The following is a 57,671-nucleotide window of genomic DNA, read 5'->3' as shown; positions in this document are numbered from 1 at the left end:
CGTGCTCGACGTCACCGTCGTGAACATCGCGCTCCCCTCCGCCCAGGCCGACCTCGGGTTCTCCGACGGAGACCGGCAGTGGGTCCTCACGTCGTACTCGCTCGCCTTCGCGAGCCTGCTGCTCCTCGGCGGTCGGCTCTCCGACCTCGTCGGCCGCAAGCGCACCTTCGTCATCGGCCTCGTCGGCTTCGCCGCCGCCTCGGCCCTCGGCGGTGCCGCGCCGTCGTTCGCGCTCCTGGTCGCCGCCCGCGCGCTCCAGGGCGCGTTCGGCGCGCTCCTCGCCCCCACCGCGCTCGCGGTGCTCACGACCACGTTCACGGCGCCACGCGACCGGGCGCGCGCGTTCGGCGCCTTCGGCGCGATCGCGAGCGCGGGCGGCGCCGTCGGCCTGCTCCTCGGCGGCGCCCTGACGCAGGCGTTCGACTGGCGCTGGAACCTCTACATCAACGTCGTCATCGCGGGGATCGCGCTGCTCGGCGCGATCCCGTTCGTCCCGCGCCTGGAGCGCACCGGGCCGCGGCCGCGCCTCGACGTGCCCGGCACGCTGTTCGCCTCCGTGGCGCTCCTCGCCCTCGTGTACGGCTTCGCGTCCGCCGAGGGCGACGGCTGGGGCGCGCCCGTGACGTGGGGGTCGCTCGCGGCCTTCGTCGTGCTCCTCGTCGCCTTCGTCGCACGGCAGCGGCGCACCGCCCATCCCCTGCTGCCGCTCTCGACGGTGCTCGACCGCACCCGGGGCGCCGCGTACCTGTCGGTGCTCGTGGCGGGCGCGGGGATGTTCGGGCTGTTCCTGTTCCTGACCTACTACCTGCAGCTCACGCTCGGGTTCACGCCGCTGGGGACCGGCCTGGCGTTCCTGCCGCTGACGGCGATGCTCGTGCTGGCCGCCCAGCTCGGGACGAACGTGTTCCTCCCCCGGTTCGGCCCCAAGGTGCTGGTGCCGATCGGCATGACGGTGGGGGCCGCGGGAGCGGTCTCGCTGGCGTTCCTCGACGCGTCGAGCACCTACCTCGACATCCTGCCGGGCATGCTCGCGATCGGCCTCGCGATGGGCACGATCATGCCGGCGTCGATGCAGACGGCGACGCTCGGGGTGGACCGCGAGTTCGCGGGCGTGGCGTCGGCGATGGTGAACACGAGCCAGCAGGTCGGCGGGTCGGTCGGGACGGCCCTGCTCAACACGATCGCCGCGACCGCGGCGGCCGACTACCTGGCGGGCCACGGGCCGGTCACCGCGGACGTGAGCACGCAGGCCGCGGTCACGAGCTACGCCACCGCGTACTGGTGGGCGGCCGGGCTCTACCTCGCGGGCGCCGTGCTCTCGGCGCTGCTCTTCCGGCGGCGGGGCTCGCTCGCCGTCCCGCCCGGCACGGCCACCCCGCCCGCGGCAGGCTCGCCGGCCGAGCGCGCCCCGGAGCCGATGGGTGTCGGGTGAGCCCGGAGCGGGGCGACGGCCGACCGGCGGCGCCCCGCTCCCGTCGGGAGACCCGCCGCTCTCAGCGGTAGTTGACGAACTGCAGGGCGAAGTCCAGGTCCGCGCCCTTCAGCAGGGCCTGGACCTCCTGGAGCTGGTCGCGGGACTTGCTGGTCACGCGCACCTCGTCGCCCGTGATCTGGGTCTTGACACCCTTCGGACCCTCGTCCCGGATGATCTTGGTGACCTTCTTGGCGGACTCGCCCGCAAGGCCCTCCTTGAGGGTCGCCACGAGGCGGTACTCCTTGCCGGACGCCTTCGGCTCGCGGTCACCGAGCTCGAGGGCCTTGAGCGAGATGCCGCGCTTGACCAGCTTGGTCTCGAAGACGTCGAGCGCCGCGAGCACGCGCTCCGACGCGTTGGCGACGATCACGATGCTCTCGCCGCTCCAGGCGATCGACGCGCCGACGTTCTTGAAGTCGTACCGCTGCGAGATCTCCTTCGCGGCCTGGTTCAGCGCGTTGTCGACCTCCTGGCGGTCGACCTTGCTGACGATGTCGAACGACGAGTCGGCCATGTGTGGTGCTCCTTCTGCGTGACACCCGGACGCCCCTGCACGTCCGGTCGGGACCTGCTCACCGTATCCGTCCCCACGGGCCGCGACGAACGCGCCGCGGGTGACGTCTCGCACCCCGCGCGGGGGCGGGAGGCCAGGTCAGAGCATGCCCGGCGGCGTGCCCCACGGCGGCGCGTCCGGGCCCGTCGGGCCGCCGAGGCCGTACGGGCCCGAGGGGCCGCCCGCCATCGTCTCGAGGCGCCGGATGCGGTCGGGCATCGGGGGGTGCGTCGCGAACAGGCGGGCGATGCCGGCGCCGCGGAACGGGTTCGCGATCATGAGGTGGGAGACGTTCGTGAGGTCGCGGTCCTGCGGCAGCGGGGCGCGCTGGGTGCCCTGCTCGAGCTTGCGCAGCGCCGACGCCAGCGCCAGCGGGTCCCCGGTCAGGCGCGCGCCGTCCTCGTCGGCGTCGTACTCGCGGGTGCGCGAGATGGCCATCTGGATGAGCATCGCGGCCACGGGCGCGAGGAACGCCATCGCCAGCGCGGCCAGCGGGTTGCCGCCCTCCCGGCGGTCGCCGCCGCCGAAGAACAGGAGGAACTGCGCGAGGGCCGTGATGACACCGGCCAGCGCCGAGGCGACCGACGACGTGAGGATGTCGCGGTTGTAGACGTGCATGAGCTCGTGGCCGAGCACGCCGCGCAGCTCGCGCTCGTCGAGGAGCTGCAGGATGCCCTCCGTGCAGCAGACGGCGGCGTTCTGCGGGTTGCGGCCCGTGGCGAAGGCGTTGGGCGCCTTCGTCGGGGAGATGTAGAGGCGGGGCATCGGCTGGCGGGCCTGCGTCGACAGCTCCCGCACGATCCGGTGCATCTCCGGGGCCTGGAGCTCGGTGACCGGGTAGGCGTGCATCGCCCGGATCGCCAGCTTGTCGGAGTTCCAGTAGCCGTAGGCGGTGGTCACCAGGCCGATGAGCACAAAGAGCCACAGCATCCCGGAGCTTCGGCCGAAGAGCGCCCAGAGCCCGAGGATCACGGCCCACATCCCGCCGAACAGCGCGGCGGTCTTGAGCCCGTTGTAGTGCTTGCGCATCGCACTCCTTTCCATCCCCAGAACGCGCGGTCCGGCCGGTCGGTTCCCGCGGCGGGGACAGACCGTGGCACGACGATGCCCGGAGGACCACGTCCCCCGGGCACCGCTCGTGCCGGGCGCCGCCCGCGGCGGCGGCCCGTGCGTCAGCGACCGCGGCTGATCGTCACCATCTCGTCGCGGGGCACGACCTTCACGCGCTCACGGCCCTGGGCCTCGCCCAGCGCGCGCTCGTGCGCGTCGAGCAGCTCCCAGCCGGACCACTCGATGTAGTCCACGCCCTTGCCGGCGAGGAACTCGGTGATCGCGCCGGGGTCGCCCTGCGGCGCGACGCGGCCCGCGGTGAGGTCGCCCGGCGCCTCGCCGTCCGCGACGCCGGTGACGTCCTCGACGAGGTGGCGCACCGTCTCGGACGCGTCGGACTTGGTGTGGCCGATGAGGCCCACCGGACCGCGCTTGATCCAGCCGGTCGCGTACACCCCGGGCACCTGGTTGCCGTCGATGTCGACGACGCGGCCCTCGCGGTTGGTGATGACGCCCTTGACGTCGTCGTACGGGATCTCCGGCAGCGCGGAACCGAAGTAGCCGACGGCGCGGTAGACCGCCTGGACCGGCCAGTCGTGGAACTCGCCCGTGCCCTTGACGGTGCCGTCGCCCTGCAGCGCGGTGCGCTCGGTGCGGAACCCGACCACCTTGCCGTCCTCGCCGAGCACCTCGGCAGGGGCGTGCAGGAAGTGCAGGTGCAGCCGGCGCGACGCCGTGTTCTGCGCCGGGTCCTTGAGCGTCCAGTCGACCAGCGTCTTGACGACCTGCTTGGTCTGGTTGGACGAGTTGATCGCGGCCTCGGAGCCCTCGTCGAACTCGAAGTCCTCGGGGTACACGACGATGTCGACGTCGGGCACGTGGCCGAGCTCGCGCAGCTCGAGCGGCGAGAACTTGACCTGGGCCGGGCCGCGACGCGCGAAGACGTGCACGTCCGTGACCGGGGAGGCCTTGAGGATCTCGTGCACGTTGGCCGGGATCTCCGTCGGCAGCAGGTCGTCCGCGTGCTTGGCCAGGATGCGGGCGACGTCGAGCGCCACGTTGCCCGCGCCGATCACGGCCACCTCCTTGGCGTTCAGCGGCCACGTGCGCGGCACGTCGGGGTGACCGTCGTACCAGGACACGAAGTCCGCGGCGCCGTAGGAGCCGTCGAGGTCGATGCCGGGGATGTCGAGGTCGGCGTCCTTGATCGAGCCGGTGGAGAAGATGACGGCGTCGTAGAACTGCCGCAGGTCCTCGAGCTTCACGTCCACGCCGTAGTCCACGTTGGCGAGCAGGCGGATGTCTCCACGGCTCAGCACCTTGTGGAGCGCGACGATGATCTGCTTGATGCGCGGGTGGTCCGGGGCCACGCCGTACCGCACCAGGCCGAACGGCGCCGGGAGGCGCTCGAAGAGGTCGATGCTGACGTCGAGGTCGGTCTTGGACAGGATGTCGCTCGCGTAGATGCCGGCGGGGCCGGCGCCGACGACGGCGACGCGCAAGGGTCGGGTGGTGCTCACGAAGGGGCGCCTTCCGGTCGAGGAGTCAGGAGGAAGCGAAGGCCGCCCATGATTCTACCGACCGGGTTAGGTGCACCTCACGGGCTCTCGCGGGGTGGACGTGCGGGGGTTGTGAACAACCACCGTCAGCGGGCGTTCCGCTGCCTCCGGTCGCGCTGCCTCCTGAGCGCCCGGAGCCGCCTCGCCCGCTCCTTCGGGGACATCGCGCCGACGCTCCGCTCGTGCTCGGGCACCTCCGGCTCCGCCTGTGCCCGGAACGCGCGACGTCCGAGCACGAGCGAGACGCCGAGGAGGGCCGCCGTGAGGACCGCGGCGACCACGTGGACGGTGTCGGGCACGCCGCGGACGAGTGCGGCGATCGCGGTGACCCACGCGAGGCCGGCAGGGAGCATCGCGAGCACCATGCGGCCGCTGAACGTCCACCCGGTCCGGTAGAAGCGCATCACGGTGTCCGTGAACGACGTCGGCCGCACGGGCTGGAGCGAGAGCGCGACGCCGCCCACCGTCGGGGGGCCGAAGGTGCTGCCCGGCAGGGCGTACGACGTGAAGGAGAGCTTCTCGTGGGCGTACGACGGCCGCAGCGAACGCACCACGTACACGAACGAGAGCACCGCGAGCGGCCAGGACGCCGTCAGCACGTACCAGGCGCCGGGACCGATCGCGACCGCGGCGACCGGGAGGACGATCACGACGAACGCGACGGCCTCGACCGGGTGGGACAGGCGCTCGCCCACCCCCTCGACCAGCGGCTCGGGGTCGGCGAACGCGAGCCAGGCCACGGAGCCGAGCAGGAGGAGCAGCCCGGTCAGCCAGATCGCCGTCCACACCAGACCGATCAGCAGGTAGCCGACCGGGCGCAGGAGACGGCTCGCCCGGTGCACCGTCGCCGCGTCGTCCGCCGCGTCCTCTGCTCGCTCCATCGTGCCCCCTGACCGCTCGTCGGGCCCTGACTCGAGACGACGGCGGGGCGGTCCGGACCGTCATGGTCCGGACCGCCCCGCACGCGCCGTACGGCGCAGGTCTCAGATACCCGAGGCCAGCTGCTGGTCCGTGTCCTGCAGCGTCTGCGCGGCCTGCTCCAGGAACGAGGCCATACCCTCGATACCCTCGATGGCCTGCTTGGCACCCGTGGTGAACTCCTCGTACGACTGCTGGAACTTGCCCGAGGCCTGGTCCGTGACGAAGCCCGACGCCACCAGGTTGTTCACCTGGGTCGACAGGTTCGTCAGCTGGTCCATGATCGCGGTCTGCCCGTTACGCAGCTGACCCGCGGTGCCCCGAAGCTCCTCGTAGGTCACGTTCATGTTCGCCATGAGATACCCCTCTCGTTCCGGCCGGCCCCCACGGCCGATCCGACTAACCCCGACACTAACGGGACCCCGCCGGACCGTCGATGGGTATTAGTCCCCATCGGCCCACGAGCGGACGAGCCCCGCGCGGAAGCGGTCCCGGAACCTGGACCGGACCCGCAGCGTCGACCAGATCGCGAGCGCGACGGTCGACACGCCGCACCCTACCCGGACACCGACCGGCATGTCGGTCGCCAGCGCGGGGAAAGCGAGGACGAACGCGAGCCCGGCGGGGAGCATCGCGAGGAACGCACGCCCGTCGATGTCCCACCCGGACAGGTAGAACTTCATGAGGAGGTCGGTCAGCCGGGTGGGCCGAACGGGCTGGAGCGACAGCGTGACGCCACCGACGGTGGGCGGCCCCAGGCTGGTTCCTCGCGGCGCTCGCTCGCTGTGCGAGAGCCGCTCGGCCGCGTACCTCGGCAGCAGCGAGCGGATGACGTACAGGAACGAGAGGGCCGCAGGCGGCCAGGTCGCACACGGCAGATACCAGAAGACGCCCGGTCCCCAGACCGCCACGACGATCGGAACGACGAGCAGGCCCGCGACGACCCACGACTCGGCCGGCTGGTTCCCGGCGACCTCGCCGAACGTCATCGTCCCGTCGACGGCGATCCAGACCAGGATCCCCGGTCCGAGCGCCACCACGACCAGCCAGATCGCGAGCCACACGAGGCCTACCAGCAGATAGCCGAGGGGCCGGAGCGCGAGGCTCACCGTGCCCGGCCGACCGCCGCGCGCACGGCCTGTGTCCGTCGCAGCCGTCCCGTGCGTCATCGTGCCGTCCCTTCGTCGTCCTGTCGCCGTGAGCAGGCGCCCCGGCGCAGCTCCCGTCGTTGTACCAGCTCGACCACCCTGCGTGCGTCCCGGAGACGACGGCGGGGCGGTCCGGACCGTCATGGTCCGGACCGCCCCGCACGCGCCGTACGGCGCAGGTCTCAGATACCCGAGGCCAGCTGCTGGTCCGTGTCCTGCAGCGTCTGCGCGGCCTGCTCCAGGAACGAGGCCATACCCTCGATACCCTCGATGGCCTGCTTGGCACCCGTGGTGAACTCCTCGTACGACTGCTGGAACTTGCCCGAGGCCTGGTCCGTGACGAAGCCCGACGCCACCAGGTTGTTCACCTGGGTCGACAGGTTCGTCAGCTGGTCCATGATCGCGGTCTGCCCGTTACGCAGCTGACCCGCGGTGCCCCGAAGCTCCTCGTAGGTCACGTTCATGTTCGCCATGAGATACCCCTCTCGTTCCGGCCGGCCCCCACGGCCGATCCGACTGACCCCGACACTAACGGGACCCCGCCGGACCGTCGATGGGGATCAGTCCCCATGCGCGGGGGCCGGTTCAGGCCTCGTCCCACTGCGCGAACAGGCCACGTACCGCCCGCGCGACGAGCACCACGGAGACGAGCACGAGCGCGCAGCCCGCGACGAGCAGTCCCTGACGCACCGGCGTCGAGATGTCCTGGGAGGCCCAGGCGCAGAGAGCCACCCAGCCGACACCGGCCGGGAGCGCCGCGAAGAAGATCTCCATGTGCAGGTCCCAGCCGGCCATGTACCACTTCATCAACGTGTCCGTGTATCGCGTGCGCCGCACCGGCTTCAGCGACAGGGCCACGGTGCCGATGGTCGGCGGACCGGGCGTCCCCCCGCGAGGGGCCTGCGTCGTGCAGGAAAGGGGCTCACGCGCGTACGACGGGCGCAGCCCACGGAACGCGTAGGCGAAGGACAGCAGCGCCAGCGGCCACGCCATCGTCGGCACCCAGAACATGGCGCCGGGGCCCATGATCGCCGCGAGCAGCGGGACGAACAGGACCACCAGAAGCACCAGGCCGATGAACGGCGTCTCACGGAGCACGGTGCCGAGCTGCACCTCGTCGTCGGCGTAGACGTAGGCGACGGACCCGGGAGCGAGCAGGATGCCGACGAACCAGATCGTGAGCCAGACCCACGCGAGCGACCAGTACCCGATCGGGCGCAGGATCAGGCGTACGAGACCGAGCCTCCCGCCCGGAGGCGCTGCCGCCGAACCGTCCACGTCCCTGTTTGCCATTCCGCTCCCCCTGTCGCCTCTCCGTGACCCTAGCCGCCGGGCGGTCGCGCCTCGAACGGTGAGCGTCGCACCCGGCGTCCCGGCCGGACGTCGGGACGGGCACGACGGCAGAAGCCGGCCGGCCGGCGACGGGCAGGCGCTCGTCGACGAGGTCGCACCGGACGTCGCCGCAGCACGCGGGGCGGAGACGAACGCGGTCCTGGCCCGGCTGAACGAGCTCAGGACGAGCTCAGGACGAGGTGGAACTCCTGACGGGGACACCCGAACCCGATATCGTCGGGTGAAATTCGTCCGTTTCCGGGGGCGCAGGCGCCTACGGTTCTCGTGACGACCACAGCACAGGAGGGACGACATGACGAGCGACGTGAGCTGGCTGGTGACCGCGCCCCGGTCCGGGAAGGTGATCGTCATCGCGCCGGGGCAGCCCGCGGGTGCTGACGACGCGGTGGCGCGGATCGACGCCGAGCTGGGTGGAGCGACGGGCGCGGAGCCGTCCTGGTTCACCGCTCTCCAGAAGCTCGGCTACTGGTGGTACGCCATCTGCATCGCCGTCGGGATCCTGGTCCTGCTGCTCGTGAGCGACGCGTCGGTCGCGCTCCGGGTCGGGAGCGGCATCGGCGTCGGCATCGTGCTCGCCGTCGTGAGCAGTCTCGTGCTCGGCACGATCGCACGAGCCCAGGCCCGATCAGGGACGAGCGCGGACACGACTCCGAGCGCCCTGGAGGCCGGTGGGGTCGCGCGCCTCGCGTGGGGGACGATCCCCGAGCAGGTCACGGCGATCCTGACGAAGGACCCGGCTCTGGACGAGCGGGTACACGTGCTCGCGTGGCGAGCCGCCCGCGCGACCACGCCGGACGGGCAGGATGCGCTCGAGGAGCTGACCGCTCTCTGGACCGAGGCAGACCCGCACGCCGCCTCGGCGCAGGACGCCGAGGTCGAACGGATGAAGCAGGCCATCCGGGAGGCGAACCGACGCGAAGGCTGAGTCGCGCCGCCCGAACAGGACCAGAGGCCGTGGCGACGTGACGACGTCGCCACGGCCTCGGCGCGGATCGCCGTCAGCCGCCCGCTGTCGCGACCGGCTCGGACACGGGCTCCGCCGCTCCGTCGGCCTCGGGGAGCTCCTCGGGAAACGAGATCGAGTCCACGATCTCGTTGAAGAGCACGGCGAACGGCTCCGCGCTCGGCACCTCCGGCACATTGACACGGACCATCAGCAGCTTGTCCGAACCCTCGTACGGATACGGCACGAAGTACTCGAGGCGGAGCGTCTGGATCACCGACCCGTCCTCACCGAGCTGCTGGTTCGCCAGCTCCCACCGGCGGGCGACGGGACCGTAGCGCAGCTCGGCGATCTCTGCACCGGGGAACGCGGCCGTCAGCGCCTCCTCGGTGTCGCCGCCTTCCCGCGCCGGGCCCGCGGTGTCCGGCCAGTCGATGTCGAGGAGCATCATCACGGCGGCGAACGGGACGTTCGGCAGGATCTCCAGCGCGGTGAGGTACGTGTGCACGCCGGCACGCACGGCCTCACGCGCCGTCCCGACGATCTCCTCCACCGCGCTCCTGCGCATCCTCGCCAGCCGGTCCGCCGTCCCCACCTGTCGCTTGACCAACCGCTTGACGTACGCGGTGGTGCTCTCCTCGTCGGAGAGCGGGATGCTCGCCCAGGTTCCCGGGAGGATGATGCGCAGCCCGCCGTCCGCGAGCCGGATCTGCTTGGTCATGCCGCCCCCTCGGTACGGACGGTCAGGTTCTGCAGCATGCCGACCGCTGTCGCCGGAAGGTCGGTGAACAGGCCTGCGTTGGCCGCGATGATCGTCACGTCGACCATGTCGGAGGTGTCCTCGGGAAAGACGCCGAGATGCACACGCTCCTCGAGGTGGGCGCCGGCCGTGAACTCGTCGGCAGGCAGGTGCCCGATGAGGAACTGGGCGCCCCGCACCTTTCCTCCCGGAACCTCGCCCTCGATCGTCTGACGGCCCATCACCTGGGCCGTGTCCACCTCGTCGACGACGCGTTCGAGCTGGGCGTCGTACTTCTCGGGCGAGGTGCCCCGCCCGAGAACGATCGTGAACATGGCGTCCAGGAACGGCGTCGTGGGATCGGTCACGAGCACGGCCGTTCGTGTGCCCGTCACCTGCGTGGCGTCGACAGCCGCCTTGACCTCCAGGAGCTGTCGCGCGAGCAGCTCCGGCGCTTCCTCGATCGTCTCGGCACCGCCGATGATCTGCTGTGCGAGCACGGACGCCCACTGCTGGTCCGCAGGTGTCACCGGCAGGGGGTGCCACCCCTCCGGCATGGCCAGGTCGTACTCCGTGATCACTCGCATCGCAGCCCCCCGAAGGCCCGGTCAGTTCACCAGGCCGATGTTCTTCAGATCACCCATGATCGTATTCGGCGCACCGGCCGCGCTGCCCCACGACCCTCCGGTGTGCGACCCGACGAAGCCCGTGACACCCGAGACCCCGGCGAGACCGCCCTGCTCGAAGCCCGACGACATTCCGTAGAAGCCCTTCAGCACATCGCCCATCGTCGTTGCCGCGCTCAGCGCGTACGCCGACTTCACCGGGCCCTCGACGCTCATCCCGAGCCGCGAGAGGTTGGCCAGGTCGTTGGCGTCGCGGAACAGCACACCACCCATACCGTTCTTGAACGGGATCGGGAAGTTCGCCTTGGTGCCGGCGGCGAGCGCCCCCAGGAACGTCTTGTCGCCCGCCTTGAACGCCTCGAACACGGCCCTCTGGGAGTCGCTCCGCACGAACGGGGACTTCAGCGCCGCCTTCAGACCGAGAGCACCCTCGTCGGAGGCGCGGACGGCGCTGCGGATCGCGGCGAACCCGTCGTCGCCGCGGGCGGAGAGGCGGGCGGCGGTACTGAGGAAGTTGTCGCCGTTCTGTCCCACCGCCGTCATGATGGTGCGGGTCTTCGCCACCTTCGCGAGGTGGGCCGCGGCCTTGCCACCGACCAGGGACAGCACACCGATCCCGACGCCGACGAGCAGCCCGGTCAGGCCGATGTCGCCCCTGATGTACTTCACGGCCGAGTCGATGATCGCGAGGATCGCGCCGACCGCCGCGAGCGCCACGAGGATCTGACCGAGCACGGGCACCCAGGAGAGGAAGATGGCAAGGATCCCTGCCACGTCGCAGATGATCTTCGCGAACTTGTAGAAGGAGTCCCAGGCGGCACCGACGTGGTCCCAGAAGCCGTCCTTGAGGCCGTTGACCTTGTCGCCGCTCACGACCTCCTCGATCTTCGAGATGGCGCTGCGGGCCGCGGTGTTCTTGTCGTTGTGCCCGTTGTTCCAGTCGCTCTCGGCGGCGGTGATCTGGCGCTGGAGCTCGGCGACGGTGTTGTTCGCCTGGGTCTGCGCCCGGTGCGCACCCGACTTGTCGGCGTCGCTCGCGTCGTCCGGGAGATCGTCCACGTTGCTCTCAGCGGTGCGTGCAGCCGCCTGGGCGGTCTCGAGCTCGTTGCGCAGCGTCCGCAGACGCTGCGCGGCCGGGTCCGCCTCCGCCTTCGCGGTGCGCAGCGCGGCACCGTAGGTGCTCAGAGCCTCACCGGTGTAGGCGTAGCGCTCCTTGGCCTTCTCGATGTCCTCGCGCACCTCGCCGGCGAGCTTGCGCGTCTTGTCCATCGCCTTGGCCGTCGTGTTGGTGTCGTCCACGATCTGCTGCAGGGTCGACACGGACCGGGTGATCGCCTCGGCGAGCTCGGTGTACTTCTTCCCCTTGTTCGCGACCGTGTTCGGTTCGCCGTCGAGCTCTTCCCACTGCTTGTCGCTCATCGCTCGTCTCCTACTTCGCTGCCGCGTCTTCGAGGGCCTTGGCGAGTCCCGTGTCGACCTCGCTGAAGGCCTCGGAGATCGACGTGATGATCCCCGAGAGCTTCTTGACGTTCTCGAGCATCTCGCCGCGCTTGATCTCCCACTTGTCGGCGAAGTCGTTCACGCGGTCACGCAGCTCGTCGTGGCCGGTCGCCTCAGCAGCGTCCTTGGCGTTCCCGTCGGCGTGCTCCAGCTCGTTGGAGATGGCCTTCAGGTCATCGCTCAGCTTCCTCAGCTGCTCCATGTCGATCGACAGGTCGTAGCCGGCCATCGTTTACCCCCTGCTGTCCAGTCAGGTCTCTCGTCCGCCAGAACCGTACCGGTGGCACGCGCGGGGCGACCATGGGGAGGCCTCCCCATGGTCGCCCCTCGGACGGTCAGCCCCCGGCGCCCAGCACCAGAGGCAGCTGCACCCGCACGCTCTTGCCGCGGGCGATCCAGGCGCCGCGGCCGACGGGGAACTCGCCCTTGGCGGCCCGCGGGAGCGACGTCTTGAGGATCGTGTCGCCGTCCAGGTTCTCCGGCTGGAGCAGCAGACCACGGCGGCCGTTCTTGACCTCCGACAGCAGCGGCCAGGTCGCGCCCCACGAGCTCGTCTCGTTCTCCGCGACGAGCAGGTGGTCCGACTTCTTGATCGCCTTGGTGAGGTCCTGGATCGCCTTGTCGGCCGGCGTCTGGAGGTACTCGCTGAGCGCCTCGATGACGACGACGATGCCCGGCTCCGTGTCCTCGTCCTGGACGGCGGCGAGCAGCTCCTTGGCCATCTCGGCGACCTTGTCGACGCCCATCGCGACGTCGGTCCATGCGACCTCGCCCGCGATCGGCGAGCGCGACTGCGCGAACAGGTACAGGCGCGCCTCCGGGTTGGCCCGCTGGACCGAGCGCGCGATGTGCACGAGGGCGTTGGACCGGCCGGACGCCGGCGGGCCCGCCACGACGAGCGTGCCCGTCGGGTCGAAGCCCAGCGGCTCGAGCGCGATGTTGTCGAGGCCGAGCACCGGCTGCCCGTCGATCCGGGGCGGCAGCACCTCGGCGCCGTACTCCGTCGGCAGCACCTTGACGGCGGGCGCGGGGCGCACGCCGGCACGGCGCATCGACTCGGCCAGCCGGTCGGTCGCGACCGCCTGCTCCTGCACCGACTTCGTGCCGCCCACGACGGCGACCTGCACCTCGAGCGAGTCCACGATGGCGCGGCCCGCGGGCGACGTCGGCGTGATGATGTCGCGCGGCGCGTTGAAGGCGAGGTAGCCGTCGTCGGTCATGCGCAGCAGGATGTTGCGCTGCACCAGCGACCGGACGTAGGTCGGCACGGCGCCGGAGCGGTCGGCCGTGAACACGACGTGGATGCCGAGGCCGCGACCGTCGTTGAGGATGTCGCGGAACGCCTCGAACCACTCCGCACGGCCCGCGCCGACCTCGTACTCGTCGCGGAAATTCGCGAAGCCGTCGACGAGCAGCAGGATGCGCGGCACGTCCAGGCGCCCGGTGACCTGCCGGTACTCCGTGACGCTCGCCGCGTTCACCGCGGCGAAGGCCTCGCCGCGGCGCTGCAGCTCGTCGCGCAGCATCCGCATGAGGCCGACGACGCGCTCGGTGTCGTCGCCCTTGGCGATGGTGCCGACGTGCGGGAGCGACTCGAGCATGCGCAGCGCGCCGGCCGCGAAGTCGAGGCCGTACACGTGCACGGGGCCGCCGCGCGGCGTGATGCCGGCGACCGCGGCGAGGGTGCGCAGCGCGGTCGACTTGCCGGAACCACCCGTGCCGTAGACGCCGAGGTGGCCGTCCTTGTCCGGGTTGAAGTAGACCGGCGCCTGGGCCTGCTGCTCCGGCATGTCCGCGACGCCGATGAGCAGCTCGGTGTCGGTGCGCTGGTACAGGCGCGTGAGGTCGTAGACGTCGGCCAGCGAGTCGAGCCACGGGCGGCGCGGGACCGGCAGGCGGCCGCGCTCGAAGGCCTCCTGGATCCGGGCGACCAGACGCTGCTGGTCGTTCGGGCCGAGGTCCTTCTCCTCCGGGCTGCCGTCGTCGACGACCGGCTCCTCCCACTTCTCCTCGCGGCCGAAGTGCAGGCGGGCGACCTCCACCTTGGCGCGCTCGGGCGCTCGCGTGCTCCAGGCGCCCGCGTAGGCGGACTGGAACGCCTGCACACGGCCAGGGCCGGTCTTGACGAGGCCGCGCCCCGGGATCGCCGGGTCGATGAACGCGGCGTCCTTGACGTCGACGACGTCCGAGGAGTCCGACTCGTCGGCCATGCGGAGCGCCACGCGCATGTTGGTGTTGGCGCGCAGGTTGTCCTTGATGACACCGGCGGGCCGCTGGGTCGCCATGATGAGGTGGATGCCGAGCGAGCGGCCACGCTGGGCGACGTCGACGACGCCGTCCACGAACTCGGGCACGTCGCCCACCAGGGCCGCGAACTCGTCGATCACGATGACGAGGGCGGGCGGCGTCTCCGGGTCGCCGCGCTTCTCCAGCTCGAGCAGGTCCTTGGCCTTCTTGCGGTTGAACAGGTGCTCGCGCCAGTGCAGCTCGGCCCGGAGGCTGGTGATCGCGCGCAGCACCAGGTGCGGCGACAGGTCGGTCACGAGGCCCACGCAGTGCGGCAGGTTGACGCAGTCGGCGAAGGCGGAGCCGCCCTTGTAGTCGACGAAGAGGAACGTCACGCGGTCGGGGCTGTACTCGGCGGCCATGCCGAGCACCCACGCCTGCAGGAACTCGGACTTGCCGGCGCCGGTCGTACCACCGACGAGGGCGTGCGGGCCCTGGGTGCGCAGGTCGAGGTGCTGGGCGTCGACACCGGCCGAGCCGACGATCGCGCGCAGCGAGCCGGGGCGCTTGCGCTTCGCGCCGTTGCCCGTGCGGTCGTACACCGACAGGTTCTGCCGCCAGCGCTCCATCACGGCGTCCGGGCTCTCGAAGAGGTCGTGGCCCAGCAGCGCGGGCATCGTGATCGAGCGCGGCAGGTCGGACGCGTCCTCGACGATCGCACCGGCGTCGAACACCGGGGCCAGGCGGCGGCCGTACTCGAGCGCCGTCTTGCCGTCGACCTCCTCGAGCACGATGTCGTCGACCCAACGGCCGAGGCGCACCATGCCGACGCGCGGGCCCTCCTGGGTCACCTCGACGAACGTGCGGCACGCCGCGGGCAGCGCGGCCGCCTCGGCGGAGATCCACAGCGGGTAGACGCCGGCGTCGGCGCCCATCTCCGCGAGCTGGATGAGCCGCGCCCGGTCCACGTCGATGTCGTCGGAGATGACGACGACCACCGCGGGGACCGGCGACTTGGTGCCCGTGTCGGCCGTGCTCTTGCCGCCGACGTCGCCGCCGCGCTCGAGCGCCGCGTTGTCCTCCGCGATCGCACCTCGGCGGGTGCCGCCGCGGGCCGCCTTGAGACGGGTCGAGATGAGCTCCTCGAGCTGCGCCAGCAGACGCTGCGCACCGGACGCCGAGTCCGCGAGGTGGTGGCCCTCGATCGGGCTGTGGGCCGACGAGGTGTGCGGGATCCAGGTGAGCCAGCTCAGGTGCTGGGTCCACACCGGGCTCACGATGCTGGTCACGACCAGCTCCGACGGCGAGTGCAGGCCGGTGAGCTGCAGCAGCACGGCGTTCAGCGAGCCGATCACGCGCGGCGGCGGCCCGGCGAACCCGAGCGCGCCCGCGTCGTACAGGTTCTCGACGACGGGGACGCCGTCCACGTCCTTGTACTGCTCGACCAGCTCGTCCAGGATCTCCTGGTACTCCTTGATGAGCTGGCCCTTGCCGCCCGTCTTGACCGAGTTGCGGGACGGCATGGTCCCGAGCCCGAACCGGACGTTGAGGAAGCTCCAGTGCTCGGGGCGGCGCGTCCACAGCAGCGGGCCGTGCCGCATCGCCTCGACGTAGACGTGCTGGGTCGCGGGGGCCTCGCGCAGGCGGACCGAGCGCTCGACCTCCTTCTCCTCCTTGAGCACCTCGCGCAGCGAGGTCAGGCGCTCCTCGAACCGCTCGACGTCGCGCTCGAGCCGCTTGCGCTTCTGCCGCTTCTGGGTCACGAAGTTGCCGACCATCATGAGCGGCGCCATGGCGACGAACAGCAGCGAGAAGACGCGGCCCGTCAGGACGAACATGCTGCCGCCCATGAGCACGGGGGCGAGCAGCGCGAGGAACGGGAACTCCGACGGCTCGGTCTCCTTCGGCGCCTCCGGAGACTCGAACTCCTCGCCGTGGTAACGCGCCTCGACGCGCGGGGAGCGGGTGAACGAGACCGGGCCGGCCTTCGGGGTCACGCCGGTGATCGTGGCGGGCCTGCGGCTCTCGATGGTGACGGTGGTGTCACCGAGCACGACCTTCTGCGAGCCCTCGATGCGCAGACGCTGCACGTGCACGCCGTCGACCAGGATGCCGTTGGCCGAGCCGAGGTCGACCACCTCGATGCCCTCGGACACGTCCAGGCGCAGGTGCTGCTTGGACACCATGGGGTCGTCGACGACGACGTCGCACTCCTGCGAGCGCCCCAGCACCCACGAGCCCTCGGTGAGCTCGACGGTCCCGCCGCCCTCGATCCGGACGGCCGCGCGGACGGCGTCCGACCCCGGGTAGTCGAAGCCGGGCATCGCCTGCTCGACCGACGCGACGAACGCGCCCGAGCCGATCCAGGCCTCACCGAGAGCGGCGTCCGCCGGGAGCCGGACCGGCCGGTCCTGCCCCGGCAGCTGCGCCTCGAGCGTGCGCGGCCGGCCCGGGGCGCCGGGCGCCGACGGGTCCACCCGGGCGATCGTGTCGGCGATCTCGCCGATCCGAGCGCCGGCGTCGGCGGTCATCACGACGTCGTCGTGGCTACCGTCCGACCGTACGAGCGTCACCTTGACGCGCATGAATCCTCCCCGTCACTTCCTCTTGTCCTGGAGGCCGTCCACGATGGCGGCCACCACCCCGCCGACCACGGCACCGCCGGCCGCTGCGGCCCACGTCGACCCCTGGACCAGCACCCGCCCGAGGGCGCGCCAGGGGTCGAAGAAGTTTCCCGTACCGGTTCCCGTGACCAGCACGGTGCCGAACACCACGAGCACCCAGACGATCGCGAAGCCGCCGATGGCCCACGCCACCACGACCTGGGCCCTGGTTCTCCTCGGCCCGCTCATCCGGTGGCCCCCTTCTCGTCGTCCGGCTCGTCGAGCAGCGGCAGGTCCGCCGCCGTGACGAGACGTGAGGCCACGGCGTACTCGACGAGGCGCGCCCTGCGGTTGGTCGCGAGCGCGCCGGGCCCGCCGCGCAGGCCCTTGACCCCGATCCGGTCGAGCTTCTCGCACACGTTGTCGAGCTTGCGGTTGAACCGCGTGCTCGCCCAGCCGAGCCGGCGGGCCGCCGCTGCCGACGACGGGATCTCGCTCAGCCCCGTGCCCTCGCGGCGCAGCATCGGCTCGGCCAGCGAGACGATGAGCTGCTTCTGGCTCTTGGTGAAGCTGATCGCGCCGATTGTCGTGGCGCCGGAGCCCTCGTCGTCCTCCGAGCGGATCTCGTGGTACGGCGCGTTGTCGAGCTGCGCGGTGATCTCGTACGTCGTCGGGCCGGCGGTGAACACGATCGACGTCGTGGGGAACACCAGCGGCAGGCGGTTGCCGGGCGGGAGCCAGGACTGCACGCCTCCCCCGGCGTCGCACACGGTCGCCGCGATGAGGGAGCCGACGTTGGACAGCCACCAGATGCCGTCCTCGAGCGTGATGCGCAGGAAGCGGCGGTGCAGGTAGGGGTTGTCGTCGATCGCGAGGTCACCCTCGCGCCCGATGTCGAAGGGCACGCCCTCCTCGGACGGCCGAAACCACTCGCCGGCGAACTCGATCGCTAGGCCGTTCATCCACTCACCTCCCTGTGTCCTCGCCCCGGGCGCGGCCGCCCGGAGCCTCGCTCCACACTCGTCCTACGGGGTCACGCACGCGGTCTCGCCGCGCGACGCCTTGCTCGACCGGACCACGAGCACCTCGACGCACAGCTCCTGCTCACCGTCGAGCGGTACCGTGACCGTCGTCGCGTTGCCCGGCACGGGCTCGGGCACGGGGTCGCCCGTCAGCTCCAGCACGCGGTACGCGTACGTGTCACCCTCTTCCATCGAGGTCGGGGCGGTCCAGGAAAACACCGCGTCCCCACCCTTGACCTCCGCCGTGAGCTTCGCGACGGGCGGCACGTACCCGCCCGCCGGGGGCGGCGGCACGAACGTCGACGTCGCCGCCGTCTCCTCGCCCGTCGGCTCGTCGGTGCCACGGGTCAGCGCCCAGGCCGACACGGCGACGACGGCGACGACGACGACGCCCGCCACGACGCCCCACAGCCCGCCACGGCTCGGTTGCTCCGAGGGCTCCTCGGCGGGCGCCTGCACGGGTGCCTGCTGCGCGCCCACGCCTGCCGAGGCCTGCGTGCCCTGCGTGGCCGGGTCCGCCGTGCCGCGGTAGACGGTGTCCTCCGCGTCCGAGGCGGGCGCCGTCGCCTGCGTCGGACGGGCCGGGGCGTACGTCCCGCCCGCCGCGGCGCTCAGCGCCCCGGCGGCTCCACCGGGGCCGAACCCGCCGTTCGGCGCGAACCCGCCCGCCGGGCCGAAAGCGCTCTGCGCGGGCTGCGGGCCCGCCGGGTCGATCGTGACGACCTGGCGCAGCCGGGTGCCGTCGGCCTCCGCGTCGTCCTCCTGCATCGCGCCGGACTCGTCCAGCAGGTCGATGGGAGTGACGTCGCGCGACAGCTCGACCTGGACCTTCTGCAGCTCGCGCGCGAAGGCCAGCACGGTCGGGTACCGCGAGGTGACCTGCTTCGACATCGCGATCCGCAGCACGCGCTCCAGCGACGGCGGGACGTCGCTGCGGCTGACCGGCGGCAGCTCGTCCTGCTCGATGCGGCGCACGAGGTCCGCCGACGTGTTGGAGCCGCCGGGCACCTCGAACGGCGTGCGCCCGGCCAGCAGCGTGTAGCAGGTGGCGGCGAGCGCCCAGACGTCGGTCGCGATGCCGGACATCGGCGGGTCGCCGAACGACTCGGGCGGCGACCACGGGATCGACATGCCCTCCGCGGCCGACGCCTCGTCCACCGTCGACGAGATGCCGAAGTCGGTGAGCGCCGGGTGGCCGAACTGCGTCACCAGGATGTTCGACGGCTTGAGGTCACGGTGCAGGATGCCGAGCCGGTGCGCCGTCTCCACGGCGCCCGCGATCTGGATCGTGATGCGCAGCGCCTCCGCCACGGAGAACCGCTCGGAGCGGTAGCGCGCGCCCAGGTTCGGGCGCGAGCAGTACTCCATCGCCAGGAAGGGGCGGCCGTCGTTGGCCACGCCCGCCTCGTACATCGTGACGATCGACGGGTGGTTGCCGAGGGTTGCCATGAGGTCGGCCTCGGCGTCGAACGCCGCCCGCTGGGTCTCGCTCGACCACTCCTTGAGCAGCACCTTGACCGCGACCTGGCGCCGCGGACGCTGCTGCTCGTACAGGAACACGTCCGAGAAACCACCCGAGCCGATGAGCTTGCGGTACTCGAAGCCCTCGATCTCGGGTGGCGGGGACGGCTTCCTCTTGGTGCTCACGCTTCTCCTTCGTCCGTCGTCGTGCGGGTGGCGGCCCTCACCAGATGCCCTCGAACGTGAGGGTCACGCCGTCGCCCAGGTCCACGACGTCGCCGTCGGACACGAGCTCCTTCTCGTTGGGGTGCAGGCGCCGCGGGGGCTGGCCCGGCCGCAGCAGGGTGGTGCCGTTCGTCGTGGCCAGGTCCGTCACCAGCACGTGCCAGTCCTCGAGCGAGATCTCGGTGTGCGAGCGCGAGATGTCCTGCTGCGGGCTCGAGACCGTCACGAGGCGCGGCATCTGGTCGGCCGACGTGTTGTTGGTGCGCGGCCGGCGGCCCACGATCACGGGGCGGTCCAGCTCGATCACCTGGCCGCCGCGCACCCCGGGGGCACCGCCCGTCGCGGCGCCCGAGGTCACGACCATGCGGCCCAGCGACGGGCGGGGCGCCAGGGCCGCCTCGGCCGACAGCGCGCTGCCGCACTCGCGGCAGGTCTCGCGGGACGTCGGGTTGGCGTGCCCGTTCTCGCACGTCACCGCGAGGATCTGTGGCGCGTTCGGGTTGGCGGGCGTCGAGAACCGCGGCGCGGAGGGCGACGCGGCCGCCTTCTTCAGGTCCGCGATCGCCGACGACATCACCGTGTGGCCGTCGTGGTCGTCGTCCTCCTCCGCCACCGACGCCGCACGGTGCGCGGCGGCCGGGGTCGCGCCCGACCAGCCCGGCACCCCGGCGATCGGCACGCCCGAGATCAGGCCCGCGTCCTGGCCCGCGTCCTGGCCCGGCGTCGCGAGGGCCGGTGCGGGTGGCTCCGGCGGGGGCGGCGGCGCGGCCGGCGGTGTGGCGGCGGGAGCAGGGGCGTGCTCCTCCTCGCCCTCCTCGGGGCTCTCGGGGCGGACCGCCGCCGCCTCGACGCCGTGCGCGACCGTGGCGCCCCACAGGTGGAGGTAGTCGTCCTCGTCGGCGCTGTCCTCGCCGCCCGAGGACGCCTCGGGCTCCGCCGGGGCGGGCTCGGCGCCCTCGTCCTCCGGGGCGATCGTCTCCTCCGGGGCAGGCATCATCGTCACGGTGCCGAGCGGCGCGGCGGTCTCCGGCGAGGCGTCCGCGGAGGGCTCGGCGACGGCCTCGCTCGCGGGCTCCGACAACGGCTCCGAGGGCTCCGACGCGGCCTCGGGGACCGGGGTGGGCTCCGGAGCGGGCACCGGGGTGGGCATCGGCGGGACGGGTTCGCTCGCCGCGGGCGCGGCCGCCACGGACGGGCCCGCCGCCGACAGGCCGCCGGCGTCACCCGCCGGCTCGACCACCTGGTGGCGCACGACCCCGGCCAGCACGACGCCGGACTCGACCGGGAGGCCGTCCGCGAAGCTGCCGAAGCCGGAGACGCCCGTCGCGATCTCGACCGCCGTGACCCCCTCGACCACGCGCTCGGTCCACGAGATGACACCGGCGCCGGAGACGGTCTGGGTGCCCGACGCCGTCTCGATCGTCACGGTCAGTCCGTCACCGCGGGCCACGACGTGCGCTGTCGCAGGCCCGCCCGACGCCGTGCGCGTCAGCACCACCACGGCGAACGGCGGCACGCCCGCGAGGCCACCCACGGCGGACGACGTCAGCGTGCCCAGCACCTCGGCGACACCCGAGCCCGGCTCCGCGAGGGCGGACCAGAGGCCGTGCGCCCGGCCGAGCCCGTCGGCGCCCCCCTCGTCACCGGGCAGCACCACCACGGCGTCCCCGCGCACGACGACGCGCGCCTTCCCCGTCGTGTACCGGATTCCCGTGCGCTGTCCAGCGTCCGAGGTGCTCATGGTCGCCTCCCTGTTGCTTCCTTGCTCGTGTCCCGCCCCTGCCACACCCCCGTGCCAGGCTTCCGGGTCAGACCGTACCGACCCTCACCGACATCAGTCCCGGGGGATCGTGTCCTCGTCCGCGAACCCGCCGCGCGGCAGGGTCCGCGACCCCGCCGTCTCGTGCGCCACCCCGGTCGCGTCGACCACGATCACCGTGATGTTGTCCCTGCCGCCCGCCGCGATCGCGGCCTCGACCAGGCGCCCTGCCGCCATCTGCGGGTCGGGCAGGTCGAGCAGGATCTGGGTGATCTCCTCGTCGGTGAGCTCACCCGTCAGCCCGTCCGAGCAGACCAGGATGCGGTCGTGCGCCCCGATGGGGATGTACCGGAAGTCGGCCTTCGCCTCGTCCCGGCCGCCCAGCGCCCGCGTGATGACGTGCCGGCGCGGGTGGTTGCGCGCCTCCTCGGCCGTCAGCGTACCGGCGTCGACCATCTCCTGGACCTCGGAGTGGTCGACGCTCACCTGGTCCAGCACGCCGCTCGAGAGCAGGTAGGTCCGCGAGTCGCCCACATTGACGAAGAGCCAGTACGGCGCGTCGTCGATGTACGCGACCACCGCGCCCGTGAGCGTCGTGCCCGCCCCCCTGCCGCCGCCCGACGTCTCGATGGCCCGGACCCGTTCCTGGGCGGCCTCCAGCAGCGCCTCGACGTGGTGCGGCTCCACGCGCTCGATCTCCGCGAGCGGGCGCAGCGCGTCGAGCGCGGTCGCGCTCGCGACCTCGCCCGCCGCGTGGCCGCCCATCCCGTCGGCCACGAAGAACGCTCCGCCGCCCGCGAAGTACCCGTCCTCGTTGAGCTGGCGGCGCAGCCCTCGGTCGGAGGCGGCCCCCCAGGCCAGGGTCAGCGAGTCCTCGTTCATGCGCCCGCCTGCTGGGGGTGCACGACGACGCGGCGGTCGCCCACGTGGATCGTCGACCCGACGGGGACCCGGACGCGCACGCCCGGCTCGGCGACGCGCGGCGGCAGGCCGGGTGCCGAGACCACCGTCCCGTTCGTGGAGCCGCGGTCGGTCAGCCACAGCCCTGCCGTGTCGACACCGAGCTCCGCATGGGTCTTGGACACCGAACGGGTCGGGTCCTCGACCTTGATGAGGATCCACCCGGACCCGTCGGGTGCCTGCGGGTTGCGGCCCACCAGCGCCTTCGTGTCCACGGTGTAGCGCTCACCGCTCTCGACCTCCAGCACGACGGCGGACACCGGCGGCGGCGCCATCGAACGGCCGCTGGCCATGCGCGTCATGTCGATCGGCGCCGAGTCCCGCTGCTCGTGCGCAGGCGCGGGGGCCGGCGGCTGCACAGGCGGCTGCACCGGGGGCGCCGGGCGCACCGGCGGCTGGACCGGCGGCTGCGGCGCGCTCACGGGCGACTGGACGGGCGACTGGACGGGCGGCTGCACCGGTGCGGCAGGAGCCACCGGCGGCGTCGGACGGACCGGCGGCTGCACGGGCGGCTGCGCCGGCCGGCCGGGGTGAGGCGTCCCGCCCGAGCCCGGGTGGGGCCTGCGGATCGTGACGGGCTCCTCCTGCGGGGGCAGCGCCTCCGCAGGCGACGACGTCGACGACTGCCCGGGGATGCCGGTGATCACGCCACTGCCCGCCGCGCCGGGCGCCTCGGGGAACGCCCACGGGTCCTGCTGCCGGGTCGGCTCGGCCTGCGCGGGCTGCGGCGCGGGCTGCGGCGACTGGCCCGCCCCGGTCCACACCTGCGCGGTGCCCGCCGGCGCCTTGGCCGCGCCCGTACCGGTGGACGAGGCCGTGGCGGGGGCGGGTGCAGCGGCCTGCCCGGCCGGGGCCGTCGGCACGTCGGAGGCCATGAGCACGACGGCGCGGCCCAGCTTGTCGTGCCAGCCCTGACGCTTGCCACCGCCGTCGAACGCCGGGGAGACGAGCACGAGGATCTGGCCGACCAGGCAGACCAGCGACCCGAGGCCCACGGTCAGCCAGCGCAGGAACGCGCGGCCGAAGCCGATGGGGTCGTGCGCCACCGCGTCGACCGTACGGATCTTGCAGACGAGGTTGCCCAGCGTCTTGCCGGTGCTGCCCTCCCACGCCGAGATGCCCAGCCAGTAGCCCAGGGAGAGCAGCCCGGCGACGAGCTGCGGCACGAGCAGCGCGGAGGAGACCGCCTCGGGCGACATGAGCAGCGCGCCCGTGCCGCCCGCGCTGATCAGCCCGATCATGAGGACGATCCAGGCGACCACCCCGATCGCGGCGCCGTCGACGAGCGCGGCGAGGAACCGCCGCCCCGTCCCGGCGTACGTGACGGACGCCGGCTGGACCATGCCGACCCCGACACGGGTGTGCGAGAGGGACTCGGGAACCGTCGTGCCTATCTCACCGGTCTGGGGGCGCGGGAACTGTCGACCGCAGACGCCGCAGTACGGCGAGCTCCCGTCCTGCGTCGAACCGCATCCAGCGCAGACCACGTCCGTCATCGACTCTCCTTCGTCCGCCGGGTCCCGAGCTTCCCGAGTGCCGCGAACGCCCCGGGGCGTCCACCGATCCGTGCCCAGACGGAGCGGAGCGACAACGCCGCCCGCACTCTCCGTCGCGTGCTCACGGTGGAGCGTAGCCCCCCGACCAGCTCGTCCACCTCTGTCCAGAATGCGTCGACCTCGGCCGGCGTCGGATCGCCCTGGCCGAACACCGTCGCGTCGGCGCGGTGGGCGAGCGTGAGCGTGGACGGCACCTCGTGCGCCCCCGCGATCACACCGGCACTCTCCCGCCGGGTCGCCCCGCGCGGCACGGTGGTGCCGAGGTCGGTCACGACGTCGACCACCTCGTGCCAGCCGCCGCTGATCCGGTCGGCGAGCTGCTCCGCGCTGCGTCGTCGCGCCCTGCGCCGGGCCTTGTACGCCAGGATCGCCACGATCGGGCCGAGGATCAGCAGCAGCGGGATGCCGACGGCCATGAGGATGAGACCGATCAGGCCCCAGTCGAAGAGGTCGTTGTCGGCCTCGTCCTTCTCGTCGTCCTCCACGCTGCCCGCCTTCGCCTTGTCCGGCTCCTCCGGCGGCTCCGGGTCCTGCAGCACCGGCGGCTTCGGCACGGTCTGGCTCTTGGGCTCGGGCTGGATCTGCGGCTTCTCGTCCGGGACGGCGTCGATCGGCACCCAGCCGTACTCCTTGTACGGCACCTCGATCCACGCGTGCACGTCGCTGCCGAGCACGGTCCAGGGCTCGCCCTCGGTGTACTCGCTCTTCTCGCCCGGGTAGAACCCCATGACGACGCGGGCGGGGATGCCCGCCTGGCGGGCCATCAGAGCGAACGCGACGGCGAACTGCTCGTCGTCGCCGACCATCTTCTCCTCCTCGACGAGCGTGTCGATGCGCTCGGCCGAGTGGCCGGGGCGGGAGGGTGTCTGACCGTCGAGACCGCTCGACAGGACACCGAAGTCCTGCAGCGCGTCCCGGATGAGGAAGAGCTTGGTCGCCGGGTCGGTCTCCTCGCCGGTGAACTGGGCCGTCTTGGCCGCGAGGCCGGGGGGCATCGCGCTCGGGTCGGTCTCGGGCAGGTCCGCGTCGAGGATCGTGCCCTTCCTGAGCGCGTCCTCGTCCGGCTCCGGCGTCACGAGCGCCTGCATCGTGTACGTGTCACCCGGCCGCACGCCCGCGGTCGTGATGGCGGTGTGCGTGGTCGAGTTGTAGTACGCGCCGTCGGTCTGCGCCTCGGCCGTCGGGCCTTGCCAGCGGAGCCCGGTCAGGCTGCCGACCTCCGGGACCCAGACACCGCTGTACCCGGTGACCGTCACCTGGACCGGGACGGGCGTGCCCTCCTGCGCGGTCGCGATCTCCTCGCCGACCCGCGTGTAGAAGCCGGTGTCGCCGCCGTCGCCCGACGCGTCGTACACGACGCCGTCGTAGCGGTCGAGGGTCGCGAGCCGGATGCGGCCGTTCTCCGGCAGCTCGCTGACCGTGAACAGCTCCTCCTCGCGGACGTCCTTCGCGTAGTGCCGGAACGCCACGAGCGGGCTCGTGTACTGATGGATGTCCAGGGGCGGCACGATCGTCTCGCGCAGCACCGTGCGCGGCTGGTCGGACATGAGCAGCGGTGCGGTGAAGCCGGCCGCGACGGCGGCCACCGTGAGGATCGTCGCGCCCGTGCGCACGCGGTACCAGCGCAGGCGGCGCGTGGCCTCGCGGCTCGACTCGGTGCTGATGGAGTGCGTGCCGACACGCGCCTCCATGACGCGCACGGCACCCCACAGCAGGGCGACGATCGCGATGACGAGACCCTGCACCACCGGCATCGCCGCGTCGACCGTGCCCAGCAGGATCACGCCGACGAAGCCCGCCACGACGGGCACGACGGCCCACACGGCGTGCCGGACGCGCCACGCGATGGTGCCGGACAGCAGGGCGACGAGCAGCATGAGCAGGAACGGCACCACCGACAGGTCGGGGAACGACCGCATGGGCGGGACGGTCGTGACGAACCGCTTCCAGCCCTCCACGGCGCCGAGCAGGAGCTCGCGCAGCGTGTCCAGGGTGGGCACGACGCCCGCGATCGACGTGTGCGGCAGCGCGAGCGCACCGCCGAACAGCAGGTAGGCCACCACGGCCAGCGCGGTCACCGTGACGGCGGGGAACCGACGCCACGCGCCCACCCAGGCCACCGCCAGCCCGACGACGGCGCCGCCCGCCGCGGGCAGCACCCAGCCGTACGAGCCCCACACGGGGCCGAAGCCGACCGCCACGGCCGCGAACATCAGCACGAGCGCCGCGACGTCGATCAGGGCGAGGCGCGTCAGCGCCCGCGGCTGCTCCGCCTCGCGGCGGCGCGTCGTGCCGCGGCCGGTCCCCGTGCGCCAGCCGGTGCGGGTGCCGCGGGTGCGGGACGACGGCCGGCCCGCACCGGACCCGGCCGCCCCGAGCGGGACGTTCCCGCGGGTGTTCTCGTCGCTCATCCGTCGCTCATCTTCTTCAGCGCAAGGGGCAGGTCGCTCAGTCGGCCGAGGGTCAGCACACCCAGCTCGGCGATCGCGTGCCGGCCGAGGGCGGCACCCGGGACGCACTGGATGGCCATGACCTGCACCCCCGCCGGGAGGCGGGCCGAGGCCGAGCGCAGCTCGGTGGGCGTCACGCGGCTGCCGATGACGAACGCGATCACCGAGAAGTCGGCGGCCGCCGTGGAGGCGGCACGGGCGAGGTCCACGAGCTTCGACCTGCGCGACTCGAGCTCGATCCGCGACAGGTCGTCCATGAGGCGCGTGCGGTGGTCGCCGCGCAGCGTGGCCTCGTTGACGAGCACCGTGACGCCACGGTCCTCCTTGATGGCCTGCAGGCCCAGCGAGCCGCAGACGCTCACCGCGAGCTCGAACTCGTCCTCGTGCGCGTAGTCCTCCGCACGGGTCGACAGCAGCACGGCGAGGTGGGAGCGGCGCGTCTCCTCGAACTGGCGCACCATGAGCTGGCCCGTGCGCGCCGTCGTCTTCCAGTGGATGTGCCTGCGGTCGTCGCCGGGCACGTAGTCACGCAGGGCGTGGAAGTTCACGTCCGAGTTCGTGATGTCGTTGGTGACCCGGCCCTCGAGGTCCTTGAGGAAGCCGGTCGACGAGCCGGTCAGGTTCTTCACGCGCGGGTGCACGAAGACCTCCTGCTCCCCGGTCCAGGTCATCTCGCGGCGCAGCAGGCCCAGCGGGTCGGCGCGCACGGACTTGACCGGGCCGACCGTGATGACGCTGCGCCGCCGGGTCGGGATCGTGAAGATCTCCTCGTGCGAGCCGCCGCCGGGCAGGCGCGGCACCGGGAACGCCGCGGTACCGCTGCCGACGGGCAGCTCCATGACGGACGGCAGCAGCGGACGGCTCGACGCGTTGCGCACGTCGAGACGGCCGACAGCACGGTCACCCACGGTCACGCGCGCCTGCGCCAGGTCGAGCACGACCTCGTACTTGAACCGGCCGAGCACGAACACGATGGCGCACACGAGCGTCACGGTGAGGACGATCGCGGCGACCAGCACCTCCAGCCAGCCGAGCGTCAGTCCCGCGATCCACGCGGCGACCGCCGTCAGCGTGACGGCGACGCCGAACGTGCTGAACGTGCTGCGCACCGGGTGGAGCACACGACCGACCGCCGCCGCCCGAGAACGGGCGGCGGCGGTCAGGGTCACCCAGCCGCGGCGGCCGCGCAGCAGCTGCGCGCGGCCGGCCGCGACCACCCCGCCGATGCCGGTCGGCTTCTCCTGTCTCTTCCCGTAGCCGGTGCCCGGGACGCCGGTCGCCGTCATGCCGAGGCACGCTCCTGCGGCGCCGCGACGTCGTTGAGGATGCGGGCGAGGATGACGTCGGACCGCGCACCGGCGAACTCGGCCTCGGGGTCGAGCACGAAGCGGTGGCCCCAGACCGGCTGGGCCAGCTCCTTGACGTCGTCGGGCAGCACGTAGTTGCGGCCGTGCGCCGCGGCCCAGACCTTGGCGCAGCGCACCAGCGCGAGCGCGCCGCGCACGGAGACACCGATCCGGACCTCGGGCGCGTTGCGGGTCTCCTCGCCGAGCCGGCTCACGTACTCGAGCACGGCCTGGTCGGTGTGCACCGTCGTGGCCAGGTCGGCCATCTCGGTGACCGCCTTGGTGGTGATGATCGGCTGCAGAGCCTTGCTGCGGTCCTTGACCGCGGCACCCGACAGGATCTCGACGGTCGAGGCGTGGTCCGGGTAGCCCACCGACGTCTTCATGAGGAAGCGGTCGAGCTGGGCCTCGGGCAGGCGGTACGTGCCGGCCTGCTCGATCGGGTTCTGGGTGGCCAGCACCATGAACGGACGGCCCGTCGTGTGCGCGACGCCGTCGACGGTGACACGCCCCTCCTCCATGACCTCCAGCAGGGCCGACTGGGTCTTGGGCGAGGCGCGGTTGATCTCGTCGGCCAGCACGATCGAGGCGAAGATCGGGCCGGGGTGGAAGTCGAACTTGCCCGCGTTCTGGTCGTAGATCGTCACACCCGTGACGTCGGACGGCAGGAGGTCCGGCGTGAACTGGATGCGGTTGTGCGACCCCTGGACCGAGGCGGCGATGGACCGCGCGAGCATCGTCTTGCCCGTGCCCGGCGCGTCCTCCAGCAGCAGGTGGCCCTCGGCGAGCATGCAGGTCAGCGCAAGTCGCACCACCGGAGCCTTGCCCAGGACCGCCTGGCCGACGTTTCCGACGAGCCGGTCAAAGGTCTGGGCGAACCAGGCGGCCTGCTCGGGGGTCATCGTGCTCATCTCGTCATTTCCCTACTGCTCGTCGGACTGCTCGTCGCTGTGGTCACGGGTGAAAAAGTCGTGTCGATCATGGCGTGGCCGGCCGCCGTGCGCTCGGCGGCCGGCCACGGAGGGTTCTACCAGGTACGCGCCTCGTACCGCTTGCCGTCGATCCGGACGGCCACCTCGGTGTTCGGGTAGCCGTAGAAGCACGTCATCTGGCGGCTGCCGCTCGAGGAACCGAAGTTGATCGTGTAGGACCGGTCGGGCGTCAGGATGTTGTGCCAGCCGGACTCGTCCGGGTTGGTGCCCGACATGCACTCCACCTGGTGGTTACCGGTCGGGAAGTCCTGCCAGTTGACCACGAAGTACGAGCACGAGGAGTGCGAGCAGTCACCGTTGCTCACCTTGGGGCCCTTGGTGACCCAGGCCCGGGGGTCGGGCCTGGCGTCCGACCGGGCGGAGGCGCAGCTCTGGGCGGTCTGCCCCTCGGAGTCCCTGACCGTCACACACGCTTCCTTGACCTCGCTGTAGCCGGCCGAGGCCGACTGCGTGCCGCTCTTGTTGGAGCTGCGGATCGCACCGGTCACGGAGACGGTGGTCGAGCGGCCGTTGGTCGCCCGGGCGTCCCAGGTGAAGGTGACCTTCCGGTCGCCGCCGCTCGCGCTGATCGACGGCTTGGGCGGCGGGCCGTACGGGGTCACCGCGTTGGACGCGGCCGACCAGTCGGAGCAGACGTACGCGTTGCACGCGCGGACCTGGAACGTGTACGCAGTGCCGTTCTTCAGGCCGGTGTAGGTGTACGCCGTGACGTTGCCCGCGTTCTGCTCCGCCATGCCGCTCGCCTTGACCTCGTACCTCTCGCCGGTGCCGCGGACGTCGCCGACCCGGCTCCAGGTCACGGCGGCCCGGCCGCTGGTGTTCGTGCCGAGCTGGGCGCGCGGCGTGCCCGGGACGTCCGGCGTGCCGTAGGGCACGACCTCGTTCGACTGGCCGCTGACGGGCGAGTCGCCCGCCTTGTTCGTGGCCATGACCGTGTAGGTGTACGTCGAGTTGGTGCTCAGGTCCTGGATGACCTTCCGGGTCCCCGTCTCCGTGAGGGTGCGGGTCCTGGAGCCGTCCCGGTACTCCGTGAGCGTGTACTCCTTGACCGCGTCACCGTTGTTCGCCGGCGCGGTCCACTCCACCGTGATCTGGCCGCCCACGGCGGTGTTGACACGCGTCGCCGTCGGCGGGCCGGGCTGCGCCGGGGGCGCCGCGGGCGTCTCGGGCGCGGACGGCTCGCTCCAGTCCGACGGGTCCGGCGCCTTGTTCCGCGCCTGGACGCGCACGGTGTAGGCCGTGCCGTTCTCGAGGCCGTTCCACGTGACCGAGCTGCCGGTCTGGCACTGCTTCTGGGTGACGCCGTCGGTCGGTGCCGGGCTGATCTCCAGGTTGACGCACTCGATCGGCGACCGGTCCGTGTAGGAGCGGTTGGTCCAGCTCACCGTGAGGGACTTGTCCCCGAACTCCAGCGTGGGCGGCTCGGGCTTGTCCGGCTTCTCGTCCGGGCGGGCCTCACGTGAGGCGGGCGACGGCTCGGAGTCACCGACCTCGTTGGTCGCGACCACGGTGAAGGTGTACTTCACGTTGTTCTTGAGCCCGTCGAAGGTGCACGTGGTCGTGGCGCACGCGTGCTCCTGGCCCGTGTTGGTGCGCAGGGTGTAGCCGGTGATGTCCGCGCCGTTGTTGTTCGGCTGGTCCCAGCTGAGCACCACGGTCTCGGAGCGCACCTCCTCGACCCGCGGCGCACGCGGCGCCTCCGGACGGCCCAGCACGGTCACCTTGAGCACACCGTCGACCTGACGGTCGGCGTCCTCCGTCGCGTCCTGCACGGTGTAGCGCACCGTCATGACGCCGTGGAAGTCCGCACCCGGCGTGACGACCACCTCGGAGTCGGTGAACGACAGGCTGTCCGCGACGCCCGTCTCGGTCACCGCGTTGGTGATCTTCCGCGGCTTGCCCGGGAACGGGTTGGTGTCGTTGTCGAGCACGGACACGGACACGGACCTGCCCTGGTGGGCGTCCGGCACCTCGTCCGGCGACGTCTGGATCAGCGGCCGCGTCGAGGCGACCACCCTCACCGTGAGCTGGGCCTCGACCTCAGGGTTCCACCCGTCGGCCACCGTGAACGGGATGCTCTGGGTCGTGCCCTTCGGAACCGACGGCTCGGCCTGCGCCGTCACGGCGCTGCCGGACGCGGTCGCGGTGATGCCCTCGCCGCCCGCCACCTTGAAGGTCAGGTCGTCCTTGTCGGGGTCCTTGACGTACCGGGCCAGGTCGACCGTGGCCTCCTCGCCCGCCGCGACCTCGAGCACCGGGGTGCCGGTCACCTTCGGGGGCATGTTCTTGGCCGGGGTCACGTCGATGGGCAGCGTCAGCACCGCTGTCAGACCCTCGGGGTCGTCCGGGCCCGAGCCGTCGGTCACCTCGAAGGTCACCGACGCCGCCCCCGCGTAGTCCTCGGCCGAGGTGTACACCACCGTGTCGTGGTCGGTCACCGAGACCTGACCCTCCAGGGCCTTGACCGTCTTCTCCTCGGTGATGCGCGGCTCGCGGTCCTCGCGCACCACCACGTAGCCCGCCAGGTCGATGGTCAGCGGCTCGCCCGTGGTCGCCTTGAGCGGCTCCAGGCCCGGCTTGACGTGCGGCCGCGACTGGTCGCCCGGCACCCGCACGAACGCCTTGGCCTCCAGCCCGTCCATGTCCGTGACCGTGTACGTGATCACCTGCGCCGACGGCGCCAGCTCGATCCGGAGCTGCTTCTCCTCGGTGACCGTGACGCCCTCGAGGCCCTCGGCCACGGACACCTCGAGCTCCGCGGCCACGCCGTCGGGGTCGACGTCGTTGGCGAGCACGTTCACGGTGACGCTCGACGCGCCCTGCACGTCGTCCGCCGTGACCACGTCGTCGCTCGCCACGGGCCGCAGGAGCGGAGCCTCACGGTCCACGTTCACCGTGATCGCGCCGCTCGCGCGGGCCTGGAACGTGTCCTGGACCCCGTAGTAGAAGGAGTACGAGCCCTCGTCGTCCGGCGCGGTGAGCACGACGTCGTCCTCGACCGCCTTCGGCTCGATCCCGCTCTCCTCCGTGCCCTCGAACCCCTTGGCGTACAGGCCGATCTGGTCACCGTCGGGGTCGGTGTCGTTCTCCAGCGCCTGGACCGCGACCGTCCGGCCGGGGCGCACCGTCGTCTGGTCGTCCTCGGCCTGCGGCGGCTGGTTGGTGGCCGGCTTGGGCGCGATGCCCACGCGGACCAGCCCCTCGGCCGGCGCGCCGCGCGTGTCGGTCACCTGGTAGGTGAACGTGTCGAGGCCCGGCTCCGCGGACGCCTTGTAGTCGATGAAGCCGTCCACGATCGTGGCGGTGCCCTTGCTCGGCGCGCCCGAGATCGACGACAGCGTCACGTAGTCACCGTCCGGGTCGGTGCCGTCCAGCGGCAGCGGGATGCGCACCACACCCTCGGCCAGCACGCGCGCCTCCACGTCCGGCAGCTGCGGGGCGGTGTTCGACTGCTCGTCGACGACGTTGATCGTCACCTGGGCCGAGTCCTTCTGCCCGTTGCTGTCCACCACCTCGTAGACCGCGTGCACCGTGCCGGCCTCGTCGCCCGCGCGGAAGCGCACCGTGTCCTGCGACACGAACGCCTCGCCCGCGCTCGCCGGCGGCTCCTCCTGCAGCTCGTCGTTGAGCGTGAGCTCCAGGCCGTCCGGGTGGGTGTCGTTCCTCAGCACCGGGATCGTCACCACGTCGCCGGTGTGCACGACCGCCGTGTCCGGGCCCGCCTCCGGCGGCCGCAGCGCTGCCGGCGCGGGGATCGGCACCACGCGCACCTGCCCGCTCGCGGTCCCGCTGCCGTTGCCCACCGTGTAGTCGATGGTGACCGGCCCGCTGAGCCGCTTCAGCTCCGACACCTTGAGGACCTGGTGGTTGAGCACCGAGACCTTGACCGGCGAGTCGTCGGGCACCTCGACGCCCTGGACCACGAGCACGCCGCCCGCGGGGTCGGTGTCGTTGGCCAGCACGTCCACCAGCGCGGTACCGCCCGTGGGCAGCAGCACCTGGTCCGACACCGCGATCGGCACGCCCCCCTGCTCCGGCGGCGTCACGACGTCCACCCGGACGAGGCCGGTCACGGGCTCGGGGCCGTCGGTCACCTGGTACGTGACGTCGTAGGAACCGGGCTCGTCGCTGACGAACTTGAACGTCCCCGCAGTCGCGTTGGTCGTGATCTCGGCCTTCTGCTCCTCGGTGACGCTCGTCAGCCGGAGCTTGTCCCCGTTGGGGTCGTAGTCGTTCCTCAGGGGCTCGACCGTGATCGGCTCACCCGCGAGCACGGTCACGTGGTCCTGCACCGCGATCGGCGGGACGTTGCTCGCGATGACGTCGATCTGCAGCACGCCCTCGACCGGCACACCCTGCGCGTCGGACACCGTGACGTCGACGATCTTGCGCCCGATCGTCGTGCCGCCGTCGCGGAACTCGATCGTGCCGTCGGGACGGAAGCGCACCTCGTCGAGCGGGTCCGCCGTCGAGGCGCTCGACAGGAACAGGTCGTCCCCGTCCGGGTCCTTGAAGTACGGCAGCACCTTGATGGTGCCGAGGCCGCCCTGCCCCACCCGCAGCACCGGCTGACCGGACTGCGTCGGAGGGTTGTTCTTCTCCATCGGCACGACGTCGACCGTCACCGACGCGGTGGCCTTGCCGTTCTCGCGGCCGTCGTCGACCTCGTACTCGAAGGTGGTCTTCCCGGAGGCGTCGGCGGGCACGTCGGCCTGGAGGGCCGCGCCGTCGAGCACACGGTTCACCGCGGCCGGCCCGTCGACCTTGCCCTTGACCGTTGCCGTCATGACGTCACCGTCGGGGTCCACGTCGTTGCCGAGCACGTTGAGCACGGTGGTGCGGCCCGGCCGCACGCCGATGACGTCGTCCTTCGGCTTCGGGGCCCGGTTCGGCTTGCTGCGGTCGGCGACGAGCTGGTCGACCTGCTCAGGAGTGGTCTCCTCCGACTCGGTCTTCTCGCCCTCCGCGTCCTCGGGCATCTTGAGGTCCCAGTCGTCGACCTTCTGGAAGTCGTCGGCCGCCATCCACAGCGTGCCGTCGGCCACGTCGTTGAGGACGATCAGGTTCCGGTTCACGCGGTAGACGAGCGTCGCGGCGGGGTCGACGCCCTCGAGCACCTCGTCGACGTCGTTGTCCTGGTCCGGGCAGTCGCGGATCACCTGGCCGGTGCTCGACCACGCGCCGTAGACGCACTCACCGAGCTGCACGGGCGCCGACGGGTTGCCCGACGCCGTGCGCTTCGTCGGGGTGCCGCCGCGGAGCGGCTGCGACACGAGGCCGTCGGCCGTGGCGATCACGACCGCGTCGGACTCCGCCGACGGCTGCTGCAGCATGGGCTGCGCGCCGTCCACCTTGACCGTGTCGCCGCCCGGCAGCACGAGCGTCGAGCTCGACTGGTCCAGCACGACGGGCTTGTCGCCGACGGCGGAGACCTGCACCTCGGCGTTCTGTGCGAGGGGGAGCTCCGACTCCTCGACCTCCTCCGGGACGCCCTGCGCGCCGGTGGAGACCGTGTAGAGCGTGCCGTCGGCCGGCACCGCGAGGAACACCGTGCCGTCCTCCGCGACCGTGAGCGAACCGCCGGGGCCCGCCTTCACGGTCGGCTTCGTCTTCTTCTCGTCGAACCCGCCCTGGTCGAACGGCAGCACCCAGGCGCGGCCGGACTCCGGGTCGTACACGGCCGTCGTCGCCTTGCTCGCCGCGACCTTCGCGCCCGCCGGGAACTTCATCGTCGCGTCGAGCGCGAGCAGCGCCGGGTTCACCGGGCTCGCCGAGGAGTCGCCCACGTTGTCGAGCAGCACGCGCTGGGCGTCCTGTTCGACGTCGAAGCTGGTCGAGTTCGCCAGCAGGGTGCCGTCGAGCGCCTTCGCCTCGTAGTTGAAGCGGCCCAGCTTGCCCGTGGCCGTCTGCGTGACCCACACGCCCGAGTCGTTCAGCTCGACGTCGGCCGTCGCCTCACCCTCGTACAGGAAAGCGAATGCGACCAGCCCCGCACCGAAAAGAGTCACCGCACCGACCGACGCCACCGACCGGCGATTCTCCATCACGCGCGAGACAAGGCTCATGCGCTCCTCCTCGATCCACTCACTCTGATCAGCTCACTGCCGCGAAGCCGCTCGCCCGGACGTACACACGGGGGCGACGAAAGCACCCTACCGGGGAGGTGGGTGAAGAGTCCCGGAGTTTCGCTGGGGAGGACTCCCCATAGCATTTGTCCAGATTGTAGGGGTGTGTCTGGTGAGCGGCACCGAAAAGGCGGCGAAGCACGCGGATCACCATCGCAGGTGGTTGGACTCGCCGAGCTGCTGCGTCTCGACCCACGTGTACTGGCCCGTGTAGCCGTGCATGCAGTCCGACTGGCCCGACCAGTTGCCGTTCGCGTCCGTGCGCAGCGGCACGCCCCACGCCTGGCCCCACCACGGGCCGTCCTCCCACCGCGGGAAGTACACCTGGCCCGCCGGGTCGTGCTGGGTGGAGAGGCAGCGCATCGTGAACGCCGTGTTCGGCTCCCAGCCGGTGATCGTCATGTTGATCCACCGGCACGCGGCGCCCTGCCGGCAGCCCGAGGAGCTCGACGCGTCGGCACCCTTCGAGATGGTGAAGGTGCGGTTGGCCGGGTTCGGGTTGGTGCGCCCGCTCCCCGACGCCGTCGCGCCGCAGCCCGCCTCGTTGCACGCCTGGGCCTCGATCGTCCAGGTCCTGCTGTACGCGGGCCCGACGTCGACCGTCCCGCCGGACGTGCTCAGGTTCTGCCAGCCGCCGCCGTCGATCCGGTAGCGCATCGACTGGAGCGCACGGCCGCCGTTGCTGCCGGGCGGGCTGACCGTGAACCGGCCCTCGCTCGACGAGCGCAGCGACCACGCCACCCCGGGCGCACCCGGCGTCGTGTAGGGCACGACCCCGTTGGAGCTCGCCGACCAGGCGGAGCACGTGTACTGGTTGCACGCGCGCACCTGGAACCGGTACTGCGTGCCGTTCGAGAGGCCCGTGATCGTGGCGGGCGACGACGCCGTCCGGGCGGGGACCCCGTTGCCCTGCACCTCGTACCGGTGCGCCGGGCCGCGGAACGCGTCCGCCGGGATGCCGCTCCACCGGACGACCGCCTGGCCGTTCGTCGTGCTGCCGAGCTCCGCCGTCGGCGCGGCGGGGACCTGCGGCTGCCCGAAGGGCACCTGCTCGGGCGACCGGGCGCTGGCGGGCGAGCGCCCGGCCTTGTTCTCCGCCGTGACGGCGAACGTGTACGACGCCTCGGGCGACAGGCCCGAGACCACGCGGGACGTGCCCGTGACGGTCTGGGTCTCCTTCAGCGTGCCGTCCTCGAACACGTCGAGGTGGTAGCGCGCCACGGGGTCGCCGTTGTTCGCCGGCTCCGTCCACGACACCGTGATCTGGCCGCCGAGGGCGTTGTCGACGCGCTGGGCGCTCGGCGCGGCCGGCTGGGCGGGCGGGGCCGCCGGCACCTCGGGCGCGGACGCGTCGCTCCAGTCGGACGGCTCGGGCGCCGCGTTCACGGCCTGCACCATGACCGTGTAGGCCGTGCCGTTGGCGAGACCGTCCCAGACGGTGGACGTACCGGTCACGCACTGCTTCTGCAGCACGCCGTCGGCCGGGGCCGGGCTGATCTCCAGGTTGACGCACTCGATGGGCGACCGGTCGGTGTAGGTCCGGTTCTTCCACGTGACGGTGAGCGACTCGTCCCCGAACCGCAGCGTGGGCGGCTCGGGCTTGTCCGGCTTCTCGTCGGGGCGCGCCTCCCCGGAGGGACCGGACGGGTCGGACTCCCCGACCTCGTTGGTGGCCGTGACGGTGAACGTGTACACCACGTCGTTCTGCAGCCCGGTGACCGTGCAGGTCGTCGAGGCGCACTCCGTGGCGTCGCCGCGGCCCGACCGGACGGTGTACCCGGTGATCTCCGCGCCGTTGTCGGACGGCGCGTCCCAGCTCAGCACCACCGTCTCCGAGCGCACCTCCTCGACCCGCGGCGGGCGCGGCGCCTCGGGCCGCCCGAGCACCGTGAGCCGCACCGTGCCCTCGACCTCGCGGTCCGGGTCGGCGGTCGCGTCCGCCACGCGGTAGCGCACCACCATCGTGCCGACGAAGGTGTCCGCCGGTGTGACGGTCAGCGCGGAGCCGGTCGGCACCGCGCTGCCCCGCCCCGTCTCGACCACCGCGCCCACCACGGTGAGCGGCTCCTCCGGGAACGGGTTCACGTCGTTGGCCAGCACGTCGACCGTGACCTCCTCGCCCTGGTGGGCGTCCCGCACCTCGTCGGGGTTCGCGCGGGCCGGCGGCCGGGTGGAGGCGACCACCGTGACGGCGAGCTCGCCCGCGACCGGCGGGTGACCGCCGTCGGTCACGGTGAACGGGACGGTGACGCGGGTGCCGCGCGGCACCGAGGGGTCCGCCTGGGCGAGCACGGTCGTGCCCTGCGTCCCGAGGGTGAGCCCGTCGGCGCCACCGGTCACCTCGACGGTCAGCGGGTCGCCCTCGGGGTCGACGACGAGGCGCGACAGGTCGAGCGACGCCTCCTCGCCCGCCGCGACGTCCAGCAGCGCGGTCCCGCGGATCTCGGGCGGCTGGTTGCGGCTCGCACGCACGTCGATCGGCAGCGTGAGCACCGCGGTGCGACCCTCGGGGTCGTCGGGGCCGTCGCCGTCGGTCACCTCGAACGTGACCGACGCCGGGCCCACGTAGTCCTCGTCGGACGTGTAGGTCAGGGTCGTGGGGCTCGTGACCTCGCGCGTGCCCTCGACCGCCGTCACCTTCTCCTCGACGGTCAGCCGGGGCGTCTTGCCCTCGGCGACGACCACGTACTCCGTGAGGTCGATCTCGAGGGTCTCGCCCGCGTAGGTCGGCAGCGCCTCGACCGGCTGGCGCAGGTGCGGCAGCGACCCGTCGCGCGGCACGCGCAGGAACGCCTTGCCCTCCAGGCCGTCCTGGTCGGTCACGGTGTAGGTGAGCACGCGCGGCTGCTCGCCGAGGGCCACCGTCACGGCGCCCTCCTCGTCCACCGTCACGCCCTCGGCCGGCTCGCCGTCCGGGCCGAGCACCGCGACCTCGAGGTCGGCGGCCACGCCGTCCGGGTCGGTGTCGTTGCGCCGCACGTCGACGGTCACTGTGTCCGACGTGACGTCGGCGGGTGCGACGGTGTCGTCGCGGGCCACCGGGCGCAGCAGCGGCGCGTCGCGCGCCACCTCCACGGTCACCGACCCCGTCGCGCGGGCCGCCCAGGAGTCCTCGATGCCGTAGTAGAAGGTGTGGGTGCCCTCGCCGCCCGGGGTCGTGACCAGCACCATGCCGTCGACCACGCGCGGGTCGAGCGCGTCACCCCCCTCGAACGAGCGAGGAACCAGGGCGACCTGGTCGCCGTCCGGGTCGGAGTCGTTCGCGAGCGCGTCGACCGCGACGTCGCGGCCGGGGCGCACGAGCGTCGTGTCGTCGCCCGCCGTCGGGGGCTGGTTCGTGCCCGGCGGCCGCGCGATGCCCACCGCCACCGTGCCCTCGGCGGACGCGCCGCGCGTGTCCGTCACCGCGTAGCGGAACTCGTCACGGCCCGCCGCGTCGCGCGTGGCCTCGTACTCGAGGAACCCGTCCACGAGGCGCACCGTGCCCTTCTTCGGCGGCACGGACAGCCCGTCGAGCGTGACGTGGTCGCCGTCCGGGTCGCTGCCGTCCAGCGGCAGTGCGACGCGCGTGACGGCGCCCGCGAGCACGCGGGCCGTCGTGTCCGGCGGCTGCGGCGCCGCGTTCTCGAGCGTGTCGGTCACGTTGATCGTGACCTGCGCCGAGTCCTTCTGGTTGTTGCTGTCCCGCACCTCGTACACGACGTGCACCGTGCCGGCCTGCGACCCCGCCCGGAACCGCACGGTGTCCTCCGAGACGAACGCCTCGCCGGACTCCGGGCCCTCGACGAGCTCCTCGGCGAGCGTGAGCTCCAGGCCGTCCGGGTGCGCGTCGTTCTTCAGCACGGGCACCGTGACCACGTCGCCCGTGTGCACGGTGATCTCGTCGGCCACCGCCTCGGGCGGGCGCAGCCGGGTCGGGGCGGCCACCGGCACCACGCGCACCTCGCCGACGGCGCTCTGCGCGCCGTTCGACGCCGTGTACCGCAGGGTCACGGGGCGGTCCAGGCGCGCGGTCTCGGCGACCCGCAGCACGTGGTGGTCCAGCACCGCGGCGGTGACGCCCGCGTCGGCCTCGACCGACGTCACCACGAGCACGCCGCCGGACGGGTCCGTGTCGTTGGCGAGCACGTCCACGAGCGCCGAGCCGCCGGCCGGCAGCAGCACGGTGTCCCCCACGACGACGGGCGGCCCCGCGTCCTGCGGCGGGGGCAGCACGTCCACGCGGACGAGGCCCATCGTCGAGTCCGGGCCGTCGCTGACCTGGTAGGTGAGGTCGTAGCTGCCCGGGTCCTGGCTGACGAACCGGAACGTGCCGGCCGCGTAGTTCTCCGTGACGGTCGCCGGCGCCCGCTCGGACACGCTGACCAGCCGGAGCCGGTCCCCGTTGGGGTCGGTGTCGTTGCGCAGCGGCTCGACGGTGACCGGGTCGCCGGCCTGGACGGTGACGTGGTCGGCGACGGCGACGGGCGGCTCCTGCGTCGCGACGACGTCGACCAGCAGGCGGCCCTCGCCCACCTGGTCCAGCCCGTCCGACACGGTGAGGTCGACGATCTTGCGACCCGTCGTGGTGCCGCTGTCCCGGAACTCGACGGTGCCGTCGGGCCGGAAGCGCACCTCGTCGGCCGGGTCGGCGGTGGTCGCGCTCGAGAGGACCAGGTCGTCGCCGTCCGGGTCGCGCCAGAACGGCAGCACGCGGATGCGCGCGTCCCCGCCCTGCGCGACGCGCAGCACGGGCTCGCCGCGGGCCTCGGGCGGCGCGTTCTCGCCCGGCGGCACCACGGTGAGCCGCACCTTCGCCTCGGCCGTCCCGCCGCGCCCGTCGTCCACGGTGTAGCGGAACGTCGTGCTGCCGGTCGCCGTCTGCGGCACGTCCGCCTGGAGCGCCGCGCCGTCGAGCACGCGGTCGACGGTGACTCCCGTCTCGCCGCCCGGGCCCTCGACAGTGACGGTCATGACGTCGCCGTCCGGGTCGATGTCGTTGGCGAGCACGTCGAGCACCGTGGTGCGGCCCGGGCGCACGCCCAGGGTGTCGTCCTTCGGCTCCGGCGGCCGGTTCGGCTTGTCCCGCTCGGCAAGGAACTGGTCGACCATCTCGGGCGTCGTGGTCTCGGACTCGACCTTCTCGCCCTCGGCCTCCTCCGGCATCGTGAGGTCCCAGTCGTCGACCTTCTCGAAGTCGTCGGCAGCCATCCACAGGGTGCCGTCCGCCACGTCGTTGAGCACGATCGCCAGGCGGTTGACGCGGTAGGCGAGCTCGCCGTCCGCGCCCTCGAGCGTCTCGTCGACGTCCCGGTCGGTGCCGCTGCAGTCCCGCACCACCTGCCCGGTGCCGGACCAGGCGCCGTACGTGCACCCGCCGAGCTGCACGGGGGCCGCGGGCGTACCGGACGCGCGGCGGGTCGTGGCGTCGTCGCCCGAGAGGGGCTGCGTGACGAGCCCCTGCGGGGTCGCGACGACGACGGCGTCCGCCGCGCCGGACGGCTGCTGCAGGCGGGCCGACGCCGCGTCGGTCAGGTCGACGACGTCGCCTCCGGGCAGCACGAGAGCCCCGGCGGTGCGGTCGAGCACGACCGGGTCGTCCCCCACCGCCGTCAGCTCCACCTCGGCGTCCTGCGCCACCGACAGCTCCGTCTCCGTCGGCTCGCCGGCGACGCCCGCCGTGGTCGTCGGCACCGTGACGAGGCGGCCCTGCCGCGGCACGGCCGCGTACACCGTGCCGTCCGTCCCGACGGCGACCCGCGTCCCGGGGGCCAGCTCCGCCGTCGGCTCGAGCTGCTCCTCGTCGAACTGCGCGGCCCCGGAGAACGGCAGCACCCACAGGCGCCCGTCGTCGGGGTCGAGCACCGCCGTCGTCGACCCGCCCGACGCGACGACGGATCCCGCGGGCACCGTCATCGTGCCGTCGAGCGCCAGGTGCGCGGGGTCCACCGGGTTCGCCGTGGCGGCGCCCGGGTCGGTCATGAGCACGCGGTAGGCGGCCTGCTGCACGTCGAACGTCGACGACCCCGCCAGCAGCGTGCCGTCCAGCGCCTCGGCCTCGGTGTTGAACCGGCCCAGCAGGCCCGCCGAGGTCTTGGTGACCCACACGCCGGAGTCGTCCAGGTCGACCTCTGCGGTGGCCTCCCCCTGCTGCAGCACGGCGAGCAGCACGAGGGCCCCGGTGAAGAGCGTCACCACACCTGCGGAGACGGCCGAGCGTGGCGACACGTTCAGTCTGGGCACAGGTCTTCCTCAGGTTGTCGTCCTACAGCGGTGCGCGCAGCCTATCGGTCGCCGGTGACATGCCGACAGGGCGTCCGAACGCGCGGCTGCCTCACCAGGTGAGGTGCGTCGCGTCGCCCCACGCGCCCGTCCGGACCCACACCTCAGCCCCTGCCCGACCCCAGGTGCACGGCAGCTCGGCGTCGAGGTTGCCGTCCGCGTCGAGCTGCAGCCGTCGGTCGAACCGGTCGTAGCCGTGCCAGTGCCGCACTCCTTCGGAGCTGAACCGGTCGGGGTAGTAGGCCGCACCGTCCGCGTAACACTGGATCGCGAACTCGACGCCCGGCTCACCGTCGCGGACCTGCAGCCCCACATACCGCTCCCCGCCCCCTGCGGACGCCGCCTTGACGGTCCGCAGCACTCGGTCGGAGTCCGCGTCACCCGTCGTCCCCGTCCGCTGCACCCAGGCGCCGCAACCCGCCGCGTTGCAGCTCCGCGCCCTGAGCGTGTAGCTCTTGTGCGGTGCCGTCGGCACCGTGACCCGCTCGACGGCGCCCTGCGCCGAGCCCGTGCGGTCGCGGTCACCGCTCAGCACCCACTCCGTCCGTGTGACGTCCCGGCCACCCGAGTCGGCCGCCCGGTACACCGTGAAGAACCCGTCGTCGGTGCGGTCCCTCGTCCACTCGACCGTCGGCCGACCGGGCACGGTGTAGGGCACGACGGCGTTCGAGCGCGCCGTCCACGCCGAGCACGTGTACGCGTTGCACGCGCGGACCTCGAACGTGTGGCTCCGCCCGTTCTCCAGCCCGCTGAAGGTGTTCGGTGGAGCGTCGGCCCGCTTGGTGTCCGAGCCGTCGGCACGCACCTGGTAGTACGGACCGTCGCCACGGAAGTCGCTCGCCCTGGCCCAGGAGACACGCGCCTTGCCGTCGGTGTTGCCGCTGATCAGCTCTGCTGTCGGGGCACCGGGCAGCACCGGGGTGCCGTACGGCGTGAGCGCGGCGGACCGCGCGCTCACCGGCGAGCGCCCCGCCATGTTCTCCGCGACGACGGCGAACCGGTACTCGGCCCGGGGGTCGAGGCCCTGCAGCTCCTGCGTGGTGCCCGACACCGCCCTCGTGTCGTCGAGCGCGCCGTCGCGGAAGACGCGCAGCTCGTACCTCGTGACCGGTGCCCCGTTCGTCACCGGCGCCGTCCAGCGCACCGTCACCTGGCCGCCCAGCGCGGTGTCGACCCGCGTCGCGCGCGGCGCGTCCGGCCGTCCGGGCGGCGCGGCGGGGGTCTCGGGCGCCGACGGGTCCGACCAGTCGGAGGGCTCCGGCGCGGCGTTGCGCGCCTGGACCCGCACCGTGTACGCCGTGCCGTTGCGCAGACCGTCCCACACGGTGCTCGTCCCGTCGAGGCAGGTCTTCTGGATCCCGCCCGCCGGCGGTGCCGGACTGATCTCGAGGTTGACGCACTCGACGGGCGACCGGTCGGTGTAGGTCCGGTTCGTCCACGTCACGGTGAGCTGCCCGTCGCCGAACCGCAGAGTCGGCGGCGCGGGCGGGTCGGGCCGCTCGTCGGGTGTGGCCTCCGCGGAGGGTCCCGACCATCCCGACGTGCCGACGTCGTTGCGGGCCGCCACGGCGAACCGGTAGGTCCTCGTGTTCGTCAGCCCGGTCACCGTACAGGTCGTCGTGGGGCAGTCCGTGATCCTTCCGTCACCGGTCCGCACCTGGTAGCCGGTGATCGGCGCGCCGTTGTCCGCGGGCGGGTCCCAGCCGAGCACGACCGTCCGCGAACGCACCTCCTCGACCGTGGGCGGGCGCGGCGCCTCGGGCGCGCCGAGCACGGTGACGCGGGCGACGCCCTCGACCTCGCGGGTCGGGTCGCCGGTCGCGTCGGCCACCCGGTAGCGCACCACGGTGACGCCGTGGAACCCGTCCGGCGGCGTCACGCGGACGTGGTCCCCCGCCGCCTCGACGGTGCCCTGCCCGGACTCGAGCCGGGTGGAGACGAGCCGGAGCGGCTCCTCCGGGAACGGGTTCACGTCGTTGGCGAGCACGTCGACCGTCACGGGTTCGCCCTCGTGCGCGTCCGGCACCTCGTCCGGGGTGGCGCGCGCGAGGGGGCGCGTCGAGGCGACGACCGTGATCGTGAGCTGCCCGGCGACGGGCGGGTGGTTGCCGTCGGACACCGTGAGGCCCACGGCGACGGTGGTGCCCTTCGGCACGTCGGGGGCCGGGGTGACCTGGACGGTCGTGCCGGTGGTGGCGAGGCTCAGCCCGGCGCCCGCGCTCTCGGTGGTCACGGTGAGCGGGTCGCCGTCCGGGTCGGTGACGTACCGGGCCAGGTCGAGCGTCGTCTCCTCGCCCGCCGCCGCCTCGACGACGGGGGTGCCCGTGATCTCGGGCGGGCCGTTGCGCCCCGGCAACACGTCCAGCGGCAGCGTGAGCACGGCCGTGCGGCCCTCGGGGTCGTCGACACCGTCGCCGTCGGTGACCTCGAACGTGAGGGCGGCGGGACCGGAGTAGTCGCGGTGCGGGGTGTAGGTGACCCGGGCCGGGCCGGTCACCTCGTGCTCGCCCTCCGTCGCCGCGACCTGCGTCTCGTCCGTCAGCCGGGGCGTGCGGCCCGGCGCGACCACGACGTACTCCTCGAGGTCGAGCGCGCTGGGCTCGCCCGCCGTCACCTCGACGGGCTCCAGGCCGTCGCGCAGCCGCGGGAGGGTGCCGTCACGCGGGACGCGCAGGAAGGCCTTCGCGGTCAGCCCGTCGGAGTCGGTCACCTCGTACGTGACGACCTGCGGCCGAGCGCCCAGCGGCACGCGCACCTGCCCGTCCTCCGTGACGGTCGGTCCGTCGGGTCCGGCGTCGGGCACGCTCACCTCGAGGTCGTCCGCGAGCCCGTCGGGGTCGGCGTCGTTGCGCGTCACGTCGACCGTCACGGTGGAGCCCGTGACGTCCTGCGGCACGACGACGTCGTCGCGCGCGACAGGGCGCAGGAGCGGCGCCTCGTGGGAGACCTCGACGGTGACGGCGCCCGTGGCGCGCGCGGCGAACGTGTCGGCGATCCGGTAGTAGAAGGTGTGCGTCCCCTCGTCGCGCGGGGTCGTGACGACGACGAGGTCGTCGGCCACCACCGGCTCGAGCTCGGGGGCACCCTCGAACGACCGCGGCACGAGGCCGACCTGGTCGCCGTTCGGGTCGGAGTCGTTGGCGAGGACGTCGATGCCGACGCTGCGCCCGGGCCGCACCGTCAGCTCGTCGTCCACGGCGAGCGGCGCCTGGTTGAGCTGCGGCGGGCGGGCCACGCCGACCCGCACCGTCCCGACCGCGGTCGCGCCCCGCGTGTCCGTCACCGTGTAGGTGAACCGGTCCTCGCCGGCCGCGGTCGCCCCGGCCGCGTACTCGAGCACGCCGTCCACGATGTCGACGGTCCCGGCGGCGGGCGGCGAGGCGATCGCCTCGAGCTGGACATGGTCGCCGTCGGGGTCGCTGCCGTCCAGCGGGACCGCGACACGCGTGGTCGCGCCGGACAGCACGCGCGCGGTGACCTCCGGCGGCTGCGGCGCGGTGTTCTCGTCGCCGTCCACCACGGTGATCGTCACCTGGGCGGAGTCCCGCCTCCCGCCCGGGTCCGCCACCTCGTAGACCAGGTGGACCGTGCCGCCTGCGCCCAGGTCGGCCTTGAACCGCACGGTGTCCTGCGAGACGAAGGCCTCACCCTGCTCCGGCTCCTCCACGAGCTCCTCGGCGAGCGTGAGCTCCAGGCCGTCGGGGTGGTCGTCGTTGCGCAGCACCGGCACCGTCACGACGTCGCCCGCGTGCACGACCGCCTCGTCCGGGTGCGCCTCCGGCGGCCGCGGCGTCTCCGGGGCGGCCACGGGCACGACCCGGACCTGGCCGGTAGCGCTCCCCGCACCGTTGTCCACGGTGTACTCGAGCACGACAGGGGCCTCGAGCCGCCGGGCCTCGTTCACGCGCAGCACGTGGTGGTCGAGCACGGCCGCCGTGACGGGGGCGTCGTCGGGGACGGTCACCGACTGCACCACGAGCACGCCGCCCGCGGGGTCGGTGTCGTTCGCCAGGACGTCCACGAGCGCGGTCCCGCCCGCGGGCAGCAGCACCGTGTCGGCGACGGTCACGGGGACGCCGTCGTCCTCCGGCGGGGGCAGCACGTCGACCCGGACGAGGCCGAGCGCGGCGTCCGGGCCGTCGCTGACCCGGTAGGCGAGGTCGTAGCTGCCCGGCTCGTCGGCCACGAAGCGGAACGTGCCCGCGGCGTAGTTCGGCGTGATCGTCGCGGGCGCCTGCTCCGCGACGTCGACCAGCCGCAGGCGGTCACCGTTCGGGTCGGTGTCGTTCTCCAGCGGCCGCACCGTGACGGGCTGCCCGGCGGGCACCGCCACGTGGTCGCCCACGGCGACCGGCGGCTCCTGCGTGGCGACGACGTCCACGAGGAGCTTGCCCTCGCCGACCGCGCCCGTGCTGTCGGTGACCGTGAGGTCGACAACCTTGCGGCCCACGGCACCCCCGCCGTCCCGGAACTCGACGGTGCCGTCCGGGCGGAACCGGGTCTCGTCGGCCGGGTCGGTCGTCGCGGCGCTGGTCAGCACGAGGTCGTCGCCGTCCGGGTCGCGCCAGAACGGCAGCACCTTGACCGACGCGGAGCCGCCCTGCCCGACGCGCAGCACCGGCTCGCCCTCCGGCACGGGCGGGGCACTCTCGCCCGGCGGCACCACGCGCAGGCGCACGTCGGCGTCCGCCGTACCGCCCCTGCCGTCGTCGACCGTGTAGGTGAACCGGACGGTGCCCGACGCGTCCGCCGGCACGTCCGCCTGGAGCGCCAGGCCGTCGAGCACACGGCGCACCGCGACGCCGCTGCGGGCCGGTGGGGCCGAGGACACGCCGGCGGTCATCACGTCGCCGTCGGGGTCGACGTCGTTGCCGAGCACGTCCAGCACCGTCGTCCTCCCGGGACGCACACCGAGGTCGTCGTCCGTCGGTGCCGGTGGCCGGTTGGGCCGGTCCCGCTCGGTGACCACCTGGTCCACGAGCTCCGGCGTCGTGGACTCGGTCTCGGTCCGCTCGCCGACCGCGTCCTCCGGCATCGTCAGGTCCCAGTCGTCGACCTTCTCGAAGTCGTCGGCGGCCATCCACAGGGTGCCGTCGCCCACATCGTTGAGCACCACGACCTGGCGGTTGACCCGGTAGGCGAGCTCGCCGTCGGCGCCCTCGAGGTACTCGTCCACGTCACGGTCCGTGCCCGGGCAGTCCCGGATCACCAGCCCCGTGCCCGACCACGCGCCGAACGTGCACGCGCCGACCCGCACGGGAGCCGCAGGCACGCCGTCGGCCGGCCGGACCGTCGCCTCGCCCCCGCGCACAGGCTGCGCGACCAGGGCCGACGGCGTGGCGACGAGGACGGACCGTGCCGCGTCCGACGGCTGCTGGAGCCGGGCCTCCGCGGCCCCGGCGAGGTCGACGACGTCGCCCCCGGGAAGCACGAGCGCCGCGGCCGTGTGGTCGAGCACCACCGGGTCGGGGCCGACGGCAGTGACGTCCAGATCAGCGTCCTCGGCGACGGACAGGTCACGTTCGCGCACCTCGCCGGGCGCACCCTGCGCACCGGTCTCGACGCGGTACAGGGTCCGGTCGCGAGCGACCGCGACGTGCACGGTGCCGTCGGTCCCGACCGCGAGCCGGCCGCCGGTGCCGACCTCCACCGTCGGCTCGAGCTGCTCCTCGTCGAAGGCAGTCAGGCCGTCGAACGGCAGCACCCACAGCCGCCCGGAGTCGGGGTCGAGGATCGCGGTCGTGCGCCCGCCCGACGCGACGAGCGCACCCCGGGGGGCCACGACCGGCCCCGCCGTGGTGAGCTGCGCGGGGTCGACGGGGCTCGCCGACGACGCCCCGGCGTCGGTGAGCAGCACGCGGTACTCGTCCTGCTGCACGTCGAACGTCGAGGACCCGGCCAGGAGCGTGCTGTCCATGGCCCGCGCCTGGTCGTTGAACCGGCCCAGCCGGCCCGACTCGGTCTGCGTGACCCACACGCCGGAGTCGTCGAGGTCGACCTCCGCGGTCGCCTCGCCGTCCTGGAGGAGGGCCAGCGCGAGGAGCGTGCCCGCGAACAGCGCGACGAAGGCCCAGGAGGCGATCACACCAGGAGCCGGCCGAGAGCGCTCCGCGACCACCCCGGCCTCGTGCAGCGCCTCGTGCGTCAGCTCGTCCGTCTCCGGGTCGGACACCCGATCTGACACCGCGTCCACCACCACGCCCCCCGTTGCCCGCCAGCATCCTAGCGAGCGCCCGGGCCCGTGCCCGTCAGACCGCCCGGTCGGCCAGGACCTGGGCGAACTCCTCGAGCGACTCCTTCACCGGACCGTCCGGCAGCGGCGCGAGCTCGGCCGCCGCGGCGCGCGCCCAGCGGACCGCGTGCTCGCGGGTCTCCGCCAGCACGTCGTGCGCCCGCAGGCGCTCGACCACGGCGGCGAGCGCCTCGTCCGAGGACAGGTCGCCGTCGAGCGCGGCGAGCAGGTCGCGGTCCTCGTCGGTGGCCGTGCCCGCGGCGACCCGCTGCCGCAGCAGCAGCACCGGCATGGTCGGCACGTGCTCACGCAGGTCGGTGCCCGGCGTCTTGCCCGAGGTCTCGCCCGAGCTGGCGACGTCGAGCACGTCGTCGGCGAGCTGGAAGGCGACGCCCACCTTCTCGCCGTAGGCGCCGACCGCCTCGACGTGCTCGGCCGGCGCCCCCGCGATCATCGCGCCGAGCCGGGCCGACGCCGACAGCAGCGACGCCGTCTTGTCGGACAGGACCTGCAGGTAGTGCTCCACGCCGTCGGCGCCCTCGTCCGGCCCCATGGTCTCGTGGAGCTGGCCGAGGCACATGCGCTCGAACGTGCGCGACTGCAGGATCACGGCCTCCGGGCCCAGCTCGGCCACCCTGGCCGAGGCACGGGCGAACAGCATGTCGCCCACGAGGATCGCCACCGAGTTGCCCCACACCATGTGGGCCGACGGCGCACCACGCCGCATGGGCGCCGAGTCCATGACGTCGTCGTGGTAGAGCGACGCCACCTGCGTCAGCTCCACCACGACCGCCGCGTCGATCACACCCGGCACCGTCCCGTCGCCCAGCTCACCCGTGAGCAGGGTGAGCAGCGGCCGGAACCGCTTGCCGCCCGCGTCGATGAGGTGGCGGGAGGCGCCGTCGGCCAGCCGGTCGGCGCTGGCGACGGCCTCCAGCAGCGCCTCGTCGACCAGCGTCAGCCGGTCCGCGAGCCGCGCGGCCAGCTCCGGGTCGGTGACCGGGAGTCCCAGCGCGGTCGGGTCGGGAAGGGTCGACGAGGCGGCCGGGGTCGCCGTCGCGGGCGTACCCGACGTCGTCCGGGGCGGCAGCGGTGCTGAGGTCACGGCACGAACTTACTTGCCTGTTCCACCAGATCGAGAACCGGGGACGGGAATACGCCGAGAATCACGGTCGCCACGGCGCACACCGCGACGGCGACGGCGGCGGGACCGCGCGACCGCGCGACGGTGACGACGACCCGCTGCGCGGCCGTGACCTGCGCCGTCGCGAGGGCGGCCGGAGCCGTCCCGCCGGACGCCCCCGCCGTCTCGGACGCGTCGAGGTCCTCGGCGTCCGGCACCTGCTCCGGCACCGTCTCGTCGTCCGCCCGGCGGAACACCATGACGACGAGCAGGCGCAGGTAGAACGCGACGGTGACGATCGACGCCAGCACGCCGAGCACGGCGAGCCACCACAGGCCGCCGGTCACCGCGCCGGAGAACGCGCCGAACTTGGCGACGAACCCCGCGGTGAGCGGGATGCCCGCCATCGACAGCAGGAAGATTCCGAACGCCGCGGTGAGCCACGGGGCCTTGCGGCCCAGACCGGCCCACTGCGCGATCTCCGTCGCCTCGCCGAGCACGACGCCGTCGTCGGCCACCGGGCCGTTGTCCTCGCCCGAGCGGGAGCCCGACGCCACCCGGCGCTCGCGCACCAGGGTGACCACGGCGAACGCGCCGACCGTCGAGAGGCCGTAGGCCAGCAGGTAGAACAGCGTCGACGCCTGCACCTGGGCGTTGAAGCCCGCGATGCCGACGAGCAGGAAGCCCGCGTGCGCGATCGAGGAGTAGGCCAGCAGACGCTTGACGTCGGACTGGACGGAGCCGACCACGGCACCGACCACCATCGTCGCGATCGCGACCACGACGATCACGACCTGGAGCTGTCGCAGGATCTGCGGGTCCACGGCCTGCACGCCGATCGAGGTCCGGTACAGCACCTGGACCAGCGCGACGACGGCCGCCGCCTTGGTGCAGGCCGCCATGAACCCGGTGATCGGGGTGGGCGCGCCGGTGTAGACGTCGGGCGTCCACGCGTGGAACGGCACGGCGCCGACCTTGAACAGCAGGCCGACGGTGACCAGGAGGACGCCCGCGACGAGCAGCACGCTCATGCCCTCGAGCGGCAGCATGCCGCCCTGCACCTGCTGCGCGATCTGCAGCAGCCGCACGGTGCCCGCGAACCCGTAGATCAGCGCGACGCCGAAGATGAACAGCGCCGAGGCGAACGCGCCGAGCAGGAAGTACTTGGCCGCGGCCTCCTGCGAGAGCAGGCGGCGTCGGCGCGCCGTCGCGCACAGCACGTACAGCGGCAGCGACAGCACCTCGAGCGCGATGAACATGACCACGAGGTCGTCGGTCGACGCGAACAGCATCATGCCGCCGGTCGCGAACAGCAGCAGCGGGTAGATCTCCGTCTGCACGAGCCCGGCCCGGCGCGCCAGGTCCTCGTACGAGGTGCCGGGCACCGCGGAGGCCGTGGGCGCGAACGCGTCCTGCCCCGTGCTCGTGCGGTCGGCGACGACGAGCACGCCGAGGAAGGCGAGCACGGCGACGATGCCCTGCGCGGCGAGCGCGAACGGCGTGAGCGTGACGCTGCCCCCCACGACCTGCACCGGCTGGGCCACGATCTGCGGCCACAGCACCGCGACGAAGGCGAGCCCGCCCGCCAGCGCGGCCAGCGCCAGGACGATCTGGGTGGTGCGGCGTGCCCGTGCGGGCACGAACGCCTCGACGAGGATGCCGACGACGCCCGCGCCGAGCACCACGATGAGCGGGGCGAGCGCGAGCCAGTCGATCTCTGGCGGCACGAAGGTGGTCACTTGTCGCTCCCCATCTGCGCGGCGGCGTCCGCCGGTACGTCGACCGCCGTGACGGCGGCCACCGACTGCTCGGCGGGCGCGTTCACGTAGGTCAGGGCAAGGCTCGGCACGAAGCCGAGCACGAGGAGGCCCGCCACGAGCGGCGCCGCGACGACGCGCTCACGCACCCGCAGGTCGGGCAGGGTCTCGAGCCCTGCCGCGGGCGCCCCCGTGAAGATCTTCTGGTAGGTCAGGAGCACGTACACCGCGGCGAGCACGACGCCGGGGACGGCGGCGAGGGTCCAGGCCGCCGAGCCGGCGGGCTCGCCGCCGAACGCGCCGATCAGCACCATGATCTCGCTGGCGAACGTGGCGAGGCCGGGCAGCGACAGCGTCGCCAGGCCCGCCACGAGGAAGGTGCCGGCGAGCACCGGCGTCGTCGACCGCAGCCCGCTGTACGCGGCGATCTTCTGCGACCGCTCCGGGTGGCGGGACACGAGGAACCCGGCCACGAGGAACAGCGCGCCGGTGGCGAGGCCGTGGTTGAGCATCATGAAGCTCGACCCGGCGGTGCCCAGCGGCGTGAACGTGAAGATGCCGAGGATGATGAAGCCGAAGTGGCTCACCGAGGTCCAGCCGACCAGGCGGAGCAGGTCGGTCTGCATGATCGCCATGACCGCCCCGTACAGCACCGAGATCACCGCGAGCGCGATGACGAACGGCGCCGCCCACCGCGAGGCCTCCGGGAACAGCGGGAGGCACAGCGTGAGCATGCCGAAGGTGCCGACCTTGTCGAGCACGCAGATCAGCAGGGTCGACGTGCCGGGGGTCGCGTTGCCCGCGACGTCGGGCAGCCAGCTGTGCACCGGGACCATGGGGGCCTTGATCGCGAAGGCGATGAAGAACCCGACGAACATGAGGCGCTCGGCCGTCGTGCCCAGGTCCACGGCGACCAGCTCGTCCACGAGGAACGCCCTGCTCGGGTCGACGCCGTTGCTCACCGCGAGGAAGTACAGCGCGATGACCGCGGCGAGCATGATGAGCCCGCCGCCCAGGCTGAACATGAGGAACTTGACCGCGGCGCGGCGCCGTCCCGGGCCCTGCCCGAACCCGCCGATGAGGAAGTAGGCGGGGATGAGCATGGCCTCGAACAGCACGTAGAAGAGGAACACGTCGCGCGCGCTGAACACGGCCACCATGAACGCCTCGAGCAGCAGCACGAGGGCGACGAACCGGCGCAGCCGCACCTCGTCGTGGCCCTGCTCGCGCCAGGCGGCGAGCAGCACGAGCGGCACGAGCACCACGGACAGGGCCACGAGCAGCAGGCCGACGCCGTCGACGGCGACGGCGTACGAGGTACCGATCTGCGGGATCCACGAGGCCGTGGTGCCGAGCTGGTGCTCGTCGGCGGCGCCCGTGTCGAACGCCAGGAAGGCCCCGACCAGCAGACCCACCTCGACGAGCGAGAACACGAGCGCCAGCGGCCGGGCCAGGCCGGTGCCGCCGCCCGCAGGCCCCGTGCGGCGGCGCACCAGCGCGCTCAGGCCCACCACGGCGGCGCCGACCAGCGGCCATGCGATGAGCACGGTCAGCCAGGGAAACATCTCTCCTCCGATCACTGGGCACCGCCGAGGCCTGCGCCGAGCCGGACAACGAGCCACGCCACGAGGGCGATGACCAGGACGCCGCCCGCCATGCCCGCGGCGTACGAGCGCACGTACCCCGTCTGCACCTTGCGGAACATCGCGCCGAACCACGAGACGGCGAGCGGCAGGACGCCCCAGCCGCGGTCGACGACGTCCCGGTCGCCCACCTGCACGAGCCGGGCGATGCCGTGGGCGGGCAGCACGACCAGCGTCTCGTTGGCCGCGTCCTGGTAGAGGTCCCTGCGGGCCGCCCGGGTGAGGAACGAGCCGCGCGGGGCCTCCTCCGGCACGAGCTGCACCGCGTACATCCGGAACGCGAGGGCGGCACCGAGCAGGACGAGCACGAGCGTCGCGCCGATGATGACCGGCACCGGCAGCACGGGCTCGTGGTGCTCGGCGTGGCCGACCACCGGCTCGAGCCAGGTGGTGAACGTGCCGCCGATGCCGAGCACGAGACCCAGGCCGGCCGAGCCGACGCCGAGGAACACCAGCGGCCACCACATGAGGGGCGAGCCCTCGTGCGGATGCTGGTTCTCGGTCCAGCGCGGGCGGCGCCCGCCGAAGGTCATGAAGAACAGGCGGGTCATGTAGAACGCGGTGATCGCGGCGCCGACGACGGCGACGGTGCCGAACACCCAGGCGCGCCAGGGCTGCCCGTCCACGGGGATGAACGCGGCCTCGATGATCCCGTCCTTGCTCCAGTACCCGGAGAACGGCGGGATGCCGAGGATCGCGAGCCAGCCCAGGCCCATCGTGATCCACGTGATGGGCAGGAAGCGCGACAGCCCGCCGAAGCGGCGCATGTCGGTCTGGTCGCCCATCGCGTGCATCACGGCGCCGGCGCCGAGGAACAGGCCCGCCTTGAAGAAGCCGTGCGTGAGCAGGTGGAAGATCGCGAACGCGTACCCGGCGGGGCCGAGGCCCGCGGCGAGCATCATGTAGCCGATCTGGGACATCGTCGAGGCAGCCAGCGCCTTCTTGATGTCGTCCTTCGCGGTACCGACGACCGCACCGAACAGCAGGGTCACCGCGCCGACGACCACGACGACGAGCTGTGCCGTGGGAGCAGCCTCGAGGATCGGGCCGGAACGCACCATGAGGTAGACGCCCGCCGTGACCATCGTGGCGGCGTGGATGAGCGCGGACACCGGCGTCGGGCCGGCCATCGCGTCGCCGAGCCATGCCTGGAGCGGGAACTGCGCCGACTTGCCACACGCGGCGAGCAGCAGGCACAGGCCGACGGCGGTGGCCGTGCCCTCCGACAGCCCGCCGGCCGCGGGCAGGACGTCGGCGAAGCCGACGCTGCCGACCGTCGCGAAGAGGATCGCCATGGCGGCGATGAGCCCCATGTCGCCCACGCGGTTCATGACGAACGCCTTCTTGGCCGCCACCGCGTTCTCGCGCGCCGTCGGCCGTCCGGTGTCCCAGAACCCGATGAGCAGGTAGGACGCGACGCCCACGCCCTCCCAGCCCACGAAGAGCAGGAGGTAGGAGTCGGCGAGGACCAGCGTGAGCATGGCCGCGACGAACAGGTTGAGGTACGCGAAGAACCGGCGCCGGTCGACGTCGTGGTCCATGTAGGCCACGGAGTAGATGTGGATGAGCGTGCCCACGAAGGTCACGAGCACCACGAACGTCATGGACAGCGGGTCCAGCCGCAGCCCGAGGTCCACGTCGAGACCGCCTGCGGACAGCCACGTCCCCAGGCTGTGGTCGACGGCGCGCTCCTCGGCCGGCGTACCGATCATGCGGAACAGCAGGATGAAGCCGACCACGGCGGCGGCGCCGGAGGCCAGCACGCCGAGCCAGTGGCCCCAGCGGTCGGTGGCCCTGCCGCCCAGCAGCAGCACTGCCGCGCCGATCAGCGGGAAGCCGATCAGCCAGGGGGCGAGCCCGATCACGTCGTTCACTGTCTCCCCCTCAGCCCTTGAGCAGGTTGACGTCGTCGACCGAGGCCGACCGGCGGGTACGGAAGATCGTCACGATGATGGCGAGGCCGACGACGACCTCCGCCGCCGCGACGACCATGACGAAGAACGCGAGCACCTGGCCCGTCAGGTCGCCGTGCAGCCGGGCGAAGGTGACGAAGGCGAGGTTGGTCGCGTTGAGCATGAGCTCGACGCCCATGAACACGACGATGGCGTTGCGGCGCAGCAGCACCGTCGTCGCCCCGATCGCGAACAGCACGGCGGCGAGCACCACGTAGTTGGTGATCTCCATCAGACGTCCTCCTCGCCGCGCCGCGGCGCCGCGGCGCCCGTGGGCGCGTCGGCGTCCACGAGCGCGACGCCGGCGTGCGGGGCGGGTCGTTCCTGGCCGCGGATGCGCAGCACGCGGGACACCGACTGCGGGATCTGCTCGCCGTCGGGGCCGAGCGCCGGCGTGTCCATGGCGTTGGACGTCGCGTAGACGCCCGGGGAGGGCAGCGGCGTGAGGCTGACGCCCTCGGTGAGCGCCTTGACGCGCGCCTCGGCGACCGTGCGCTGGTTCTGCTTCGGCGTGAGCCTGCGGCGGTGCGTGAGCACGAGCGCGCCGACCGCCGCGGTGACGAGCAGCACGCCGACGGCCTCCATGGCGAGCACGTAGTCGCCGAACAGCACGCGCGCCAGCGCCTGCGGGTTGGCGACGCCCGCCGGGTCTCCCCCGGCCAGGCCCGCGCCGGGCGGGAAGGCCGCCCGGCCCACGACGCCGCCCAGCACGAGCGCGAGGCCCAGCCCGACGAGCAGGCCGATCCAGCGCTGGCCACGGATCGTCTCCGTGAGCGAGTCCGACGCGTCGACGCCCACGAGCATGAGCACGAACAGGAACAGCATCATCACGGCGCCCGTGTACACGACCACCTGGACGACGCCGAGGAACGGCGCCTCCTGCGCGATGTAGAGGATCGCCATGCTGATCATGACGAACACGAGGCACATCGCCGCGTGCACGGCCCGCCGCACGAACAGCAGGCCCAGCGCGGCGAGCACCATGAGCGGGGCGACCACCCAGAACAGCACGGTCTCGCCGCCCGAGATCTCGAGCCCGGCCGGGGTCATGCCGTCACCTCCGTGCGGGCGGGGGCGCCGGTGAGCTGCGCCTCGGACGTCGAACCGGGCTCGCTCGTGGCGCGCGCACCCGTCGTCGAGCCCTCGTCCTCGCGCACCGAGCCCACGGCGGCGGCGCCGGCGGACCGCTCGGCCGCGCCGGGCCCCTCGTCGGGCCGCAGCTCGTGCTTGCGCAGGGTCGGCGCGGGCGCCTGCCCGGACGCCGCGGCCTGCGCCGCCTCGAGCGTCTCGTCCTCGGGCCGGTGCTCCCGGACCCAGTCGACCTGCGCCGTCGTCGGGCCGAGCACGTCACCGCTGTAGTAGTCGGTGTCCGTGGTGCCCTCCACCATCGGGTGGGGCGCTGCGAGCATGCCCTCGGCGAGCGGGGCCAGGAGGTCCTGCTTCTCGTAGATCATGCCCGAGCGGGTGTTGCCGGCCAGCTCGTAGTCGTTGGTCATGGTCAGCGCCCGGGTGGGGCACGCCTCGATGCACAGCCCGCAGAAGATGCACCGCAGATAGTTGATCTGGTAGACGCGGCCGTACCGCTCGCCGGGGCTCATGTGCGCCCCGCCCGAGTCGTCGGCCCTGACCTCGCGGCCCGCGTTCTCGGGCAGGTCCGCGTTGGACGCGCCCTCGACGTAGATCGCGTCGGCGGGGCACGCCCACGCGCACAGCTCGCAGCCGATGCACTTCTCCAGCCCGTCGGCGTACCGGTTGAGCTGGTGACGGCCGTGGTAGCGGCGCTGCGGCTGCACCTTCTTGCGGGGGTACTGCTCCGTGACCGTGGGCTTGAACATCGACGACAGCGTCACGCCGAAGCCTGCCACGGGGGCGAAGATCTCCGCGATGGGCCCCGGCTGCGGGCGCAGGGGCTGGTACTCCTTCTCACGCTCACTCACCACGGACCTCCTTTCCGAACCGCTTGGACGGGGGCAGCGTCTGGCCGGGCAGCGGGGGCACCGGGTAGCCGCCGGCGAACGCGTCGACCGGCTCGGCCTCGCCGTCGTCGGCGGGCGGCTGCTTCTTCTCGGGCCAGAACCACATGATCGCGACGAAGACGACCGCCGCACCGACGATCACCGGCACGAACTGCTGGTAGGTGACGCCCTGCACGCGCTGCAGCCACTGCACGACGGCGAGCACGACGACCCAGGCCAGCGCGACGGGGATGAGGATCTTCCAGCCGAACACCATGAACTGGTCGTAGCGCAGGCGCAGCAGCGTGCCGCGCACCCACACGAAGACGAACATCAGGGCCCAGAGCTTCACGAGGAACCAGATGATCGGCAGCCAGCCCTCGTTGAGCGCGCCGCCGAGGAAGCCCTCGGGCACCGGCGCGCGCCAGCCGCCCAGGAAGAGCGTCACGCACACGGCGGACACGTTGAGCATGTTGATGTACTCCGCCAGGAAGAACCAGGCGAACTTCATCGACGAGTACTCGGTCATGTAGCCGGAGACGAGCTCGCCCTCGGCCTCGGGGAGGTCGAACGGGAGGCGGTTGGTCTCGCCGATCATCGAGATCACGTAGATCACGAAGGCGGGGGCGAGCGGGATGAACCACCAGATCTGCGACTGGCTCGACACGATCTGGGACGTCGACATCGACCCGGCCATGATGAACACGCTCACGAGCGACAGGCCCATGGCCAGCTCGTAGCTGATCACCTGGGCCGTCGAGCGCACGGCGCCCAGCAGCGGGTAGGTCGAGCCCGACGACCAGCCGCCGAGCACGATGCCGTACACGCCGAGCGACGCCGCCGCCAGGATGTAGAGCACCGCGACGGGGAAGTCCGTGAGCTGCGCCGGCGTGGTCCAGTCGGTCCACGGGAACGGCAGGCTCGGCCCGAACGGGATGACGGCGAACACCAGCAGCGAGCAGAACACCGAGATCATCGGCGCCAGCAGGTACACGAACTTGTCGGCCCGCGTGACCGTCATGTCCTCCTTGAGCAGGAGCTTCATGGCGTCGGCGAGCGACTGGAGCAGACCGAAGGGGCCGTGCCAGTTCGGGCCGGGCCGCACCTGCATCCGGGCGACGACCTTGCGCTCGAACCAGATCGCGAACAGCACGCTGGTGAGCAGGAAGACCACGATGAGCACGGCCTTCACGACCGAGGCCCAGATCGTCTCCTGCGAGAAGTCGGCGGCGACGCCGGGCGCCGCTGCCGCGAGGATCGCGTGGTCCATCACCCCTGCCTCTCGGATTCGTTGGCGCCGGCGGGTGCGACGGCGACCAGGTCGCCCGCCACCGCGCCGAGCGTCGCGTGCACACGGCTGCCCACGCTGTTCAGCGGCAGCCACACGACGCCGTCGACCATGCCGTCGGTCACGGCGACCGGCAGCTCGACCGTGCCACGCGCGGTGCTGACGGCGACGCGGCCGCCGTCGGCCACGCCGAAGCCCTCCGCCGTGGCGGCCGACAGGCGCGCGACCGGCTGCTTGGCCGTCCCGGCGAGGAACTGCTCACCGTCCTGGCCGCGGCCCGCGTCGAGCTGGAGCCGCCACGTGGCGAGCACCGCCTGACCCGGCCCGACCTGCGGCGCGGCGGTCTGCGCGGCGCTCGGGGCGGCCACCCGGCCGCCGACCCAGGCCTCGCGCTGCGTGAGCGCGACGCCGAGGTGCGCCTCCGCGGGCGTGCCCGACTGCAGGTCGGCGCCGAGCTGCTGGGCCAGCACGTGCAGCACGCGGTGGTCCGGCAGCGCGTTCGACTCGAGCGCCGCGCCGAAGGACCGCACCCGGCCCTCCCAGTTCCAGTACGAGCCCGCACGCTCGACGGGCGGGGCGACCGGCAGCACCACGTCGGCGCGCTCGGTCACCTCGGACGCCCGGACCTCGAGGCTCACCACGAAGCCCGCCGCGTCCAGCGCCGCGCGCGCGGCGGCGGGGTCGGGCAGGTCGGTGAGCTCGACGCCGCCGACCAGCGCACCGCCCAGCGCACCGGAGGCCAGCGCCGCGAGGATGCCCAGCACCGGCCCGTAGTCGATGTCGTCGCAGGCGATCCACTCGAACTCGACCTCGGGGAACAGGCCCGCGAGCCGGTCGTGGTCCTCGGTCGTGTGGTCGCGCGTGAGCGCCAC

36 protein-coding genes (1 of these 36 running past the window's edge) are annotated in these 57,671 nt (G+C 72.7%); 2 read left to right on the top strand and 34 right to left on the bottom strand.

Annotation, left to right across the window (positions count from 1 at the left end; translation table 11 throughout):
- A protein-coding gene (locus HLB15_RS03605) for an MFS transporter (protein ID WP_229785721.1) crosses the window boundary here: on the top strand, positions 1 to 1,432 show its 3' portion. The gene continues 80 nt to the left of window position 1, outside the view; 1,432 of the gene's 1,512 nt are visible here — the last part of the coding sequence; its start codon lies off the left edge, out of view; its stop codon occupies positions 1,430 to 1,432.
- A 61-nt stretch (positions 1,433 to 1,493) separates the two neighbouring features.
- Here the strand turns inward: HLB15_RS03605 and HLB15_RS03600 are convergent, their stop codons facing one another.
- From HLB15_RS03600 to HLB15_RS03565, 8 genes are all read right to left on the bottom strand, one after another.
- Complete coding sequence (locus HLB15_RS03600) at positions 1,494 to 1,988, bottom strand: YajQ family cyclic di-GMP-binding protein (protein WP_171103758.1); 495 nt, start codon at positions 1,986 to 1,988, stop codon at positions 1,494 to 1,496.
- Positions 1,989 to 2,126: 138 nt separating this feature from the next.
- The gene (gene htpX, locus HLB15_RS03595; protein WP_171103756.1) at positions 2,127 to 3,056 is read right to left on the bottom strand and encodes a zinc metalloprotease HtpX; all 930 of its coding nucleotides are present in this window, start codon (positions 3,054 to 3,056) and stop codon (positions 2,127 to 2,129) included.
- A gap of 143 nt (positions 3,057 to 3,199) precedes the next feature.
- A complete protein-coding gene (locus HLB15_RS03590) occupies positions 3,200 to 4,597 on the bottom strand; it encodes an FAD-dependent oxidoreductase (RefSeq protein ID WP_171103754.1) in 1,398 nt (465 codons plus the stop codon).
- Positions 4,598 to 4,722: 125 nt separating this feature from the next.
- Entirely contained in the window at positions 4,723 to 5,517 is a 795-nt protein-coding gene (locus tag HLB15_RS03585; RefSeq protein ID WP_171103752.1) for a hypothetical protein, read from the bottom strand.
- A gap of 102 nt (positions 5,518 to 5,619) precedes the next feature.
- On the bottom strand, positions 5,620 to 5,910 hold the full coding sequence (locus tag HLB15_RS03580; protein WP_171103748.1) for a WXG100 family type VII secretion target: 291 nt from the start codon (positions 5,908 to 5,910) through the stop codon (positions 5,620 to 5,622).
- An 87-nt stretch (positions 5,911 to 5,997) separates the two neighbouring features.
- Positions 5,998 to 6,723: a hypothetical protein gene (locus HLB15_RS03575; RefSeq protein ID WP_171103751.1), complete on the bottom strand. Its 726-nt coding sequence runs from the start codon at positions 6,721 to 6,723 to the stop codon at positions 5,998 to 6,000.
- A gap of 161 nt (positions 6,724 to 6,884) precedes the next feature.
- Positions 6,885 to 7,175 (bottom strand): WXG100 family type VII secretion target, encoded by a 291-nt coding sequence (locus HLB15_RS03570; RefSeq protein ID WP_171103748.1) that lies wholly within the window; start codon positions 7,173 to 7,175, stop codon positions 6,885 to 6,887.
- 112 nt (positions 7,176 to 7,287) lie between these two features.
- Positions 7,288 to 7,995, bottom strand: coding sequence for a hypothetical protein (locus HLB15_RS03565; protein ID WP_171103746.1), 708 nt, complete (start codon positions 7,993 to 7,995; stop codon positions 7,288 to 7,290).
- 352 nt (positions 7,996 to 8,347) lie between these two features.
- Here HLB15_RS03565 and HLB15_RS03560 point away from each other — a divergent pair, with 352 nt between their 5' ends.
- On the top strand, positions 8,348 to 8,980 hold the full coding sequence (locus HLB15_RS03560; RefSeq protein ID WP_171103745.1) for a hypothetical protein: 633 nt from the start codon (positions 8,348 to 8,350) through the stop codon (positions 8,978 to 8,980).
- A gap of 73 nt (positions 8,981 to 9,053) precedes the next feature.
- Here the strand turns inward: HLB15_RS03560 and HLB15_RS03555 are convergent, their stop codons facing one another.
- The 26 genes from HLB15_RS03555 to HLB15_RS03430 form a co-directional block, all read right to left on the bottom strand.
- Positions 9,054 to 9,719, bottom strand: coding sequence for a hypothetical protein (locus tag HLB15_RS03555; protein WP_171103742.1), 666 nt, complete (start codon positions 9,717 to 9,719; stop codon positions 9,054 to 9,056).
- Positions 9,716 to 10,324 (bottom strand): hypothetical protein, encoded by a 609-nt coding sequence (locus HLB15_RS03550; protein ID WP_171103740.1) that lies wholly within the window; start codon positions 10,322 to 10,324, stop codon positions 9,716 to 9,718. The genes HLB15_RS03555 and HLB15_RS03550 overlap by 4 nt, the downstream gene beginning before the upstream one ends.
- 21 nt (positions 10,325 to 10,345) lie before the next feature.
- A complete protein-coding gene (locus HLB15_RS03545; RefSeq protein ID WP_171103738.1) occupies positions 10,346 to 11,782 on the bottom strand; it encodes a hypothetical protein in 1,437 nt (478 codons plus the stop codon).
- A gap of 10 nt (positions 11,783 to 11,792) precedes the next feature.
- The gene (locus HLB15_RS03540; RefSeq protein ID WP_171103736.1) at positions 11,793 to 12,092 is read right to left on the bottom strand and encodes a hypothetical protein; all 300 of its coding nucleotides are present in this window, start codon (positions 12,090 to 12,092) and stop codon (positions 11,793 to 11,795) included.
- Between the two features lie 106 nt (positions 12,093 to 12,198).
- The gene (locus HLB15_RS03535; protein WP_171103734.1) at positions 12,199 to 16,674 is read right to left on the bottom strand and encodes a type VII secretion EssC family protein; all 4,476 of its coding nucleotides are present in this window, start codon (positions 16,672 to 16,674) and stop codon (positions 12,199 to 12,201) included.
- A 12-nt stretch (positions 16,675 to 16,686) separates the two neighbouring features.
- Entirely contained in the window at positions 16,687 to 16,941 is a 255-nt protein-coding gene (locus tag HLB15_RS03530; protein ID WP_171103732.1) for a hypothetical protein, read from the bottom strand.
- A complete protein-coding gene (locus tag HLB15_RS03525; RefSeq protein WP_171103730.1) occupies positions 16,938 to 17,654 on the bottom strand; it encodes a hypothetical protein in 717 nt (238 codons plus the stop codon). Before HLB15_RS03525 ends, HLB15_RS03530 begins: the two co-directional genes overlap by 4 nt.
- A gap of 63 nt (positions 17,655 to 17,717) precedes the next feature.
- Positions 17,718 to 19,361 carry a serine/threonine protein kinase gene (locus tag HLB15_RS03520; RefSeq protein WP_171103728.1) on the bottom strand — a complete coding sequence of 548 codons (1,644 nt, stop codon included), beginning with the start codon at positions 19,359 to 19,361 and terminating at the stop codon, positions 17,718 to 17,720.
- A gap of 37 nt (positions 19,362 to 19,398) precedes the next feature.
- The gene (locus HLB15_RS03515) at positions 19,399 to 21,141 is read right to left on the bottom strand and encodes an FHA domain-containing protein (protein ID WP_171103726.1); all 1,743 of its coding nucleotides are present in this window, start codon (positions 21,139 to 21,141) and stop codon (positions 19,399 to 19,401) included.
- Between the two features lie 93 nt (positions 21,142 to 21,234).
- Positions 21,235 to 22,041: a PP2C family protein-serine/threonine phosphatase gene (locus tag HLB15_RS03510; RefSeq protein ID WP_171103724.1), complete on the bottom strand. Its 807-nt coding sequence runs from the start codon at positions 22,039 to 22,041 to the stop codon at positions 21,235 to 21,237.
- Positions 22,038 to 23,462: an RDD family protein gene (locus HLB15_RS03505; protein WP_171103722.1), complete on the bottom strand. Its 1,425-nt coding sequence runs from the start codon at positions 23,460 to 23,462 to the stop codon at positions 22,038 to 22,040. The genes HLB15_RS03510 and HLB15_RS03505 overlap by 4 nt, the downstream gene beginning before the upstream one ends.
- A gap of 149 nt (positions 23,463 to 23,611) precedes the next feature.
- The gene (locus tag HLB15_RS03500) at positions 23,612 to 26,086 is read right to left on the bottom strand and encodes a transglutaminase TgpA family protein (protein WP_171103720.1); all 2,475 of its coding nucleotides are present in this window, start codon (positions 26,084 to 26,086) and stop codon (positions 23,612 to 23,614) included.
- Positions 26,083 to 27,411, bottom strand: coding sequence for a DUF58 domain-containing protein (locus HLB15_RS03495; RefSeq protein ID WP_171103718.1), 1,329 nt, complete (start codon positions 27,409 to 27,411; stop codon positions 26,083 to 26,085). The genes HLB15_RS03500 and HLB15_RS03495 overlap by 4 nt, the downstream gene beginning before the upstream one ends.
- The gene (locus tag HLB15_RS03490) at positions 27,408 to 28,382 is read right to left on the bottom strand and encodes an AAA family ATPase (RefSeq protein ID WP_171103716.1); all 975 of its coding nucleotides are present in this window, start codon (positions 28,380 to 28,382) and stop codon (positions 27,408 to 27,410) included. The genes HLB15_RS03495 and HLB15_RS03490 overlap by 4 nt, the downstream gene beginning before the upstream one ends.
- 116 nt (positions 28,383 to 28,498) lie before the next feature.
- Complete coding sequence (locus HLB15_RS03485) at positions 28,499 to 34,528, bottom strand: Ig-like domain-containing protein (protein ID WP_212759458.1); 6,030 nt, start codon at positions 34,526 to 34,528, stop codon at positions 28,499 to 28,501.
- 207 nt (positions 34,529 to 34,735) lie between these two features.
- Positions 34,736 to 40,810, bottom strand: coding sequence for an Ig-like domain-containing protein (locus tag HLB15_RS03480; RefSeq protein ID WP_311979550.1), 6,075 nt, complete (start codon positions 40,808 to 40,810; stop codon positions 34,736 to 34,738).
- Positions 40,811 to 40,901: 91 nt separating this feature from the next.
- On the bottom strand, positions 40,902 to 47,033 hold the full coding sequence (locus HLB15_RS03475) for an Ig-like domain-containing protein (protein ID WP_229785588.1): 6,132 nt from the start codon (positions 47,031 to 47,033) through the stop codon (positions 40,902 to 40,904).
- Between the two features lie 64 nt (positions 47,034 to 47,097).
- Complete coding sequence (locus HLB15_RS03470; RefSeq protein WP_171103713.1) at positions 47,098 to 48,186, bottom strand: polyprenyl synthetase family protein; 1,089 nt, start codon at positions 48,184 to 48,186, stop codon at positions 47,098 to 47,100.
- Entirely contained in the window at positions 48,183 to 49,943 is a 1,761-nt protein-coding gene (nuoN, locus tag HLB15_RS03465) for an NADH-quinone oxidoreductase subunit NuoN (protein ID WP_171103711.1), read from the bottom strand. The genes HLB15_RS03470 and nuoN overlap by 4 nt, the downstream gene beginning before the upstream one ends.
- Complete coding sequence (locus HLB15_RS03460) at positions 49,940 to 51,526, bottom strand: NADH-quinone oxidoreductase subunit M (protein WP_171103709.1); 1,587 nt, start codon at positions 51,524 to 51,526, stop codon at positions 49,940 to 49,942. Before HLB15_RS03460 ends, nuoN begins: the two co-directional genes overlap by 4 nt.
- A gap of 11 nt (positions 51,527 to 51,537) precedes the next feature.
- A complete protein-coding gene (gene nuoL / locus HLB15_RS03455; protein ID WP_171103772.1) occupies positions 51,538 to 53,469 on the bottom strand; it encodes an NADH-quinone oxidoreductase subunit L in 1,932 nt (643 codons plus the stop codon).
- Between the two features lie 19 nt (positions 53,470 to 53,488).
- Positions 53,489 to 53,788: an NADH-quinone oxidoreductase subunit NuoK gene (gene nuoK, locus HLB15_RS03450; RefSeq protein WP_171103707.1), complete on the bottom strand. Its 300-nt coding sequence runs from the start codon at positions 53,786 to 53,788 to the stop codon at positions 53,489 to 53,491.
- The gene (locus HLB15_RS03445) at positions 53,788 to 54,606 is read right to left on the bottom strand and encodes an NADH-quinone oxidoreductase subunit J (protein ID WP_171103705.1); all 819 of its coding nucleotides are present in this window, start codon (positions 54,604 to 54,606) and stop codon (positions 53,788 to 53,790) included. The genes nuoK and HLB15_RS03445 overlap by 1 nt, the downstream gene beginning before the upstream one ends.
- Positions 54,603 to 55,493: an NADH-quinone oxidoreductase subunit NuoI gene (nuoI, locus tag HLB15_RS03440; protein ID WP_171103703.1), complete on the bottom strand. Its 891-nt coding sequence runs from the start codon at positions 55,491 to 55,493 to the stop codon at positions 54,603 to 54,605. Before nuoI ends, HLB15_RS03445 begins: the two co-directional genes overlap by 4 nt.
- Positions 55,486 to 56,781 carry an NADH-quinone oxidoreductase subunit NuoH gene (gene nuoH, locus HLB15_RS03435; protein WP_171103701.1) on the bottom strand — a complete coding sequence of 432 codons (1,296 nt, stop codon included), beginning with the start codon at positions 56,779 to 56,781 and terminating at the stop codon, positions 55,486 to 55,488. The genes nuoI and nuoH overlap by 8 nt, the downstream gene beginning before the upstream one ends.
- The coding region (locus HLB15_RS03430; protein WP_171103700.1) for a molybdopterin dinucleotide binding domain-containing protein at positions 56,781 to 57,671 on the bottom strand (891 nt) is incomplete at its 5' end. The genes HLB15_RS03430 and nuoH, both read right to left, overlap by 1 nt.

The organism is Promicromonospora citrea (assembly GCF_013004695.1).
GTDB classification, from domain to species: domain Bacteria; phylum Actinomycetota; class Actinomycetes; order Actinomycetales; family Cellulomonadaceae; genus Promicromonospora; species Promicromonospora citrea.
The sequence above is the reverse complement of the archived record's forward strand: the minus strand, read 5'-3'. Positions and strand labels throughout refer to the sequence as shown.

Coding starts and splice junctions, on each gene's coding strand:
- HLB15_RS03515 (WP_171103726.1), bottom strand. CDS start 21,141: ATGAGCACCTCGGACGCTGGACAGCGCACGGGAATCCGGTACACGACG.
- HLB15_RS03530 (WP_171103732.1), bottom strand. CDS start 16,941: ATGAGCGGGCCGAGGAGAACCAGGGCCCAGGTCGTGGTGGCGTGGGCC.
- HLB15_RS03495 (WP_171103718.1), bottom strand. CDS start 27,411: ATGACGGCGACCGGCGTCCCGGGCACCGGCTACGGGAAGAGACAGGAG.
- HLB15_RS03565 (WP_171103746.1), bottom strand. CDS start 7,995: ATGGCAAACAGGGACGTGGACGGTTCGGCGGCAGCGCCTCCGGGCGGG.
- HLB15_RS03535 (WP_171103734.1), bottom strand. CDS start 16,674: ATGCGCGTCAAGGTGACGCTCGTACGGTCGGACGGTAGCCACGACGAC.
- HLB15_RS03550 (WP_171103740.1), bottom strand. CDS start 10,324: ATGCGAGTGATCACGGAGTACGACCTGGCCATGCCGGAGGGGTGGCAC.
- HLB15_RS03575 (WP_171103751.1), bottom strand. CDS start 6,723: ATGACGCACGGGACGGCTGCGACGGACACAGGCCGTGCGCGCGGCGGT.
- HLB15_RS03540 (WP_171103736.1), bottom strand. CDS start 12,092: ATGGCCGGCTACGACCTGTCGATCGACATGGAGCAGCTGAGGAAGCTG.
- HLB15_RS03580 (WP_171103748.1), bottom strand. CDS start 5,910: ATGGCGAACATGAACGTGACCTACGAGGAGCTTCGGGGCACCGCGGGT.
- HLB15_RS03560 (WP_171103745.1), top strand. CDS start 8,348: ATGACGAGCGACGTGAGCTGGCTGGTGACCGCGCCCCGGTCCGGGAAG.
- HLB15_RS03460 (WP_171103709.1), bottom strand. CDS start 51,526: ATGTTTCCCTGGCTGACCGTGCTCATCGCATGGCCGCTGGTCGGCGCC.
- htpX (WP_171103756.1), bottom strand. CDS start 3,056: ATGCGCAAGCACTACAACGGGCTCAAGACCGCCGCGCTGTTCGGCGGG.
- nuoK (WP_171103707.1), bottom strand. CDS start 53,788: ATGGAGATCACCAACTACGTGGTGCTCGCCGCCGTGCTGTTCGCGATC.
- HLB15_RS03500 (WP_171103720.1), bottom strand. CDS start 26,086: ATGAGCGACGAGAACACCCGCGGGAACGTCCCGCTCGGGGCGGCCGGG.
- HLB15_RS03600 (WP_171103758.1), bottom strand. CDS start 1,988: ATGGCCGACTCGTCGTTCGACATCGTCAGCAAGGTCGACCGCCAGGAG.
- HLB15_RS03545 (WP_171103738.1), bottom strand. CDS start 11,782: ATGAGCGACAAGCAGTGGGAAGAGCTCGACGGCGAACCGAACACGGTC.
- HLB15_RS03485 (WP_212759458.1), bottom strand. CDS start 34,528: ATGAGCCTTGTCTCGCGCGTGATGGAGAATCGCCGGTCGGTGGCGTCG.
- HLB15_RS03490 (WP_171103716.1), bottom strand. CDS start 28,382: ATGAGCACGATGACCCCCGAGCAGGCCGCCTGGTTCGCCCAGACCTTT.
- HLB15_RS03555 (WP_171103742.1), bottom strand. CDS start 9,719: ATGACCAAGCAGATCCGGCTCGCGGACGGCGGGCTGCGCATCATCCTC.
- nuoH (WP_171103701.1), bottom strand. CDS start 56,781: ATGGACCACGCGATCCTCGCGGCAGCGGCGCCCGGCGTCGCCGCCGAC.
- HLB15_RS03510 (WP_171103724.1), bottom strand. CDS start 22,041: ATGAACGAGGACTCGCTGACCCTGGCCTGGGGGGCCGCCTCCGACCGA.
- HLB15_RS03445 (WP_171103705.1), bottom strand. CDS start 54,606: ATGACCCCGGCCGGGCTCGAGATCTCGGGCGGCGAGACCGTGCTGTTC.
- HLB15_RS03570 (WP_171103748.1), bottom strand. CDS start 7,175: ATGGCGAACATGAACGTGACCTACGAGGAGCTTCGGGGCACCGCGGGT.
- HLB15_RS03505 (WP_171103722.1), bottom strand. CDS start 23,462: ATGGTCCAGCCGGCGTCCGTCACGTACGCCGGGACGGGGCGGCGGTTC.
- HLB15_RS03525 (WP_171103730.1), bottom strand. CDS start 17,654: ATGAACGGCCTAGCGATCGAGTTCGCCGGCGAGTGGTTTCGGCCGTCC.
- HLB15_RS03585 (WP_171103752.1), bottom strand. CDS start 5,517: ATGGAGCGAGCAGAGGACGCGGCGGACGACGCGGCGACGGTGCACCGG.